Annotated in this window: 35 protein-coding genes, 1 pseudogene and 2 riboswitches (1 of these 38 only partly in view); of the genes and pseudogenes, 5 read left to right on the top strand and 31 right to left on the bottom strand. The window is 68.9% G+C overall.

Features of this window, described 5'->3' with window-relative positions; all coding sequences use genetic code 11:
- From AWC24_RS08820 to AWC24_RS08835, 4 genes are all read left to right on the top strand, one after another.
- Positions 1-121: the final stretch of a hemolysin family protein gene (locus AWC24_RS08820; protein WP_085083985.1), read on the top strand. 956 nt of this gene lie to the left of the window's left edge; 121 of the gene's 1,077 nt are visible here — the last part of the coding sequence; the start codon falls outside the window, past its left edge; it ends in the stop codon at positions 119-121.
- Positions 114-1,004: a 3-methyladenine DNA glycosylase gene (locus tag AWC24_RS08825; protein WP_085083987.1), complete on the top strand. Its 891-nt coding sequence runs from the start codon at positions 114-116 to the stop codon at positions 1,002-1,004. The genes AWC24_RS08820 and AWC24_RS08825 overlap by 8 nt, the downstream gene beginning before the upstream one ends.
- Before the next feature lie 49 nt (positions 1,005-1,053).
- Positions 1,054-3,309: a malate synthase G gene (locus AWC24_RS08830; RefSeq protein ID WP_085083989.1), complete on the top strand. Its 2,256-nt coding sequence runs from the start codon at positions 1,054-1,056 to the stop codon at positions 3,307-3,309.
- Positions 3,310-3,378: 69 nt separating this feature from the next.
- Entirely contained in the window at positions 3,379-5,451 is a 2,073-nt protein-coding gene (locus AWC24_RS08835) for a substrate-binding domain-containing protein (protein WP_085083991.1), read from the top strand.
- A gap of 11 nt (positions 5,452-5,462) precedes the next feature.
- On the opposite strand, the gene AWC24_RS08840 is transcribed toward AWC24_RS08835, so the two are convergent.
- The 12 genes from AWC24_RS08840 to secA2 form a co-directional block, all read right to left on the bottom strand.
- A complete protein-coding gene (locus AWC24_RS08840; protein WP_085083993.1) occupies positions 5,463-7,034 on the bottom strand; it encodes a hypothetical protein in 1,572 nt (523 codons plus the stop codon).
- A 217-nt stretch (positions 7,035-7,251) separates the two neighbouring features.
- Positions 7,252-10,107, bottom strand: a complete 2,856-nt coding sequence (gcvP, locus tag AWC24_RS08845) for an aminomethyl-transferring glycine dehydrogenase (protein WP_085083995.1) — start codon at positions 10,105-10,107, stop codon at positions 7,252-7,254.
- A 152-nt stretch (positions 10,108-10,259) separates the two neighbouring features.
- A riboswitch (glycine riboswitch) is annotated at positions 10,260-10,357 on the bottom strand.
- Positions 10,358-10,425: 68 nt separating this feature from the next.
- Entirely contained in the window at positions 10,426-11,064 is a 639-nt protein-coding gene (locus AWC24_RS08850; protein WP_085083997.1) for a MerR family transcriptional regulator, read from the bottom strand.
- A 230-nt stretch (positions 11,065-11,294) separates the two neighbouring features.
- Entirely contained in the window at positions 11,295-11,789 is a 495-nt protein-coding gene (locus AWC24_RS08855) for a bifunctional nuclease family protein (RefSeq protein WP_019735665.1), read from the bottom strand.
- Between the two features lie 123 nt (positions 11,790-11,912).
- Positions 11,913-12,647, bottom strand: coding sequence for a transcriptional regulator FtsR (gene ftsR / locus AWC24_RS08860; protein WP_085083999.1), 735 nt, complete (start codon positions 12,645-12,647; stop codon positions 11,913-11,915).
- Positions 12,648-13,133 (bottom strand): glycogen accumulation regulator GarA, encoded by a 486-nt coding sequence (gene garA / locus AWC24_RS08865; RefSeq protein WP_109560381.1) that lies wholly within the window; start codon positions 13,131-13,133, stop codon positions 12,648-12,650.
- Between the two features lie 187 nt (positions 13,134-13,320).
- Positions 13,321-13,722: a glycine cleavage system protein GcvH gene (gene gcvH, locus AWC24_RS08870; protein ID WP_085084002.1), complete on the bottom strand. Its 402-nt coding sequence runs from the start codon at positions 13,720-13,722 to the stop codon at positions 13,321-13,323.
- A 28-nt stretch (positions 13,723-13,750) separates the two neighbouring features.
- Positions 13,751-14,536: a DUF881 domain-containing protein gene (locus AWC24_RS08875; RefSeq protein WP_165757725.1), complete on the bottom strand. Its 786-nt coding sequence runs from the start codon at positions 14,534-14,536 to the stop codon at positions 13,751-13,753.
- Between the two features lie 4 nt (positions 14,537-14,540).
- Positions 14,541-14,873, bottom strand: coding sequence for a small basic family protein (locus tag AWC24_RS08880; protein WP_085084003.1), 333 nt, complete (start codon positions 14,871-14,873; stop codon positions 14,541-14,543).
- A gap of 82 nt (positions 14,874-14,955) precedes the next feature.
- Positions 14,956-15,885 carry a DUF881 domain-containing protein gene (locus AWC24_RS08885; RefSeq protein ID WP_085084004.1) on the bottom strand — a complete coding sequence of 310 codons (930 nt, stop codon included), beginning with the start codon at positions 15,883-15,885 and terminating at the stop codon, positions 14,956-14,958.
- Positions 15,878-16,492 carry a CDP-alcohol phosphatidyltransferase family protein gene (locus tag AWC24_RS08890; RefSeq protein WP_085084005.1) on the bottom strand — a complete coding sequence of 205 codons (615 nt, stop codon included), beginning with the start codon at positions 16,490-16,492 and terminating at the stop codon, positions 15,878-15,880. Before AWC24_RS08890 ends, AWC24_RS08885 begins: the two co-directional genes overlap by 8 nt.
- Before the next feature lie 12 nt (positions 16,493-16,504).
- A complete protein-coding gene (secA2, locus tag AWC24_RS08895) occupies positions 16,505-18,886 on the bottom strand; it encodes an accessory Sec system translocase SecA2 (RefSeq protein WP_085084084.1) in 2,382 nt (793 codons plus the stop codon).
- 186 nt (positions 18,887-19,072) lie between these two features.
- Here secA2 and AWC24_RS08900 point away from each other — a divergent pair, with 186 nt between their 5' ends.
- Complete coding sequence (locus tag AWC24_RS08900; RefSeq protein ID WP_085084006.1) at positions 19,073-21,007, top strand: ABC transporter ATP-binding protein/permease; 1,935 nt, start codon at positions 19,073-19,075, stop codon at positions 21,005-21,007.
- A gap of 36 nt (positions 21,008-21,043) precedes the next feature.
- Here the strand turns inward: AWC24_RS08900 and AWC24_RS08905 are convergent, their stop codons facing one another.
- From AWC24_RS08905 to AWC24_RS08995, 19 genes and pseudogenes are all read right to left on the bottom strand, one after another.
- Complete coding sequence (locus AWC24_RS08905) at positions 21,044-22,501, bottom strand: FAD-binding protein (RefSeq protein WP_085084007.1); 1,458 nt, start codon at positions 22,499-22,501, stop codon at positions 21,044-21,046.
- A 49-nt stretch (positions 22,502-22,550) separates the two neighbouring features.
- The gene (locus tag AWC24_RS08910; RefSeq protein WP_085084008.1) at positions 22,551-23,051 is read right to left on the bottom strand and encodes a VOC family protein; all 501 of its coding nucleotides are present in this window, start codon (positions 23,049-23,051) and stop codon (positions 22,551-22,553) included.
- Positions 23,048-23,722 carry an Rv1815 family serine proteinase gene (locus tag AWC24_RS08915; protein WP_407663424.1) on the bottom strand — a complete coding sequence of 225 codons (675 nt, stop codon included), beginning with the start codon at positions 23,720-23,722 and terminating at the stop codon, positions 23,048-23,050. The genes AWC24_RS08910 and AWC24_RS08915 overlap by 4 nt, the downstream gene beginning before the upstream one ends.
- Positions 23,723-23,845: 123 nt before the next feature.
- Positions 23,846-24,406: a LysM peptidoglycan-binding domain-containing protein gene (locus AWC24_RS08920; RefSeq protein WP_109560382.1), complete on the bottom strand. Its 561-nt coding sequence runs from the start codon at positions 24,404-24,406 to the stop codon at positions 23,846-23,848.
- Positions 24,407-24,519: 113 nt separating this feature from the next.
- A complete protein-coding gene (locus tag AWC24_RS08925; protein WP_163705418.1) occupies positions 24,520-25,419 on the bottom strand; it encodes a sterol desaturase family protein in 900 nt (299 codons plus the stop codon).
- A 45-nt stretch (positions 25,420-25,464) separates the two neighbouring features.
- Positions 25,465-26,178 carry an MgtC/SapB family protein gene (locus AWC24_RS08930; RefSeq protein WP_085084012.1) on the bottom strand — a complete coding sequence of 238 codons (714 nt, stop codon included), beginning with the start codon at positions 26,176-26,178 and terminating at the stop codon, positions 25,465-25,467.
- Between the two features lie 19 nt (positions 26,179-26,197).
- The gene (locus tag AWC24_RS08935; RefSeq protein ID WP_085084014.1) at positions 26,198-27,397 is read right to left on the bottom strand and encodes a PPE family protein; all 1,200 of its coding nucleotides are present in this window, start codon (positions 27,395-27,397) and stop codon (positions 26,198-26,200) included.
- Positions 27,398-27,831: 434 nt separating this feature from the next.
- Positions 27,832-28,017: riboswitch (M-box (ykoK) riboswitch) on the bottom strand.
- Positions 28,018-28,142: 125 nt separating this feature from the next.
- Positions 28,143-29,441, bottom strand: coding sequence for a PPE family protein (locus AWC24_RS08940; protein WP_085084088.1), 1,299 nt, complete (start codon positions 29,439-29,441; stop codon positions 28,143-28,145).
- A 5-nt stretch (positions 29,442-29,446) separates the two neighbouring features.
- Positions 29,447-30,724, bottom strand: coding sequence for a PPE family protein (locus AWC24_RS08945; RefSeq protein WP_085084016.1), 1,278 nt, complete (start codon positions 30,722-30,724; stop codon positions 29,447-29,449).
- Between the two features lie 4 nt (positions 30,725-30,728).
- Positions 30,729-31,946, bottom strand: coding sequence for a PPE family protein (locus AWC24_RS08950; RefSeq protein WP_085084018.1), 1,218 nt, complete (start codon positions 31,944-31,946; stop codon positions 30,729-30,731).
- Positions 31,947-32,028: 82 nt separating this feature from the next.
- Positions 32,029-32,313, bottom strand: a complete 285-nt coding sequence (locus AWC24_RS08955; protein WP_085084020.1) for a WXG100 family type VII secretion target — start codon at positions 32,311-32,313, stop codon at positions 32,029-32,031.
- A gap of 14 nt (positions 32,314-32,327) precedes the next feature.
- Entirely contained in the window at positions 32,328-32,624 is a 297-nt protein-coding gene (locus tag AWC24_RS08960) for a WXG100 family type VII secretion target (protein ID WP_085084022.1), read from the bottom strand.
- 51 nt (positions 32,625-32,675) lie between these two features.
- Positions 32,676-32,975 (bottom strand): PE family protein, encoded by a 300-nt coding sequence (locus tag AWC24_RS08965; RefSeq protein ID WP_085084024.1) that lies wholly within the window; start codon positions 32,973-32,975, stop codon positions 32,676-32,678.
- A 313-nt stretch (positions 32,976-33,288) separates the two neighbouring features.
- Positions 33,289-35,121, bottom strand: a complete 1,833-nt coding sequence (gene eccA / locus AWC24_RS08970) for a type VII secretion AAA-ATPase EccA (RefSeq protein WP_085084026.1) — start codon at positions 35,119-35,121, stop codon at positions 33,289-33,291.
- On the bottom strand, positions 35,118-36,287 hold the full coding sequence (gene eccE, locus AWC24_RS08975) for a type VII secretion protein EccE (protein WP_085084028.1): 1,170 nt from the start codon (positions 36,285-36,287) through the stop codon (positions 35,118-35,120). Before eccE ends, eccA begins: the two co-directional genes overlap by 4 nt.
- Complete coding sequence (locus tag AWC24_RS08980) at positions 36,284-38,098, bottom strand: S8 family serine peptidase (protein WP_085084029.1); 1,815 nt, start codon at positions 38,096-38,098, stop codon at positions 36,284-36,286. Before AWC24_RS08980 ends, eccE begins: the two co-directional genes overlap by 4 nt.
- A complete protein-coding gene (gene eccD, locus AWC24_RS08985) occupies positions 38,076-39,590 on the bottom strand; it encodes a type VII secretion integral membrane protein EccD (protein WP_085084031.1) in 1,515 nt (504 codons plus the stop codon). The genes AWC24_RS08980 and eccD overlap by 23 nt, the downstream gene beginning before the upstream one ends.
- 173 nt (positions 39,591-39,763) lie before the next feature.
- The gene (locus AWC24_RS08990; protein ID WP_085084033.1) at positions 39,764-40,663 is read right to left on the bottom strand and encodes an ESX secretion-associated protein EspG; all 900 of its coding nucleotides are present in this window, start codon (positions 40,661-40,663) and stop codon (positions 39,764-39,766) included.
- Positions 40,664-40,809: 146 nt separating this feature from the next.
- A pseudogene (locus AWC24_RS08995) lies at positions 40,810-40,908 on the bottom strand (type VII secretion protein EsxI); the annotation flags it as partial.

Raw genomic sequence — 40,908 nt, forward strand, 5'->3', positions numbered from 1 at the left:
GACCAACAGCCATCTGGCCCTCGCGGTGGCCCCGGACGGCGCCGTGGTGGCCATGGTGGCCCTCGAGGACCTCGTCCAGGACGTCGTGGGAACCGTCCGTGACGGCACACATCATGTTTGACCTGGTCGAATCGGCTCTGGACACCGAGCACTGGCAGGCCCGCGCGCAGACCTACCGCCGGCGCCTGGACAGCTTCCTGGCGCCACGGTTGCGCCGGATCGCCGCCGGTGACCCGGTCCCGAAGTTCCTGTTCAGCTACTACAGCCTGCGTCCGCGACAGCTGCGCGGCTGGCATCCCGGCTTCGGTGTCGCGCTGACCGGGGCGGCGGCGCTGCGCGACTACCGCGGCCGCCGGGGGTACACCGTCACGGCCGGCCGCGTCGGTGTGGCCGACGACTTCGTGCGTGAGCGCGCCGGCACCGTGACGTTCATCGCCCGGCTGCTGCGGGCCACCGCCGCCCGCCCGGCCCGGCTCAACTGTTTCGGGCTACACGAGTGGGCGATGGTGTATCGCAGCCCGGCAGGCCAACCCGTCCGGCACGGGCACGTTCCGCTGCGCCTCAGGGCACCCGAGGTGGAACGAGTTGTCGAGTCAATGCCGTTGCGCTGCACGCACTTCGACGCCTTCCGGTTCTTCACCCCGGCGGCGGCACCGCGCAACGACGGGATGCCCCGGCGGGCCACCCAAACCGATTGGGAGCAGCCGGGTTGCCTGCACGCCAACATGGACCTCTACAAGTGGTGCTACAAGCTGGGGCCGCTGATCGAGTCCGAGTTGCTGCTGGAGTGCCTGCAATTGGCGGCCGCCGCCCGCGAGATCGACATGCGAGCGAGCCCGTATGACTTGAGCGGCTACGGGTATGAGCCGATTTGCATCGAAAACCCCGTCGGCCGTGCAGAATACGTCCGTTGCCAGACCGAGGTCTCGCAGCACGCCGCGCCGCTGCGTGACGCCGTGCTCGAGCGGTGCGAGCGGTTGTCGGCAGTCGCCGGATGCGGATAGCAGCGCTGTCGGCCGGTAAGGTGGTGGATTGGCTACGAGGGAGGAAACCATGACGGACCGGGTGCCGGTTGGCGATCTGCGGGTGGCGCGTCAGCTCTACGACTTCATCACCGACGAAGCGCTGCCGGGGACCGGTCTGGACCCGGACAGCTTCTGGGCGGGCGTGGACAAGGTCGTCACCGATCTGACGCCGAAAAACCAGGAACTGCTGGCGCGCCGTGACGAGCTGCAGGCACAGATCGACAAGTGGCACCGGCACCGGGTCATCGAGCCGTTGGACACCGAGGCCTACCGGGCCTTCCTCATCGAGATCGGCTACCTGCTGCCCGAACCGGACGACTTCACCGTCACCACCGCGGGCGTCGACGACGAGATCGCCGTGCAGGCCGGCCCGCAGTTGGTGGTGCCGGTGCTCAACGCCCGGTTCGCACTCAACGCCGCCAACGCCCGCTGGGGCTCGTTGTACGACGCGCTGTACGGCACCGACGTGATCAGCGAGGACGACGGCGCGACCAAGACGCCCGCCGGAGCAAGCAGCGGATACAACCAGGTGCGCGGTGACAAGGTCATCGCTTATGCCCGCAAGTTCCTCGATGAGTCCGTGCCGCTGGCCAACGGCGCGTGGACCGAGGTCAAGAGCTTTGCGGTGAACGACGGCGGGCTGGTGATCACCCTGGCCGACGGCCTAGAGACCACCGTCGCGACACCCGCGGAGTTCGTCGGCTACCTCGGGGACGCCGAGGCTCCGTCGTCGGTGCTGCTGGCTCACCACGGGCTGCACATCGAGATCCTGATCGACCCGACGTCGCCGATCGGGGCGACCGATGCCGCCGGCATCAAAGACGTGGTGCTCGAGTCTGCGGTCACCACGATCATGGACTTCGAGGACTCGGTTGCCGCGGTCGACGCCGAGGACAAGGTGCTCGGTTACCGCAACTGGTTGGGGCTGAACCGCGGGGATCTGGCCGAAGAGGTCAGCAAGGACGGCAAGACGTTCACCCGCACGCTGCACGCCGACCGCGAGTTCACCGCTGCCGCATCCGAGGCCGCGGACTCCGAAGGCGGCGCCACTGTCACCCTGCCGGGCCGCAGCCTGATGTTCGTCCGCAACGTGGGTCACCTGATGACCAACGACGCCATCGTCTTCGACGCAGAGGGCACGGACGGCGCCGAGGGCACCGAAGGCCGAGAGGTGTTCGAGGGCATCCAAGATGCGCTGTTCACCGGCCTGATCGCCATGCACGGGCTGACGGCCTCCGACGACAACGGCCCGCTGCGCAACAGCCGGACCGGATCGATCTACATCGTCAAACCGAAGATGCACGGACCCGACGAGGTGGCGTTCACCGCCGAATTGTTCAGCCGGGTCGAAGACGTTCTGGGCCTGCCGCACGCCACCCTCAAGATCGGCATCATGGACGAGGAGCGCCGCACCACCGTCAACCTGCGGGCGTGCATCAAGGCGGCCGCCGACCGGGTGGTGTTCATCAACACCGGCTTCCTGGACCGCACCGGAGACGAGATCCACACCTCGATGGAGGCCGGGCCGATGGTGCGCAAGGCCACCATGAAGTCGCAGCCGTGGATCCTGGCCTACGAGGACAACAACGTCGACGCGGGCCTGGCCACCGGTCTGACCGGCCACGCCCAGATCGGCAAGGGCATGTGGGCGATGACCGAACTGATGGCCGACATGGTCGAACAGAAGATCGCGCACCCACGCGCGGGCGCCAGCACCGCCTGGGTGCCGTCGCCGACCGCCGCCACCCTGCACGCGATGCACTACCACCAGGTGGACGTGTTCGAGGTGCAGCAGGAGTTGGCCGGAAACCGCCGCGCGACAATCGATCAGCTGCTGACCATCCCGCTCTCGCAGGGCCTCGCCTGGGCCCCCGACGAGATCCGCGAGGAGGTCGACAACAACTGCCAGTCGATTCTCGGCTACGTCGTTCGCTGGATCTCGCAGGGCGTGGGCTGTTCGAAGGTGCCTGACATCCACGATGTGGCGCTGATGGAAGACCGTGCGACACTGCGGATCTCATCACAGCTGCTGGCGAACTGGCTCCGGCACGGGGTGATCACCGCTGACGACGTGCAATCCAGCCTGGAACGGATGGCCCCGGCCGTGGACCGGCAGAACGCGGGCGACGCGAGTTACCTGCCGATGGCCCCGGATTTCGACGACAGCATCGCGTTCGCGGCGGCGCGTGAACTGATCCTGTCCGGGACCACCCAGCCAAACGGCTACACCGAGCCGATCCTGCACCGGCGCCGACGCGAGTTCAAAGCCCGCGCCGGGCTCTGAGCCCCACGCGGATTCGAGTGGAATTGACCGTGGCCGGAGAGCCGACCAGGCGGAGAGGACGCATCCACCGTGGGTAGGCACAGTTTCCCCGGCCCCGACGATTTCGACGACGAGCCGCTCGAATCCGACGACGGCCCGGAGACCGCAGCACCCGATCCGTTCGGGTTCGGCGATCCGGACGACGACGAGTACGTCGACGACTATCAGGACGCCTTCTACGAGGAGCCGGTCGACAGCGATGCGGGATACGACGCGGACCCGGCCCAGTACATGCGGCGCGGCGGCGGCGGTGAGGGTGAAACGCGTTATCGTACCGGGCCTTTCGGCGCGTCCGGAATGTTGCCGAGTGAGTCCTTTCCGGACCGGGGGGCCGATCGGGAGGAGCCGCGCCGCGGTCGGCGCGACCTGGACCGGTGGCGACGGCATCGCAACGATGCCGGCCGGCGCGGTGTCAGCGTCGGGGTGATCGCCGCACTGGTTGCCGTGATCGTCGTGGTGGGCACCGTGATCCTGTGGCGGTTCTTCGGCAACTCGTTGTCGCATCGATCGGCCGTCGCCGCCGGCAACTGCGCCCACGGCGATCTGACGGTCGCCGTGGTGGCGGACCCGTCGATCGCCGATCATGTGCAAGGTTTCGCCGACCGGTTCAACAAGACCGCCAAGCCGGTGGGTGACCGCTGCGTGTCGGTACAGGTCAAGCCGGCGGAGTCCGATGCCGTGGTCGGTGGTTTCATCGGCGATTGGCCGGCACAGCTGGGCCAGCGCCCGGCGCTGTGGATTCCGGGCAGTTCGATCTCGGCGGCCCGGCTGCAGGCCTCCGCGGGCCAGGAAACGGTCAGCGACAGTCGGTCGCTGGTCACCTCGCCGGTGCTGCTGGCGGTCCGGCCCCAGCTCAAGTCCGCCCTGCAGCACCAGAGTTGGGCGAGCCTGCCGGAACTGCAGACCGACCCTGACGGTCTGGGCCGACTCGGCCTCGCCGGTTGGGGGCAACTCCGGCTGGCGCTGCCGATCGGCGGTAACGGCGATGCCGCGTTCCTGGCCGGTGAGGCGGTGGCATCGGCCGCCGCCCCGAAAGACGCCCCTGCCACCGACGGAACCGGGGCGGTCCACCGGCTGGCCGGCGCACAGCCTCACCTCGCCGACAACTCACTTGCCGAGGCGATGAACGTACTGCTGCGCCAAGGCGATCCGGCGGCTGCACCGGTGCACGCGGTGGTGACCACCGAGCAGCAACTGTTCACCCGTGGACAATCGCTGTCGGACCCGGCGAGCACCCTCGGATCCTGGTTGCCGCCGGGGCCGGTGCCGGTCGCCGACTACCCGACCGTGTTGTTGGCCGGCTCCTGGCTTTCCCAGGAACAGGTCAGCGCCGCCAGCGAATTCGCGCGATTCGCCCGCAAGCCGGATCAGCTCGCGGATCTGGCCAAGGCCGGGTTCCGCGTCGAAGGCGTCGCACCACCGAGCAGCGATGTGACCGGCTTCCCTGCGCTGCCGGACACCTTGTCGGTCGGCGACGACGCGATGCGGGCCACCCTCGCCAATGCGCTCACCACGCTGCCGGGCACGTCGGCGGTGACGATCATGCTCGACGAGTCCATGACGACCGAGGAAGGCGGCAAAACCCGGCTGGCCCATGTGATCGCGGCCCTGGATCAACGGATCAGGGCGTTGCCGCCGAGCGCCGTCGTGGGCCTGTGGACCTTCGACGGTGTGGAGGGCCGCAGCGTGGTCCCGTCCGGCCCGCTGGACGAGCCGGTGAACGCCGGAACCCGCTCGGAGACGCTGACCAGGGAACTCGATGCGCTCAGTTCGACATCGGGCGGTGCGGTGTCCTTCACCACGCTGCGCCTGGTCTACAACCAGGTGTTGGCCAATTACCACCCCGGACAGAGCAACTCGGTACTGGTCATCACCGCGGGACCGCACACCGACCGGACCCTGGACGGTCCCGGATTGCAGGACTTCATCCGGGCCAACACCGACCCCGAGCGCCCGGTCGCCGTCAACGTCATCGACTTCGGCGGCGACGCCGACCGGGCGGTCTGGCAGGCGGTGGCTCAGCTGTCGGGCGGCACGTATCAGAACCTGAGCGGGGCGAACACCCCGGAACTGGCCGGCACGCTGAACACCCTGCTGGGCTGACGCGCCAGCCGCTAGCCGCCCAGCATGTCGAGGATCTGCTGCGGGATGACCTCCACCAGCTGGGTGATCATGCCACCGAACGAGCCGACGCTGATGTCGGCCAGGTCGCCCAGGCCCAGGCCGTTGAGCAGGTCGGCCAGGTTCAGATCCGTCAGGTCGCCGACCAGGTTGCCGAGGTTCAGCGGCAGGTCATCGAGGCCGAGACCACTGACCAGGCCACCCAAGTCCAAGCCGTTGAGCAGGCCGGTGATGTCGAGGCCGCCGAGGCCCAGCCCGCCCAGCAGTTCACTCAGCGACAGCTCCCCGGTGGAGTCGGCGAAGCCCAGGGCGCTCAGGATGCCGCCGATGGTCAGGTCACCGGTCGGTAGCGAGACGCCCAGCGCGGTCAGCAGTGAGCTGACCGTCTCGTCGATGCTCTGGCCACCCAGCAGGTCGCCGAAGGTTACGGCGTTCAGCGCCTCCTCGAGGCCACCACCGGTCAAGACGTCCAACACGTCGGGTAGCAGGATGCCCAGTAGCGGCCCGAGAACCGACGAGATGATGTCGCTGAGCACATCCGTGACAGGCCCGAGCAGGCCGAGGTCCGACAGCAGGCTGCCCAGCGACGAGTCGACCAGGTCGCCGAAGCCGAGAGTGGTCAGCAGCTCGCCCAGCCCGAGATTGATCGTGGTGTCGAGCCCGAACGCACCCAGCACGTCCTCGAGGCTCAGACTGTTGAGATCGACGTCGGTGTCCAGGCCCAGGCCGCTGAGGATGTCGGTCAGGCCGAGGCTGCCGAGGCCGAGGCCGCCCAGCCCCAGGAAGCTCAGCAAAGCACCCAGATCGGTGATCCCGCTGCCGGCTTGCAGCAGGTCACCCAGCCCGTCGTCGCTGATGCCCAGCGCACTGAGCAGGCCGCCCAGCGTCAGGTCGCCCAGCCCGAGCTGATCGATCAGGTTCTGCAGATCCAGGTTGGACAGGTCCAGGTTTCCCAGCCCCAGCGCATCCAGAAGCTGCGTCAGGTTGAGGTTCACCTCCAGGTTCTGCACCGGGGCGAGTACGCCGTTGAGCACCGGGATGTTGATGATTCCGCCGAGCAGGCTGACGTTCTCCGCGCCGTTGAGGTAGGCGTCGGCGATGGTGGCCGGGGCGTTGAACAGACCGGAGAAGTCCCCGCCGGCCATCTGGGCCGCGGCGTCGCTGATCGCCTGGGAGGTCAGTGCCTGCGCGCCCATGCTGGCGATCGCCAGTTCCAGCCCGGGCGGCAGCTGCACCGAGACCGACGCCGGCAGCTCGGAGATATCGGTGGTGACGGTCGGCGTGATGCTGGTGAACGCGGAGATCACGCCGAACGGGTCGGTGAACAGCTTGCCGACGACGGCGGTGATCGCCGACCAGTCGGCGTTGGCGTTGATGTCGGCCAGGTTCGCGGTGGTGTTGGTGAACAGGTCCGACCACGCGTTGTTCAACTGCACCGCGTGAGACTGCGCACCGGCCGCGGGCAGCGGCGGCGTCACCGGGCTGACCGGCGCAACCGCGATGAGGCCGGCGCCCGCAACGGCGATGCCGGCGGTGAGGTAGGGACGAAGCGCGAGCTGCTGCATGATCTCTCCTTCTGTGATTCACATCACCATTCAGGGTGAGATCAGCGTAATCCTCTTTTCGGTCATAGATGAGATTTTCCTGATTATTTATCATCCACGCTTGTAGCGCGGTGACGATATCGATAAACTTTGCGCCCTTCTTACGGCGCAAAAGTTCACTAATACGGCGAAGAGTCCGCGATTACGGCGGCGAGTATGCGAGTCACTGGGCTTGGGCTCAGGCGTAGGCGTCCACCGGCGGGCACGAGCAGACCAGGTTGCGGTCGCCGTACGCGCCGTCGATCCGGCGCACCGGTGGCCACACCTTCGGCCGGAAGTCGCGACCCAGCGGATAGGCGGCCTGCTCCCGGGTATAGGGGTGCTCCCACTTGTCCACCACCAGGCATTCGGCGGTGTGCGGGGCGCCGCGCAACGGGTTGTCCTCGGCCGTCCACTCGCCGGTGCCGACTCGGTCGATCTCGCCGCGGATGGCGATCATCGCCTCGCAGAACGCATCCACCTCGGCCAGGCTCTCACTCTCGGTGGGCTCCACCATCAGCGTGCCTGCCACCGGGAAGCTCATGGTCGGGGCATGGAAGCCGTAGTCGGCCAACCGTTTTGCGACATCGTCGACCGTCACGCCGGTGGCCTTGGTGATCGCGCGCAGATCCAGGATGCATTCGTGAGCGACCATGCCGTTCTCCCCGGTGTAGAGCACCGGGAAGTACTCGTCGAGGCGGCGGGCGATGTAATTCGCCGACGCGATCGCGGTCAGCGACGCCGATCGCAGGCCCCGCGCGCCCATCATCCGGATGTAGGCCCAGGTGATCGGCAGGATCGAGGCCGAACCGTAGGGAGCCGCCGACACCGGCGCGCCGGCGGGCAGTTCTTCGGCCAGCGGGTGTCCGGGCAAGAACGGGGCCAGGTGCGAACGCACCGCCACCGGTCCGACGCCGGGACCGCCACCGCCGTGCGGAATGCAGAACGTCTTGTGCAGGTTCAGGTGGCTGACGTCCCCGCCGAATCGCCCGGGCCGGGCCAGCCCGACCAGCGCATTGAGGTTGGCGCCGTCGACGTAGACCTGGCCGCCCGCGTCGTGCACAGCGGCGCAGATCTCGGCGATGTCGTGCTCGTACACCCCGTGGGTGGACGGGTAGGTGATCATCAGCGCCGAGAGCGTCGTGGCGTGCTCGGCGACCTTGGCACGCAGATCGTCGAGGTCGACGTCGCCGTTCTCCCGGCAGGCGACCACCACCACCCGCATGCCGGCCAGCGCTGCCGACGCGGCGTTGGTGCCGTGCGCGCTGGACGGGATCAGGCAGACGTCACGCTGGGACTCACCACGGCTGGCGTGGTAGGCGTGGATCGCCAGCAGACCCGCATACTCGCCCTGCGAGCCGGCGTTGGGCTGTAGCGAGACCGCGTCGTACCCGGTGATCCCGGCCAGCCAGTCTTCCAACTGGGTGATGAGCCGGCGCAGCCCGGCGGCATCGGCGGGCGGCGCGAACGGGTGCTGACGGGCGAATTCCGGCCAGGTGATCGACTCCATCTCCGCGGCGGCGTTGAGCTTCATGGTGCACGAACCCAGTGGAATCATGCTGCGGTCCAATGCGATGTCCTTGTCCGACAGCGCGCGCAGGTATCGCATCATGGCGGTTTCGGTCCGATAGCTCCGAAATGCCGGGTGCGTCAGGAATTCCGAAGTACGGGTGATGACGTGCGCGCACACCGGCTCGCGCCCCGAGAAGTCCGGATCAGCCACACCGAACGCGTTGAGCACGGCGGCCACGTGGTCGTCGGTGGTGGTCTCGTCGCAGGCCACCGCGACGTGGTCGGCGTCGACGCGCCACAGGTTGATGCCGGCGTCCTTCGCCGCCGCGATGATCTCGTCGGCACGGCCGGGAACCCGGGCCAGCACGGTGTCGAAGTAGCGGTCGTGCACCAGTGCCTCACCGAGCGCCGCGGCGATCTTTACGGCGTGCCCGTGTACCCGCCGCGCGATCGCGGTCAGGCCCTCGGCGCCGTGGTAACTGGCATACATTGCGGCCATCACCGCCAACAGCACCTGGGCGGTGCAGATGTTCGAGGTCGCCTTGTCGCGGCGGATGTGCTGCTCGCGGGTTTGCAGCGCCAGACGGTAGGCCGGCGAGCCGTCCGCGTCCACCGAAACCCCCACCAGCCGTCCCGGCAGCTGCCGGGCGTGCTTGCTGTGGACCGCCAGGTAGCCGGCGTGGGGTCCGCCGAAGCCCATCGGCACCCCGAAGCGCTGGGCGCTGCCGAACGCCACATCGGCGCCGATCTCGCCCGGCGGCGTGACCAGGGTCAGCGCCAGCAGGTCTGCGCCGACCGCCACCATCGCACCGCGTTCGTGGGCGGCCTCGATCAGCTCCGACCAGTCGGTGACCCGGCCGGATGCTCCCGGCAGCTGGGTGATCACACCGAAGAAGTCGCCCTCGGGCAGCTCGTTGCGCAGGTCGGCGGTGACGACCTCGATGCCAAGCGGTTCGGCACGGGTGGCCAGCACCGCCGCGGTCTGGGTGAACAGGTCGGCGTCGACCACCAGCCGGTTGGTGGCGCCCTTGGGCCCGCGCGTCGCACGAAGCATCAGCGTCATCGCCTCGGCAGCGGCGGTGCCTTCATCCAGCATCGACGAGTTGGCGATCTCGCAGCCGGTCAGGTCGGCGATCATGGTCTGGAAGTTCAGCAGCGCCTCCAGCCGGCCCTGGCTGATCTCGGGCTGATACGGCGTGTAGGCGGTGTACCAGGCGGGGTTCTGCATGATGTTGCGCAGCAGCACCGGCGGGGTCACGGTGTCGTAGTAGCCCTGCCCGATCATCGAGACCGCGACCGTGCTGGCATCGGCCAATTCGCGCAGTTCGGCCAGTGCCTGCATCTCGCCGGCGGCCGGCGGCAACACTTCCAGCCCGGGCGCGACACCGTCGGGGCCCAGCGGGTCGAGGATGCCGGCGGGCACCGCCTTGGCGGCCAGCTCGTCCAGCGAGCCGACACCGATGGTGTCCAGCATCGCGGCGATCGCGGCGTTGTCCGGGCCGATGTGCCGGTCGACAAAACGGAATTCGGTGTGCTCGGCCACGTGGACCCCCTCGACGATAGACGACTGGTGGTCCTCCCCCTCTGTCGTCTGCCCGTCCCGGGCGCCTGAGAGATTCGGCACCGGGAGATCCGGGTGCCTTTCCCCATGGGCGGGTGAACCCGACACGGGCAGCACCGCTTTCCAGAGGCATCGCTGCGTGCGCGGTCCTGGTGCCTGAGAGGTTGACGGGGAGGTATTGCTCCTTCGGCGCCCGGGACTGGCTGTCCCGAGACTCTCCCGCGCGACGCTGATGCGCGACCAGTCTACCGAGCGTTCCTCGTTCGATGCGAATGCGCCGGGCCGGGCCGGGCCGGAGCGTTAACCGGTCTTGCGGTCGCGGAACTTGCGGCGGCTGGCCAGTTCGTCTTCCGGCGCGGCGATCGACTCGCCGCCGTCGGCGCGTTCGCCGGGGAAATCGGCGATGACGCCGGTCAACTCCCGCATCGCACCCGACACCGCGATCCCGAACACGCCCTGGCCGCCTTGCAGCAGGTCGACGACCTCCTCGGCCGACGTGCACTCGTAGACGGTGGTGCCGTCGGAGAACAGGGTGATGTTGGCCAGGTCCCGTACCCCGCGCTCACGCAGGTGGTCGACGGCGACCCGGATGTTGTGCAGCGAGATGCCGGTGTCGAGCAACCGCTTGACGATCTTGAGCACCAGGATGTCTTTGAACGAGTACAGCCGCTGGCTCCCGGAGCCGGCCGCGCCCCGAATCGACGGCACCACCAGTGAGGTGCGCGCCCAGTAGTCCAGCTGGCGGTAGGTGATGCCGGCGATCTGGCAGGCGCTGGGCCCGCGGTAGCCGACCAGTTCGTCGGGGACGGAGTCATCCGGGAACAGCCCGGCCTGCACCGGTTCGCCGACTCCGGAAGCGGTCGCTGCGACGTCGCCGTCCGAGCCCGATTCGGGCTGACCCGCGAAGTCCAGCTCTTCCTGCCCCGGTTGCTCGCCCACGATGCTTCCTCTCGCCGATCGCGCTCGTTGCCACTGGCTGCCCGGTGGCCGCGTTTGCTCTTGCCCGAGTTGGTCGTGAGCATACGCTGTCCGACGAGCCACCGTGCGGTTCCCGCCGTGGCTCAAGTATGGGGGCCGTGATTTCCGCGTCCTGCTTTGCCGATGGGCGTGTCGTCGGACCGCTCGCAGATGAGACGGATCTGTGACGGGGCTGAGGCCGCCGCGCCGGGTCAGGTTGCTTTGAAATCGTCGGGCGACACGCTATCGAGGAACTCCTTGAACTTCTCCACCTCGTCTTCGCGCACCGCGCCGGAGGACTCGTCGTCGCTCTCGTCGGGGATGAGCAGGCCCGCCTCGGCCAGCACCGCCTCCTCGACGTAGATCGGCACCCCCACCCGCAGCGCGATCGCCACCGAGTCCGACGGGCGCGCCGAGACCGTGATGTCCCGGTCGAAGATCAGGTCGGCGTAGAACGTGCCCTCCTGCAGATCGACGATCCGGACCTCCTTGAGCGAATGCCCCAGCGCGGCGATCAGGTCGCGGATCAAGTCGTGAGTCAACGGCCGGGCCGGTTCCACGCCCTGCTGCTCCAGGGCGATGGCGGCGGCTTCGGCCTGCCCGATCCAGATCGGGAGGTATCGGTCGCCGTCGGCCTCGCGCAGCAGCAACACCGGCTGGTTCTGCGGTTGCTCGACGCGAATGCCGACCACGCGTACTTCGCCCATCTCCAGTCAGCCCTCCGCAATTGCTTGTTTCCCAAGTCGCTGTGTCCCAGTCCGACTCGCTGCGAAACCCCCGGTCCGGCAACCGCATGTCGCACAACAAGCCGCCGACGCGAAGTCTAGTCCTCAGCCGTGCAGAACGTCGTGTACCGCCGACTTGAGCAGCGCGGTGTGCAGCGCGATCGCCAGCGCCGCGACCTCGCGCGCCAAGTCGTCGGCACGGTCACGCGCGCCGGCCTTGCCGCCCTTGACCAGCGGCCCGGCGATCTGGGCGATCAGATCGGACTGCCGGTCGGCGGCGGAGCGGAACGCTCGCAGGTGGCGCGGCTCGACGCCGTAATCGGCCAGCCCGCGGGCACACTGCGCGATGACGACCGCGTGCTCGTCGAAGAATCCCCCCGGCCCGGCCGTGATGACCCCCGTTCTGACCAGTGCCGTCAGCAGGATGTCGTCGGCGCCCGAGCGCTCCAGCAGATCCTCCCGGCTCAGCCTGACGCGCCGGGGCGGCACCGGCAGCGCCGTGCGGTGGTGGGCGGCGTCGTCGGCCGACACCAACCGCGGCACCGAATACGGCGACTCGCTCAGCGGCAGCGCCCCGTCCGGTTCGGCGTCCAGCCTCGCCTTGATCACCTTCAGCGGCAGGTACTGGTCGCGTTGCGCGGTCAGCACGAACCGCAGCCGCGCGCAGTCATAGGCGCTGAACCGGCGGTAGCCCGACGCCGCACGCTGCGGCGTCACCAGCCCCTCGGCCTCCAGGAACCGAATCTTGGAGATCGTGACATCCGGAAACTCCGGCCGAAGCAGATCCAGTACCGCTCCGATCGACATCCCGGCCGGTTCGGGGCTGTCAGGCGCGCTCACTTAGCTCCCCGGCCCGCCCTCGGTCTCACCCGTCTTCGGGCCGGTCAGGAACACCAGCCGGAACTTGCCCACCTGTACCTCGTCGCCGTTGACCAGGACGGCCGAATCGACCGGCTCCCGGTTGACGTAGGTGCCGTTGAGGCTGCCCACGTCGACGACCTGAAACTCGTTGCCCTCCAGCCGGAACTCGGCATGGCGGCGGCTGACCGTGACGTCGTCGAGGAAGATGTCGCTGTCGGGATGCCGACCGGCGGCGGTGACCGGTTGGTCGAGCAGGAAACGCGATCCGGCGTTGGGGCCGCGCTTGACGACCAGCAGCGCCGAACCCGCGGGCAGCCCTTCCACACCCGAGGTCAGGCTCTCACCACCCGCCTGTGCGGGGGCGTCGAGTTCGCTCAGGAAGTCGGCCCGGAAGACCGATGTGGTTTCCACCGTGACCTCGTCGCCTGCCTGGTCCTGCCCATTGCCTGGGTCCTTCTCCGTCACCCGCTGCTCCTCACTGGCCACTGTCGTGTTACCTGGTCGCACCCGCCGGATATCCATGGCACCGGACCCACGATTGATGAGTCGACCGTACCGCGCAGCGGTCGATAATGTCCCCCGCACCGCGGGATCGTGTCGTGGAATACCCGCCGCGATATCCGGCGCGTCCCGGCAGGCAGGCTAGCAATACTCATTCGGCCAGCGTCGCGCGGTACGCGTCGGCCGTCAGCAGCCCCGCAAGCGTCTCGTCCAAGCCGCCGACGACCTGAAGATCGACCAGCCAGCCGGCGCCGTACGGGTCGGAATTCACCAGCTGCGGGCTGGCATCCAGATCCGCGTTGACGGCAACCACTTTCGCCGAGAGCGGCCCGAACAGATCCGAGACGGACTTGGTCGACTCCACCTCGCCGAAGCTCTCCCCCGCGGTCACCTCGGCGCCGGTCTCGGGCAGCTGCACGAAGACCACGTCGCCCAGTGCCGCCTGCGCGAAGTCGGTGATGCCCACCCGGACGGTGTCGGTTCCGGTGCGCTGCACCCACTCGTGCTCAGCGGTGTAATACAGATCGGACGGAACATTGCTTTCTGAGCTCACGGTGATCGTGCTCCTTGCGCTGTCGGGTTCACTTGACTGGCTGAGCGTATTGGCGTGGTTTCGGTTGCCGCAACACGGTCACCTCGACATGGTCGGCCTGCTGCACCGCCACGGCGCCAGCGAGCCGTTTGACGCTGTCGACCGCCCCACCGGGAATGTTCATCGCGGCCGCCAGGGTGGGGGGATCGCCGATCGCCAGTACGGAATACGGTGGCGCCAAGGAGATCCCGTCGAACTCCAGCGCTCCCGGCGTTCCGGCGACCCACGAGTCCACTCCGATGCGCACCGCTTTGGCGTCGTCTCTGACCTCCATCGCCTCGGCGCCGGCCGCCCGCAGTTCATTGATCACATCCAGCATCGTCTCCGGCGCCACGCCGCGCGCCGGATCGTCGACGGTGACCACCACCCCGGGCCCGACGGCGCCGACCGTGCCGATCATGATCGCCAGGGCGGAGAGCCGGGCCTGGGCGGTCTCGATGGCGGCCTGGTCGCTGCTGCCGGACTCCTGCAACGCGTTGAGCGTCTGCTGCAGCTCGGCGATCTCGGTGTTGAGCGCGGCTTCGCGCTGCCGCAGCGAGTCCAGCAGCACCAGCAGGTCCGCGGGCCGGGCCGTCTCCAGGGCATCGGTGGAGTCGTTCTGGCGGACCTGGGTGACGATCGCAACCCCCAGCAGCAGGCACAGCAGCATCGCCAGCACGCCGAACAACGGGCTGGAGCGCCCTTCGCGAAGCCCGCGGAAGCCGCGCCGCGACGGCGCAGCGTCAGCGCTGTCGGGTAGTTCGTGCCGCCCGTGCGGCAGCGGATCACCGGTCACCGCGTCAGGCCCCGAACAGCCGTCGGCGCAGTGCCGCGGCGTTGCCGAAGATGCGGATGCCCAGGACCACGATGATCGCGGTGGACAACTGGGTGCCGACCCCCAACTGGTCGCCGAGGTAGACGATCAGCGCCGCGACCAGGACGTTGAACACGAACGACACGACGAACACCTTCGCGTCGAAGATCCGCTCCAGGTAGGCGCGCAGCCCACCGAACACGGCGTCCAACGCCGCCACCACGGCGATCGGCAGATAGGGCTGAACCACCTCCGGAACGCTGGGTTGAAACACCAGGCCCAGCACGATGCCGGCGATCAGCGCGGCGATACCGATCATCTAGAACTCACTCCAGCCTCCCGAACCGGATCTGCGCCGGGCACGACACCGGCAGTGTCGTACCCGGCACGGCAAGCTTGCGTCACGACTGCCCGATCTGTTTGGCGAACCGGACATCTCGCACCGAACCCGCCGGCAGGGTCAGGTCGGCGCCGGTCCGGCTGTCGACGCGCACCACCACCCCGTAGGACACCTCCAGCAGCCGCAGCCGGTAAAGCCCGGGCGTCCGCTCGAAGGCGTCGCGCAACTCGCGCGGCGGCCCGATGGCGCGCACCGAGTACGGGCTGCTGATCGGCTTGTTGTCGACCAGGATTGCGCCTCCGGCCTGCCGGATCGTCACGTTGGGCCCGATCCGGACGTCGCCGATCGCGATCGCCTCGGCGCCGCTGGCCCACAGCGAATTGACGACCAGCTGCAGGTCACGATCCAAGATGATCTGCTGGCTGCCCGACACCCGCTGCTTGGAGGCATCTGAGAGGTTGCGGCCGGCAGCACCCGGGTCGGTCACCGTGACGGTCAGACCGGGCCCGGTCACCCGGGTGCTGGCGGCCGCCAGGCTCAGCCCGTCGAGGCCGGCCAGCACCCGCTGCCCCTCGGCGTCATCGGCCAGCCGGTGGCGGCGCAACTCGTCGACGCGATTCGTCCAGGTTTCGCGTTTGTCGGCCAGCCGCACGGTCACCGCTTCGGCCGAACGCACGTTGCTGGCCAGCACCTGCTGGGCGTCGCGCACACCGGGCGCCAACGAGCGGGCCTGCGAGAACGCGACGGCGAACACCGTCGCCACCAGCAGCGCCGCCACCGCCTCCCACGCCCATCGCGCAATCCGGGCCCGCCGACCGGTGCCGCGCCGGTCGCGCTCGGCCGCCGCCGCGGCATAACCGGGGTCCAGGTGCTCGGACAGCAGCGACCGCAGCAGCGAGGGCACCGCGAATCGCTGCGGCCGACCCGCCTCGTGGGCGCCCCGGTCGCTCTGGCCGTCATAGCCGCTGAGCGCGAAGAACGGTTCAGACATCTGCCCCTCGAGCGGTGATCTTCGGCAGCGTGCGGGCCACCAACCTCACCTGGATCAGGTACAGCACGAACGCCCACAGGTACATGCCCAGGCCCCAGATCAAAAAGGCCCACCCGACCGACAGCACCACTCGGCTCCACACCGCATCCCACTGGCCCAGCAGGATCAGCGGGAACGCCGACATCAGCGCGAAGGTGCCGGCTTTGCCGATGTAGGTCACCGGCAGCGCGGTCAGTCCGCGGCTGCGCAACACCGGCAGCATCGCGGCCAGCAGCAGATCCCGGGCCAGCAGCGTGCCGATGATCCACCACGGCACCAGGCCGCGCAGGCCGAACGCGATCGGGATCGCCATCACGTAGAGCCGGTCGATCGCCGGGTCGAGCAGCGCGCCGAGGGCCGAGGACTGGTCCAGCAGCCGGGCCAGCTTGCCATCGGCCCAGTCGGAGATGCCGCTGAGGATCAGCGTCGCCGCCGCCAACCCGTCGGCCTGCGCGATCAGCAGCAGGTATCCGAAGACGACGATCAGGCCGAGCCGCGCCAGGCTGATGACGTTGGGCACCGTGAGCACCCGGTCGTGGGCTCGAGCGGAGCCGGACCCGGCAGACATACCGGCCGCGCCCTAGCGGAAGATTCCGGGCAGGCTCAGCGCGTCCATGGTGTCGTCGCTGAGCGGGTTGTCCCGGACCATGTAGGTCCACGTCGAGGTGGGCCGCGCCAGCTTGGACAGGTCGATACCCGGCTCCGATTCGATCTGCTCGGATGTCTCGAGAGTCTGCTGGGCCGCCTCGATGGCGTCGGCCGCCAGCGAGGCGAACGCGTCCAGGGCCATCCGGTGGAATTCGTCGAGCGGGTTCTGCCGGCCCAGTGCGCGCAGGTGGATGCTCTCCCGGATGTCGGCCAGGAACGCCAGGTGATCGGCCCAGCCGCGGTCCAGGTGGTAGAGCATGATCAGCCGGCAGATCTTCTCCAGCCTGGCATCGGCATCCTGATCGTTCTCGCCGAATTTCTTGCGCAGCTCCGCGAACCGCTGCGGGGCCAGTTCGGCGAGCTCCTCGCGCGCCGCCGGGGTGGACAGCAAGGTGTTGCGCCGTTCGACGATGATGGCGCGCTGCTGGGCGATCAGCTGGTTGTAACGCCAGGTGTTGGCGTGGATGTCGAGCAGCTTGCCCTCGGCGATGCGCTGCGCGTGGTCGAGCATCCCGGCGGCCTTGGGGCTCAGGATCCGGCCGTCTCCTGCTTCCAAGTCGGTTTCCATCGGCAGCTTGTTGGCTTCCAGGTTGGTGGCCGCGACCTCGTCCTCCCAGCTGGAGAAGAACACCGACGAGCCGGGGTCGCCCTGCCGGCCGGCACGGCCCCGCAGCTGGTTGTCCAGGCGCTCGGTGTGCTGGCGGCCGGTGCCGATCACGTGCAGCCCGCCGAGTTCGACCACCTGGTCATGGTCTGCCGCGTGGTTCTCCGAGGAGCCGCCGAGCCGGATGTCGGTGCCGCGCCCGGCCATCTGGGTGGAGACCGTGACCACGCCGAGCTGACCGGCCTCGGCGATCACCGTGGCCTCCTCGGCGTCGTTCTTGGCGTTGAGCACCACCGCCGGCACCCCGCGCTTGCGCAGCCGCTCGTAGAGCTCCTCGGACTCGGCGACATCGTGGGTGCCGACCAGCACCGGCTGCCCGGTGGCGTGCACCTCGACGATGTGGGCGACGATGGCGTCGTTCTTGGCCGCGGCGGTGATGTAGACCCGGTCGGTCTCGTCCTCCCGGATGTTGGGCATGTTGGGCGGGATCGGCGAGACTCCCAGCTGGTAGAACTGCCGCAGCTGTTCACCGGCGGCCAACGCCGTACCGGTCATGCCGCACACCGTGGGATAGCGGTTGACCAGGGCCTGCACCGTGATGGTGTCGAGCACCTCGCCGGTCTCGGTCGTCTCGATGCCCTCCTTGGCCTCGACCGCGGCCTGCAGGCCGTCCGGCCAGCGCTGCAGGGCGGCGATCCTGCCGCGGGAGGCGTTGATCAACTGCACCTTGCCGTCGCGGACGATGTAGTGCACGTCGCGCTGCAGCAGGACGTGGGCGTGCAGCGCGACGTTGACCTCGGTCAGCGTGGACACCACGTGTTCCTCGGAGTACAGGTCGATGCCGCCGAGCGCCGCTTCGACGCGGCGCGCCCCATCTTCGGTGAGGTGGATGTTGCGCCGGTCCTCGTCGGAGTCGTAGTCCACCCCCGGGGTGAGCCGGCCGATGAGTTCGACGATCTCCATCCGGGGCGTCTCCCGGTGGGTGGTTCCGGCCAGCACCAGCGGCACCAGGGCCTCGTCGACCAGCACCGAGTCCGCCTCGTCGATCAGCGCCACGTCGGGGTTGGGTGAGACCAGGTCGTCGACGTCGGTGACCAGCTGATCGCGCAGCACGTCGAAGCCGATCTCGTTGATCGACGCGTAGGTGACATCGCATTTGTAGGCCTCGCGACGCTCGGCCGCCGTGGAGTCGGCGGTGATCCAGCCGACGGTCACGCCCATCGCGGTCAGCAGTGGCCCCATCCATTCGGCGTCGCGGCGGGCCAGGTAGTCGTTGATGGTGACGACGTGCACGTGGCGCCCGCCGATGGCGTAACCGGCGGCGGCGATCGCACCGGAGAGCGTCTTGCCCTCGCCGGTGGCCATCTCGACCACATCGCCGGCCAGCATCCGCAGCGCGCCCTGCAGCTGTACGTCGAACGGGCGCATCCCGATGCTGCGTTCGGCGGCTTCGCGGGCGATCGCCAGGAACTGCGGGATGTCGGAGGCGTCCGCCAGATCCTTGAGCTTGAGCAGTCGCGCGGCCTTGCGCAGCTGGTCGTCGTCGAGGCCGGCGGCCTTCTTGGCGAAGCCGGCCGCCGCGTTGACCTCGGCCATCGAGCGGCTCTGGTTCTTCTCGGTGCTGGCGCCCAGCAGTTTCCAGAATTTTCCGCTCAGCCGACCCGACTTGGCGCGCGTGGTCCCGGAGACCGTTTTCGAGGTGTTAGCCACAGCACAACCGTACGCGGTGGCCGGTGTCAGCACCCCGGGGGCACCGCCGGGCCCGTCGGCCGTTCGCGGTCTGCTCATCCGACGCGATGACGTGGGGCTGCGGTAGGTTTCGCACGGGATTTTCTCGATTTCCGATACCGCCCGCGACGTGGTTCCGGCGGTAGCGATCCGCAAGGAGACGTGGCAGTGGACTCGAAGCTGTTCAACCCGTCCATCGACTGGGCGCGCGCACTGCCCGATTCGCTGTTGTGGATCGCGATGGCCTGGGCCATCAGCGCGGTCGGTGTGGTGGTCGTGGTGATGCTGCTGCGGACCAGCACCCGGTGGGGCCGGCAGTTCTGGGAGATCACCGGCGGCTACTTCACCGGGCGCGACAGTGCCCGGGTCTGGCTGATGCTCGGGGTGTTGCTGCTGTCGGTGATCACCGCGGTGCGGCTCAACGTGCTGTTCAGTTTCCAGGGCAACGACATGTACTCCTCGCTGCAGACCGCGTTTCAGGGCGCCGCCGGCGGCGACGAGGCGGTCAAACAGTCCGGCGTGCACGGGTTCTGGGTGTCGATCGGCATCTTCAGCCTGATGGCGGTGCTGCATGTTGCGCGGGTGATGCTCGATATCTACCTGACCCAGCACTTCATGGTGAACTGGCGCATCTGGCTCACCGAGCGGCTCACCGGCGACTGGCTCGAGGGGCGGGCCTACTACCGCGCCCGCTTCGTCAAGACGCCCCTCGACCCGGCCGTGGGCGAGGCCGTCGAGGGAGCGATCGACAACCCCGACCAGCGCATCCAGCAGGACATCGACATCTTCACCGCGGGCAACGGCGCCAACCCCAACGCACCGGCCAACGGCACCGGCAGCACACTGCTGTTCGGCGCCGTGCAGTCCATGGTGACGGTGGTGTCGTTCACCGCGATCTTGTGGAACCTGTCCGGAACCCTGACCGTCATGGGGGTCGACATTCCCCGGGCGATGTTCCTGATCGTGCTGCTCTACGTGGCCATCGCGACCATCGTCGCGTTCTGGATCGGCCGGCCGCTGATCCGGCTGAGCTTCCGCAACGAGCTGACCAACGCCGCCTTCCGGTATGCGCTGGTCCGGGTGCGCGACGCCGCCGAATCGATTGCGTTCTACCGCGGTGAGCTCGCCGAACGCCTGCAACTGCGGGAGCGGTTCGGCGCGATCATCGACAACTACCTGAAGTTCGTGAACCGGACTATCGGGTTCGCGGGCTGGAACCTGTCGGTGAGCCAGGCGATCGTGCCGTTGCCCTGGGTGATCCAGGCGCCGCGGCTGTTCTCCGGGCAGATCATGTTCGGCGGGGTGGCGCAGACCGCGACGGCGTTCGGCAATATCTCCGATTCGCTGTCGTTCTTCCGCAACGCCTACGACAACTTCGCCGGCTACCGTGCCTCCATCATTCGTCTGCATGGGCTGGTGGAGGCCAACCAGGAGGCCCGGGAACTGCCCGAGCTACTGGTCAAGCCCAGCACCGACGGCACCGTGGCCCTCGAGGGCATCGAGGTTCGCAGCCCGGCCGGTGACCCGCTGATCGAGGCGCTGGATGTGCACCTGGGCGTCGGCGACGCGATGATGATCGCCGGACCGTCCGGCAGCGGGAAGACGACCCTGCTGCGCAGCCTGGCCCAGCTGTGGCCGTACGCCTCGGGCACCCTGCAACGTCCCGACGCCGACAACGAGACGGTGTTCATCTCCCAGCTGCCCTACATCCCGTTGGGCGATTTGCGCACCGTGGTGTCCTATCCGCTTGCGCCGCAGGAGATCTCCGACATCGCGTTGGTCGATGCGCTGGGCAAGGTGCTGCTGCCGCACCTGATCGACCAGCTCGACAACGTCGAGGACTGGGCCAAGGTGCTCTCACCGGGCGAGCAGCAGCGGGTGGCGTTCGCCCGGCTGCTGTTGACCCGGCCCAAGGCGGCGTTCCTCGACGAGTCGACGTCGGCGCTCGACGAAGGGCTGGAGCTGGCGCTGTATCAGCTGCTGCGCACCGAACTTCCCGACACCATCGTGGTCAGTGTGAGCCACCGGCACACGGTCCGCCAGCATCACAAGCAGGTGCTGGAACTGCTCGGGCGAGGCCGTTGGGAGCTCACCCCGGTCTAGGGCCTCCCCGCCTCCCGAGCGCGCCAGGGTGACCGGTCAGCGGGAGCGGGCCGCCGCGTGCGCACCGGCGCGGCGACCGAAGAACGAGCCCTCGCCCAACTGGGTGCCGCTGGCGTAGCCCTTGCCGTCCTGGGCGATGTTGGCCGCACACGCGCCGGCGGCGTAGAGGCCCGGCACCGCGCTGCCGTCGTCGCGCAGCACCTCGCCGTCCACCGAGGTCGCCAGCCCGCCGATGGTGAAGCCGGCATACATCGCCTTGCCCAGCGACAGGTCGAAGGCACCCCAGGGCCCGGTGTCCTGCGGGGCCAGGAACGGCGGCTGCTTGTGGAAGTCGGGGTCCTCCCCGCGCGCGGCGTAGGTGTTGTAGCGATCCAGCGTCGCCACCAGGTTCCCCTCCGGAATACCCAGCGCCGCTTCCATTTCCGGCACGGTCTCCCAGCCGTCGATCAGCGTGATCAGCGGCACCTGCGGTGTGCGCAGGTGGGCTTCGTCGACGATCAGGAACGCCGCGCTGCCCGGCTGATCCATCACGTAGCCCGACGTGCGCGAGTGATAGGAGTCCTCGGCGACGAAGCGCTTGCCTTGCGCGTTGACGATGATCCCGGTGAGCAGGATCGACGGCGGATAGACCGGCGCGGTGATGAATATCTGGTCCATGTGCTTGGTGGCACCGCCCACCGACATTCCCATCCGGATGCCCAGTCCGTCGTCGTAGGTGTTACCCAGCACGAACGGCTTCTCCGCCAGTTTCGGCGTGTACTGGGCGACCATCTCCGGGTTCATCACGAAACCGCCGGCGGCGATCACCACCGACTTCGCTTTGATCGCACCGCCTTCGGTGAAGTGCTTCCAGGTGACACCGGCGACCGCGCCGGAGGCGTCGGTGACCAGGCCGGTGGCGCCGGTTTCGTAGCGGATCTCCACCCCGAGACTGTCGGCCCGCTTGAGCAGCAGGTCGATTGCCATCTTCGCGCCCTGGGTGTCGCCCTTCACCGGGACCTTGTGTCCGCGCGGCGCCGGAACGGCCTGGTTCAGGTACGGCCACACCTTCTCGTTGCCGGTGAACATCAGCCCCTCGGTATTGGGCTGGATCACCGCCTTCTCCGGGTAGTAGCTGCGCTCGAACGCAATTCCGAGATCTTCGAGCCAGTTGAAGTGTTCGACGCTGCTGTCGCAATACGCCCGGATCTTGTCGTGCTCGGGCTCCCGGGAGACCGCGACGAGGTACTTGTACATCTCGTCGGGCGAATCCGGATGCCCGGTCGCCTGTTGGACGGCGGTTCCGCCGCCCAGGTAGAAGTGCCCGCCCGCCATCGCGGTGGTGCCGCCCGCCTCGGCGGCCCGCTCCAGCACCAGCACCCGCGCACCGGCGGCCGCCGCGCTGACCGCCGCACAACCACCGCCGATGCCGAATCCGATCACGACCACGTCGACGTCATCAGACCATGACGAAACATCCTCTACACCAATGGTTTCCGGTATCTCAGTGGTCATCGAACTCGTTCCTTCCCGTGCTGGCGCTGCGCGTCGTCGCCGGCGCGGCTCACCGCTGTTGCTCTTTGATGTAGTCGAAGACGGCCCGGATCTCCGCCGGGATGTAGGCGATCTCCACGAACGGGACTCCCGCATCGACCGCCGAGACGTAACCGAACCGGATACCGCCGGGCATCACCCCTTGGGCCACCACCTCGGCGCCTTGGGCGGCGACGTCGTCGAGCATCGCGGTGAAGTCGTCGGGGTCGGCGGCCTCGATGCAGATGTGATGCAGGCCCGGGCCGCTGCCGCGGAGGAACTCCGAGTAGATACTGCGCCCGCTGACCGGCGCGATCAGCTCCAGTTGCATGTCGCCGGCGTAACTCAGCGCGATGTCGGCGACGAAGTCGGCCGGTTCGCCTCGGTAGGTGCAGGTATCGGGGGCGAAATGCACGCCCGGCATGCGAATCCACTTGCGGGCGCCCAGCAATGCGCTCAGTGTCGATTCGGTGGCGTCGAGATCACTGGTGACCCAAGCGATCTGGACGGGTGGTCGAGGCGGTGGGGTCATGGCTGGAGGGCGGGTACCCCGACGTCTTCGCGGACCTGCTGCGAGATCGCCGGCCACGACACCGCGGCCGGATACTGCCCCCACACGCTGTTGAACAAACCGACGATCCGGGCGGAGCCGGGGCCGCGGATCACATACACCGGACCACCGGAGTCGCCCTGTTCGCTTCGAACGCCGTGGGTCATCGTGAACCATCCGTTGTTGACCCGCTCGACGGTTCCGCAGGTCTCTCCGGTGACGATACCGAAGTGGCAGACCGGCTCTCCCGGCGACACGGTGTCGTCCGGTCCGGCTTCGAGTCGCAGGCCGCCGGGCAGGATGTCGTTGGCGTCGACGTCGCCGGCCAGCACGATCGCCTCGTAGTCGGCGATCACCTGATCGGTGTTGACGGTCGCACCGTTGGGGGTGTTGTCGCGGAAGGTCGCCAGGGTGCCGATGAGGTTTCCGGCCCGGTCGGTGACCGGACCGCTCCCCCGGCAGTGGCCGGCGGTGAATGCGACACGCATGATCGGGTCGACGTAGCCGAGTGTGCAGACGTGAGTGTCCTGGCGGATCTCCATCCCGGGAAACACCAACACCGGTGCGGCGCGGGCGGTACCGACCGCCGGGATCGCGGCTGCCGCCCCGACTGCAACGCCCACCGCCAGCACCCGCACAATGCGCCCGCGCACCGTCGACTCCGATCGTTGAGGGCCGGTCAGTCCGGCCGGGATGCGACCGCCGTGATCACCGGCGCAACGCGGCGGCCCGGCCCCGTGTGGGCTCCGGGCCGCCGCATCGGCCGTCAGCGGCGATCAGGGGATGGTCAACTCCTGACCGGGGTGGATCAAGTCCGGGTTGGCGATACCGCTGGCCTCGGCGATCTGCGGGTACTTGTTGCCGTCACCGTAGAACCGCTCGGCGATGGCGAACAGCGTGTCGCCGGAGACCACGGTGTACTTGCGTGCCGCGGGTGCGGCCGGCTCGGCGGGAGCCTCCTCGGCGGGAGCCGCTTCAGCCTTGGGCTCCTCGGGCGGCGGGGCGTCGGTCTCGGTCTTGGTGGACCAGGCCGCGCCGTCGGCGGCGTACAGCACCAGGTTGCGGTCGTCCTGCAGCACCAGCTTGACGTCCTTCTTGCCCTTGGTGTCGGTGTGCCAGATGGGCTTGTCGGCGGTGTAGAGCACGAAGTTGCCGTCGGTCTGCACCTCGGCGCGTACCACGTCGTTGCCGTTGGTCCCGGAGGCCCAGATCGCCTTGCCCCGCGCCGCCAGCACCAGGTTGCCGTCGTCCTGCAGTGTCAGGGTGTACGCCCCGTTCTTAGAGGTCAGCGACTCGCCTTTGACGAGCTTCTTCCCTGCGGTGAGCGTGTCTCCCAAGCTCTGTGCCACGTTGTTCCCTTCTCATCGGCACGCCGCGGCCCAAGACGCCGGGGCGCTGTCGCTCGGATGCGACGTCGCAAGCCTATGCGAACAGCGGTCGGTGCGCCCCCTCATTGCCGCAGCGCCGCCGAAGCCCGCGACGGTGCGGGTTGCCAGCCGGGCGGCCCGAAAACGTAGCCGAGCCGATCCCGCCACCGGGTCGCGGCACGCACATCGGCGATGATCGAGGCGTATTCGTGGAACTGCAGCTTGACGATGTTGAAGGTGTCGACCTGCTTGGTCAGCCCGTAGTGCGGCCGGAACCGTTCGGGGGCGAAGCTGCCGAACAGCCGGTCCCAGATGATCAGGATGCCGCCGTAGTTGCGGTCCAGATACTCCTGGTCCATGCCGTGGTGCACCCGGTGATGCGAGGGGGTGTTGAAGATGAACTCGACGGCACGCGGCAGCTTGTCGATCCGCTCGGTGTGCACCCAGAACTGGTAGACCAGATTCACCGAGAACGCCGCGAACACCATCCAGGGTGGAATACCCAACAGCGGTAACGGAATCCACAGCAGGATCTCGCCACTGTTGTTCCACTTCTGACGTAGTGCGGTGGCCAGGTTGTAGTACCGGCTGGAGTGGTGCGCCTGGTGGGTCGCCCAGATCAGCCGGACCCGGTGCGCGATGCGATGGTAGGTGTAATACAGCAGGTCCACGCCCAGGATGGCGATCACCCAGGTGTACCACTGCCGCGGCGACAGGTGCCACGGCGCCAGGTAGGTGTAGATCGCCGCGTAACCGAGCAGCGCGAGGAACTTCCAGCCGGCGGTGGTGGCCACCGACACCAATCCCATCGAGATGCTCGTCCAGGCATCCCTGGCGCGGTAGGAGCCGCGTTCCAGGTCGGCGAGCTTGCGGGCAGCCGTCCATTCCAGCGTCAGCAGCAGCAGGAAGAACGGGATGGCGAACAGCACCGGATCACGCATCGGGCCCGGCAACATCGACCACATACCGGCGATCACATCCACCGCGCTCACCTCCAGTGCCAACAGCCTAGATCGGTCCGGGAGGCATCACTCCGCCGACATGGCGGCCTGCCCCTCGGCGTGCCACTGGACCGCGTAGACACCCGGTTGCAGGGAGAGCTCGCCGACCAGCCGCTCAAGCCGGTCCGGCGCCCGGTTATCCGACAACATCGTGGCGGTCAGGGTCATGTTGTCATCGGCGGCCAGGCTGGTGTGGATCCCCCGCAACACCAGGTCGTTACCGGCGGTGTGCTGCACGATCTGGGCCCGCAGGTACTTCTCGGCCTTCGGCCGGCAGACCACCTGGACCTGGTAGGGCGACCGCGGCTCGTCCTCCTCGATGTGTTGATCGCGGTCGATGAACCGGCCCAGCGGGCGCAGCAACAGGTGGGTGCCGACGATCGCGCCGGTGCCGATCACCGCGAACAGCACATCGCCGGCGGCCGCCAGCACCCCGACGGCCGCCGAGCACCACAGGGTCGCCGCGGTGTTCAGACCGCGAACGTTGAACCCCTCCCGCAGGATCACGCCACCGCCGAGGAATCCGACCCCGGACACCACATAGGAGGCGACCCGGGTGGAACTGGTGTCGCCGGCGGACACCGAGTAGAGCACGAACAGCGTTGCCCCCGCCGCCACCAGCGCATTGGTGCGCAACCCGGCCATCCGGGCCCGCCACTGCCGTTCCAGCCCGATCAGCGCACCGCAGCCCAACCCGACGGCCAGCCGCAGCGTGAACTCGGCGACGCTCAGCGTCTGCATGGCCCCAACGATGTCACAACTATCCGGCGACCACGGGCCGGGCCATCACCGTCGGCTTGAAGCCGTACCGCGGCGCGGCGAACCCGAAGTTGCGGCCCTGCCCGGCGCCGGCCAGTGGCACGCCCGGCATCCCGGCGGCGCCGGCTTCCGGTGCGTGCGCGGCGACCGTCCACCCGGTGGCCGCGACCGACGTGCCCGGGGCTGCCGTCGCGGGAATGGCGGCCGCCCACGTCTTGGGCACCGCCAGTCCGCCGACCGCGGCCGACTGGCCCATCGACGCCGAGGCCGTACCCAGGCCTCCCAAACCGGCGCCCAGGCCGTGCGCTCCGCCACCGAACCCACCGAGCCCGCCGAGCATCGGCGTGAACGGGTCGATGGCGCCCAGGCCCAGCGGGTCACCCGCGGCGATGGCAGCACCACGCACCACCGCCATGTCGGCGGCGAAGTTGGAGATCCCGGCCGCGCCCATCGGGCTGAACGAGCTGCTCATCAGGTTGGTGGCCGCGTTGGTCAGGTCGCCGGTGCTGATCCCCTCGGCGCCCGTCACCGGCGGCGGCTGCACCGGGGCCGACAGCGTCTGCAGCGTGTGCGGCGTGTTCGTGATGGCCTCGGACAGCGCGTTCTGCGCGTTCGACGCGGCGGCCGTGCCGTTGGCCTGGGCGGCGGCCGCCTGCTGTGCGCCCTGCGCCGTCGGGTCGGCGACCTCGTGCGGTGAGTTGAACGGCGTCACCTTGGTGGCCGCCGCCGACGACGCCGCGTACCCGTACATCGCCGAAGCGTCCTGGGCCCACATCTGGCCGTAGTGCGCCTCTGTCGCGGCGATCGCCCCGCCGTTCTGGCCCAGCACGTTGGTGGCAACCAGGGTCGCGAGTTGCGAACGGTTGGCCACCACCAGCGGCGGCGCCACCGTCATCGCGTACGCCGCGTCGAACGCCGCGGCCGCCGCCTTCGCCTGGGCGGCCGCTTGTTCCGCCCGAATCGCGGTGGTGCCCATCCACGCCGCGTAGGGCGCGGCCGCGGCGGCCATCGCGTTGGAGGCCGGTCCCATCCAGCCCTCGCTGATGAGACCGTTGATGACCGACTGGTAGGCGGCCTCGGCCGAAGCGAGTTCGGCGGCCAGCTTGTCCCACGCCGCCGCGGCGGCCATCAGCGGTCCCGAGCCGGGGCCGGTGTAGATACGAGCCGAGTTGAATTCCGGCGGGAATGCTCCGAAGTCCATGGCATTGCTCCTTTTTGAGGGTTGGTTGAGAGGTGTCTGGTGTTGCGGCGGGTGTGCAGGCACGTCGATATCCCGATACACGTTGCGTCCGTAGTTGACCGGAGGCACGAATCGGGTTAGCCGGTCATGGCGACATACCGGAGCCGGGCATGTCGAAGAAATCGCTGCACGACGAAAAGCTAGAGCTGACAAGCGTTTTCAAGACACGCCGAAACCTGACGCGTTCCGCTGAGGGAAGCGCGCCAGATGACGAATTCAGCGCCGGTGCGAATCAGATGGTGAAAGCAGTACCGAGATCGAGGGAGACGAACATCGATCTCGGATAGGAACTATCACTCGGACTCAATGTCGCTCTCACCTCCTCTCGGCCTGGGCACGCGAGGGTGCCTGCACGTATGCACACAGAGGTGGGGACGCCCGGCGACGGCCGGGCTCTCGCACCCCTCTCGTCAGAGCTTCGGCACTGCACGGCGTGTCCTTACTGCGTAATCAACGCAGATCTGGAAGCCACTTGGGCTCAACCCTTAATCCGGGAGGAGCTGTCCTGACCCGGGGCGTCTTTCGACGTTCGGGGTCAGTGGCCTATATCCGTGCAGACGCCTCACCTAACGAGGTGCTTGCCTCACCATAGTGCACCAGGTGACCGGCAGGGTCAATCGGGCACGGCGGGGCGGGTGCGGCCCGCGGGCCAACAGTCCGCTTCGGTGGCCAAACCGCCTGTCGTCGGGCAGAAGTCGCACCGGTTTCAGCCGGGCTGCCGATCCGGTCCGGCGTTGTTCTGGCCGTCGGGGTTGACGTGCACCGCATGCACCCCGGGTTGCTCGGCGAGTTCCTCCAGCAGGCTGTCGAGGCGACCGGGGTCGACATGCCAGTGCTGCACATCGGTGGTGCCGGCCAACTCGGTGACCAGGCGTTCCAGTCGACTCTGCGCGTGGCCGTTCATCGCCGCGGCGGGACGGCTGCGCGGTTCGGCGCCGGTGAGTGCCCGCGCGGCCAGGCTCGCCAGCGCCAGGTCGGCGAAGACCCCGGTGGGGATCTGCGGTCCGGCGACCGCGGCGGCCGGCGCCGCCGGTGGGGCGCCGGGCAACACCTCGCCGACCATCGTGGCCGCCGGGGCGGCCGTCACCCAGCTCGCCGGGACGCTGAGTCGGCCGATCGTGCCCGCGCCGCCCACACCGGCCGATACCGACCCGGCGCCCAGCGATGCGTCGGTTGCGGCCAACGCCGTTGCCCCGGAGCCGAACCCGGCCTGGCCGCCGGTGGCCGCGGCGATGTCCAGGTCGATGTTGAGATTGCGGGAGTACTGGATCATGCCGTAGAGCACGGTTTTGATCGCGTCGTTGAACGGCACGATAGTCTTCGGCAACAACTCGATGTAGGAAACGATCTGGGTCAGCGACAGCGCGGTGGCGGTCTGGGCCGGTTGCGTCGAGGCCGTCGTAACCGCCGCCGCCGGGGCAAGCCCGTTCAGCGCCTGCGGTATTGCGGTGATCAACCGCCCCAACTCGGTGTTCCGGCTGCCGCTGGTGGCCGGTGGTTCGGTGAACGGGGTCAGCATGGCCGCCGCGGCCGACCGAGCTGCGTAGCCGTACATCGCCAGTGCGTCCCGAACCCACAGCTGCGCGTACTCCGCGTCGAGCGTCGCGATCGCCGCACTGTTCTGACCGAGCACATTGCCGGCGACCAGTGTCGCCTGCGCGCTGCGGTTCGCAGCGATCACCGGCGGTGGCGCGACGGCGGCGAAGGCCTCGTCGAAGGCGGCCGCGGCCGCGGCGGCCCGGGCGGCAGCCTGCTCGGCCAGCGCAGCGGTGGACTCGAGCCAGTCCACGTAGGGGACCACCGCGGCGGCCATCGACTCCGACGCCGGTCCCAGCCACCCCCGGTCGGTCAGGACCGACAGCACCGACCGGTAATCCCCGGCAGCCGAATCGGTTTCGGCGGCCAGCCGCGCCCACGCGGTCGCGGCTGCCAGCATCGGCCCGGAGCCCGGACCGGCATACAGCCGTCCGGAGTTGACCTCCGGCGGCAGCGCGGCGAAATCCATCCCGCTCACCCCCGCCCGGGGGGTGGCGCGGTGTCGGGCGGAATCGGTGCGCCGGTGTCGAAGTAGATCTCGTGGACCCCGGGCTGCCCGGCCACCTCGCCCAGCAGGCTCTTGAGTCCGCCCGGCTCGGCGTGCCAGTGCCGCACCTCCCCCACCTCGGTGAGCCGGCCGGCGGTGCGCTCACCCCGGGTGTTCGCCCGCTCGCCACGCTCTCGCCGGGCGGCGGACATCGCGGCTGCGGCCATGCCCGCACTTCGTCCTTCCGGTGCCGCCGCGGCGATCACCGGTGTCGCGGCGGGCATCGTCGCGGCCTCCGGGACCGACTCGGCCCAGGCCGGCGGGACCGCGAGACCACCGACTGCGCCTGCGTTCCCGGCGCGTGCCGCCACCACCGGGCGCCCTCCGGCGCCGATCGGTTCAACGGCACCCAATGCCGTTGCGCCCGAGCCGAACCCGGCTCGGCCTCCGGTGGCCTGGGAGATGTCCAGATCGGTGTTGAGGTTGCGCGCATACTGCCCCATGCCGTAGAGCACCGAGATGTTGGTGTCGTTGGCAGGCAGCACCGTCCGGGCCAGGGTCTCGAGATAGGAGGCGCCCTGCGATACCGGGTCGGTGCTCTGCGCCGAACCCAGCACGTCGACCGGTGCGGCCTGCGCGCCGCCGGAGCCGGAGAGTCCGCGCAACGCCTGCGGTATCGCGTTGAGCAGTGCGGACGGCTGGTCGTGCGCACCGCCCGTGAGCGCAGTGTCCGGTCGGCCGGCCACCGTGGGCGGCGAGGTGAACGGCTGCACCGCGGTCGCGGCTGCCGAGCGCGCGGCGTAGCCGTACATCACCGTCGCGTCCTGCAGCCACATCTGCCCGTATTCGGCCTCGGTGGCCGCGATCGCCGTCGCGTTCTGCCCGAGTACATCGGAGCCGACCAGCTCCGCCAACAGGCTGCGGTTCGCGGCGATCACCGCGGGCGGCACGGTCGCGGCGAACGCCTGCTGGTAATCGCTCACCGCCAGCATCAGCAGGTTCGCGGTGTGCTGCGCGACCGCTGCGGTGCCCGCAAGCCAGGTCGCATAGGGCGTCGCCGCCGCCGCCATCGCCTGTGACGCCGGACCGAACCATGCCTGCCCGACGAGTTCGGCGATCACCGCCTGATAGGTCGCCGCGGCCGAGCCGAGCTCCCCGGCCAGTTCCCGCCATGCGCCGGCCGCTGCCGTCATCGGCCCCGCGCCCGGACCGGCATACATCCGCGCAGAGTTGGTCTCCGGCGGCAGCGCCCCGAATTCCGGCATCGCTCTAGTCCTCCGCCGACGCCGGAATCACGATGATGGTCGCCTTGCTCGGCTTACCGGGCTTACCGGCCGCCCGGCCGGTGACACCGCCGGCACCGCGCGCGCCGGCACCGGCGTTGAGACTCATGGCGCGGCCGGCCAGACCGCCCAACGCCAGGTCGCCGGCCAGCCCGCTCTGGTTGTCCGCGGCAACGGCGGCAACGGCGTCGGGCCCGGCCTCGGGGAAGACCGCGGCGACGGCCTTCGCGGTCTGGGTCTGGGCGAGCCATCCCGGTGGCACCGACAGCCGACCGATCGAGCCGCAGGTGTCCAAACCGGCCGACACCACCGGCAACGGAGCGCCGGCCAGCCGCGCCCCGGCCAGCACTTGCGCCGGCAACGGCGGATCGAGCCACGGTTTGGGCCCCATCGCCCGGTTGACCGACGAGACCACGTTCGCGCCGTTCATCGGCAGCAATACACACTGGATCGCCAGCAGGTACGGGATCCCACCGATGCCGAACAACGAGATCGGCGACAGCGGCCCGGCCAGGAAATCGAGGATCGCCGTCGGTTCGGCCTGCGCCGAGCCCGATACCGCCATGCCCTGTAAGACCTGCGGCACCAGCGAGATCAGCTGGGTCAACGACGACTGCGCCTGGGCGCCGGCTCCGGTCGCCGCCTGGCCGGCTGCGGCCGACTGTGCGTGCAGGCCGACCGGGTTGGTGGTCTGGGGCGGCGGCGCGAACGAGGGCAGCGTCGTGGCGCTGGCCGATACGCCGGCGTAGCCGTACATCGCCGCGGCATCCTGGGCCCACATCGCGGCGTATTCCAACTCGGTCGCCGCGATCGCCGCGGTGTTCTGGCCCAGGATGTTGGTGGCGATCAACGACAGCAGCAGGCTACGGTTCGCCTCGATCAGTGGCGGCGGCACCGTCGCGGCGAACGCCGCGTCGTAGGCGGCGGCCGCCGCTCGGGCCTGGGCTGAGGACTGTGCCGCCTGCGCAGCGGTGCTGCCCATCCAGCCCCAGTAGGGTTGCGCGGCCGACGACATCGCTGCCGCCGTCGGGCCGGACCAGGCTTGGGCGAGGCTGGTGACCACCGAGTTGTACGACGACGCGGTCGAACTCAACTCGGCGGCCAGCGCCTCCCATGCTGCTGCCGCCGCCAGCATCGGCCCGGAACCGGGACCCGAATACATTCGCCCCGAGTTGATCTCCGGTGGCAGCGCTCCGAAATCCATGCCCTCCACCTCTGATCGATCGGCCGCGGCGCGGATTTCCGATTAGCCGGTGACGGCGCAGCGCCCCGGGGGTTCGGGTCGGTCAGGCCCAGCTGGAGCCCACCGAGGCGTCGGTGTTGGCCATGTTGTTACCGGCGGTCTGCACCTTCTGACCGTGGGCGTTGGCCTGCTCGTAGATCACCGCGAAGTTGCGACCCAACTGCGCCACGAACTCCTGGCAAGCCACCGAACCCGAGCCACCCCAGAAATCCCCGGCGGCCATCACGTCGTGCACGATCGCCTGGTGCTCGGCCTCCAACGAGGCGGCCTGGGCACGGATCAACGCGCCGTGGGCGTTCACATCGCCGAACTGGTAGTTGATGCTCATCTGTGGTTCTCCTTCTAGCTCGACAGGATCTGCTGGGAAGCAGCTTCCTGCTGCTCGTAGTGGTTGGCGTCGCGGATCAACCCGTCACGCACCCCGTGCAGCATGTTCACGATGTTGCGAAACGCGGTCTGCATCTGACCCATGGTGTCCATCGAGGTCTTCTCGGCCAGACCACCCCAGCCCGCACCGGAGATGTTGGTCGACGACGCCCACATCCGGCGGGCCTCGTCCTCAACGGTCTGCGCGTGGACGTCGAAACGCCCCGCCATCGCCCGCATCGCATCCGGGTCAGTCATAAAACGTGTTGCCATGAGAATCCCTCCTAGGTTTGTGAAAAGTGTTGTGGTGCAGCGGTAGTGGAATTATCCGGCTGATGCGGCGTTGGCCGCCTCGGTCGCCGCGTAGGAATTGGCGCTGGTGTTCAACGTGGCCACGAAGGCCTGATGGATGGCTTCCGCCTGAGCGCTGATGGACTGGTACATGCTGGCGTGCGCGGCGAACTGGGCCGCGGTCAGCGCCGAGACCTCATCCGCGGCAGCCGGAACCACACCCGTCGTCGGCATCGCCGCGGCGGCGTTCTGGGCGCTGAGCGCCGAGCCGATGGCGGCGAGGTTGCCCGCCGCGGCGGTCAACGCCTCGGGTTGGGTGTTCACGAATGACATAGGGCCCTCCTCAAAGGGTGCCGGCCGCTAAGGCCGACGCTAATCGAGTGCGTCGAGCATGCACCGGCTCAACACAACATGGTCTTAAAACGCAGAATCGGCGCCGAAGCCGGATCGGAACGAATCGCTGACCGATCTCGGGCGATGGGCACAATCACCGGGACACAAGTCTCGTCCTCACCTCCTCGCGCCGCCACGGACCGCTGGGGCCGGAACCGCCCCCTACCTGCGCAATGGTGGCACCGGTATCAGCAAGCGTCAACCCGCCGGCCCGGTCGCGGCACTGTGAATCGGCTGGCGGGACGCTGTCGGCTCAGGAAGGCTTCTTCTCGGCGACCGCTGCGCTGAGCCCTTCGGCGAGGTCCTCGCGGGTCAATTCCTTGAACTTGTGCAGCCATTCCGCGCTGAACTCGGTGACGTCGCCTGACAGCACCGCGTCGAGTTCGGAGTCGTCGAGGCGGAAGCTGCGGTGGTCGCGCGCCTTCTCCACCACGTTGCGCACGAATCCGGCGTTGCCCAGCACGTCGATCCCGCGGATCAGGTCGCCGTCCTCGGAGTAGTTCTCGTCGTTGTAGAACCTGGTGTAGGACGGCAGCAGCCCCTCGACCGCTTCGTCGCTGACCACGTCCTCGTTCTCCGCGCCCATCATCTTGGTCAGTTCCACCAGTTCCGGCGGGGTGTAGCTGTAGAACTCGATCACGGTCGAGAACCGTCGCCGCAGCCCCTGGTTCACCTCGAGCATCTTGTCCATGGCGTTGGCATAACCGGCACCGAACACCACCAGTTCGTCGCGGTGGTTCTCCATGTAGAGCAGCAGCGTGTTGATGATGGCGTTGCCGTAGGCGTCGCCTTGGCTGTAGCCGCGTTCGTGCAGGGTGTGCATCTCATCGAAGAACACCGCGCCGCCGAGCGCATCCTCGAGCAGTTCTTCGGTGTTCTTCTCCGCGTCGGCCATGTAGCGGCCCAGCAGCTTGGAGCGGTTGGTCTCGACCACCAGCGGTTTGCGCAGCACGGTCAGGCCGCACAACTGCTTGGTGAAGGCGCGCGCCACCGACGTCTTACCGGTGCCAGGCGGCCCCAGCAGCAGGGTGTGCCGTGATGTCACCGGAACCGGCAGCCCCATCTTGGCGCGCGCCAGATTCACCTTGGTGGTCGCCTTGATCAGCTTGATCTCTCGCTTGGCCTGCTCCATGCCGAGCATGGCTGCCAGCTCCGCGTCCCCTTCGGCCAGGTATCTGGCGGCCTCTTCGGCATGCCGGTGTGCTTCGGCCTGCTCCCGGGTGGGGGCGCTGTCCGGGTCCCACGGATCCGTGCGGGCCTCGATGGTCTCCGGGTCGGTCAGTATGAGCCGGTAGTCCGAGTTGTCCAACGCCTCACGGGCCGGTGCGAACTTCGCGTCACGCGAATACACCCGGCGCAGCAACTCGGCGGCTTCGTCCTCTTTGCCCAGATGACGCATGCACATGCCCTGGGTGTAGAGCGCGACGTTGGTGGCACCGGGGACCCGATCGCCCTCGATGGCCTCCTGGGCCCGCCGGGTCGCCTCCTCGAACACCCCCAGCGAGGCCAGCGCCGTGGTGGCCATCGCGGCGGCGGCCGCCTTGAGCTCGGGCTGGCGCCACGGCGCCGCCGCCGGGAACTGCTTGAGCACGTCGGGCCAGCGGCCGGTCCGGAAGTACAGCATGCCGCGCACGTAGCCGACCAGCTCCGTTTCGAACGGGTTGCGCGGCTCGATGCCGTCGAGCAGCTTCGCCGCCTCCTCGTAGCGCTTGGCTTCGGCCAGCGCAGCGGCATAGGCGGCGGCCAGCGACTCCACGCTGGTGACCCGCAGCCGCAGGAACATGCCATCGGAGACCTCGGGATGGAATTCCAAGTCGGACAAGCCCAGTCGGCGAGTCTCCCAGCCGAACGTGCGGACCGTCGCCCAGGCGTTCTCCAGCACCTCGATGTCGGAGTCGCCGGCCAGCACCCGGGCCAGCCAGGCGTCGCACATGCTCGGGTCGATCGTGGTGGCGGTGGTGAACATCTGCAACGCCACCTGCGGGTTGTGGCTCGGCTGCAACCCGTTGACCGAGATCCCGGAGGCCAGCATCCCGGCCACCATGGCGTTGCGGGCGTCGGACGCCGCCGATTGCGGGTTGGTCACGGCCGCGTCCCGGATGCCGGGACGGCGTACTCCTGCACCGCATCCACCGTCACGACCAGGTGTTCGCCGTCCTGCAGGTCCCGGCCGGGCACCGGCATGCGCGGATGCGCGGTGGGCGCCGGAAGGCTGGCGCAGACCGCCTCAAGCTGACGCCGCCCCACGAACCGGTTCAGCGCGGAGCGCACGTTGCCGCCCAGCTTGCCGGCGCTGTGGTACCGCACCAACACCGACACGCCGGTGGTCCGGCCGCCCCCCGGGGTGAGCCGCACCGTCACCACCGTCGCCGCGGTCTCCGGGTACCACAGGTGTTCGAGGTTCTCGTCGGTGATATCGGCCGGTGACAGCCAGAAATTGGTGACCCGACCCTCCGGCCGGGTGCGGAACAGCCGGTGCGAAAGTTGTGCCGCCTCCAGGCCCGCCAGGGTGGCCTCGTCGACGGCGTCGAATTCATCGGCGCGCAACGGTCGCGCACTGATCAGGCGTCCGTCGATCTCCTCGGCCAGTCGCTCGGTGGCCGCTGTCAGGGTCGCGGCCAGCGAGTCGCGTGCCGCCACCGCGTTGACGTTGTGCTGCGGGTCCATCCGCAGTACCAGCCAGGTGCGCCGGTGGTCGGGCATCGACGGGGTGTCCTCGAAGTCGACGTCCTCGGTGTCGCGGGGCGCACTGCGGGTGCCCACCGAGACGATGTCGATGCTGTCCAACCGCACGTCGAACTGGCGCAACCCGCCGGCGAGGCGCTCCAGTGGGAGGGCCGCCGGCTCCAATCCGCGCCGATGCCGGCCGGTCGCCTGCACCGGTCGGCCGCCCACCGCGATCACCGTCACCAATCGGCCCTCGTGCTCACGCATACCGATCGGCTCCCGCCCGAAGCGGCGGTGATGATCGACCGCGCGAGTGCGGCCGCGGCTCAGTGCCGCCTCTGGGTCGGCGACCTGATTGGCGAGCCATGCCGCCCACATCGTGCTGATCGGCACCTGCCGGTAGGTGACCAGCGCGATGAGCGCGACCAGCACCGCGACACCGACACCCGACCACCAGGCGTAGATGGCGACCTGCTCGTCGCCGGGCCATCGGCCGGCCAGGACCAGGATCCCGATGTCGATCAGAAAGACGATGGTCACCCGCGTCCATGACAGGTTCAGACCTAGTGCGTGCTGTGCCTTCATCGGTTCCTACGTGATCGTCGCAATGCTGCCACTCCCAGTGCCACTCCGGCCGCCGCGACCGCCGCCAACAACCCCGCGCCGGCCACCCACGCCGGCGTCATGTCACGTTCCGGCGGCATCGGCGGCACCTGCAGCGGTGCCGACAGCCGTTCCGGCGGTTGGGCCGGAACGTCGGGTACGTCCCAGGTCAGCGCGGCCACGGGGTCAATGATGCCGTAGCCCACCACGTTGTCGACGCCGCGTGCCGGCGGCCGCGCGGTGCGAGTCAGCCGGTTGATCACCTGATGCGATGACAATTCCGGGTACTTGGCCCGGACCAGGGCCGCCACGCCGGACACCAGCGCCGTCGAGAAACCGGTGCCCGAGGGCACCAGCAGCGAGTTCTCCGGGCCGTCGACCGCGTTCATCAGTCCATCATCACGCGGCGAGAGGCCCTCGATGTCGGTGCCGGGTGCGGCGATCGACACCCAGGGACCGGCGACACTCGTCTTGCCCAGCGGCGCCCCAGCCGAGTCCACCGCACCGACCGTCAGCACGTACTCGTCGTACCAGGCCGGCGTCACCACGGTGTTCACCCCGTTCCAGTCGCGCGGGTCGTCGGGCCGCATCGCGTTGTAGATCGGGTTCTGCTTGCAGTCCCGCCAACTCGTGTCGCCGGCGGCGGCGACGATCACCGCGTTCTTCTCGACCGCGGCGTAGCGCACCGCCGCGCCCAGATCGGCCTGATCGAGGAGGGTGCGCACGTTCATGCAGATGGCGTGGGAGATGTTGATGACCCCGGCGCCCATGTTGGCAGCGTGGACGATCGCTCGCGCCATCGTGTGGATGCCGTCGGTCTTCTCCCGCAGTTGAGGATCCTGCCCCTCGCCGAACGGCTCCTTGGGGCTGAACGCCTGGCTGTTCTGCCGGATCGAGATCAGTTGCACATCCGGCGCCACCCCGCTGAAGGCGTCGGGCCCCGGCCCGGGCGGCGGTGCCTTCGGCGCGCGGAAGTCGACCGGGGCGATGCGTGCCCGCCCGGAGGAACCGGCCGACCGCACCTCGCCGGAGTCGGTGATGTGCGTGGACGACGACGCGCCGTTGGCCGGCCCGGGAGCCGGGCCTGGAGCGGGCCCCGGCGCCGGAGCGGCAGGCGGAGGCGGCGCAGCCGGCGGTGCCGGAGCGGGAGGCGGGGCGGGCGGGCCGTTGCCCGGTTCCCCGCCCTCTGCCGGTGGTGGCGGCGGCGGCTCCGGTGGCGGCATCACCATGATCGTCGTCTGCGGCACCGGTGGCGGTGGCGACGGTTCGTTGGTGGGAACCGACGGCGGCCGCCGGGTCTGGCGTGGTGGCGGCAGCGGAGTCACCCCGTTGTCCGGCATCGCGGCGATCAGCGACGCCACCAGGGTGCCGTGCGCGTCACAGTCCGACAGCCCATCCCCGCCGGCCATCACGTAGTCGCCGCCACCGATGAGGTTCGGCATCCGCGGATGGGGAGTCACCCCGGTGTCGATGACGGCGACGCTCACCCCCGCCCCACGGCTGAACTTCCAGGCCTCCGGCAGGTTGAGCATGTCCATGTAGGCCGGCTGCACCCGGAAGTCGGTGTCGGGCAACACGCCCACCTCGGTGCAGTACGAGGTCTGCCGCATCGTCTGCGGCGGCCCGGGCGGACCGTCCGGCGGCAACGCCCCGGGGTCGATCCCGGGCCGTTCGATCGCGCCCGCGACCGGCATCCCGGCCAGCGAGCCGCTGGCCATCATGATCATCGCGGCGCCGGCCGCCGCGGTGCGCTGCAGCCGACGCACGCCCCTACCGGTACCGGATCGCTTCATAGGTATTCATCAACCACAGCGCCAACGGGAACAACGGCATCAGACACAGGTATTCGATCCACTCGACGAACTTGCGGAACAGCGGGCTGTAGATGGTGTTGGGCACGATCACCGCGGACAGCAGCCCGAACATCGGCACCAGCACCAGCACCGCCGCCCCGACCACCAGCGTGGTGGGTGTCCACAGTTGCACGACGAAGCGCACCACCACTGCGGCGACGATCACCAGGCCGGTCAGCGTCACCGTGACCGCCTGCCAGCGGTCCCGGAAGGAACGGCCCCGCAGCACCAGGAACCCGGCTGTCAGACCGGCCAGCAGCAACGGCAGCCACGTCCGGTCCGAGCGCGGGTCGCACAGGCCGGTGACACACACCGCGATCAACACGCCCAGCCCGGTCAGCAGGCCGGTCAGGAACGATCGTGCCCGTTCGGCGCGCAGCACCACCTCGCGGACCGACTCCGGACCCTCCAGGGACGGTGCGGCGCCGGGCGTGCTCACCACCGTGGTGGGCAGGTCGGGGCGGGCCTCGAACACCCAGCGGCTCGTCGCCGACGGGAAGACCGGCAGGCGCAGGCCCGCCAGCCACCGCGACAGCGACGGAGCCCACTGGTAGGCGAGCACGCAGGCCAGGTACACGCACGCCATGAGGGTCACGGCCCCGGTCAGGAACAGCATCCGCAGCACCCCGGCGAACATCACCGCCACACTGATGACGGTCACGGCCGAGTAGGCGGCCAACTGCCGTCCGGTGAGCCGGATGACCGACAGTGCGGCGATGCCGGCGACGCCGAATCCCAGTGCTGCCTGGGCGGCGCCGACCTCGCCGGGTACGGCTGCTGCGGCGGCCACCACCAGCGGAACCAGCCCGGCGGACAACAGCGTGTCGCCGGCCCACCGGTCGGAGGCATTGCGCGCCTGGATCAGGATCAGCGCGGCGGCGATCAGCACCAGGAGTGCCAGCCCGGCGCTGAATCCGGCCGTCAGCCAGCTGTCGTGTTGGAAGCGCCAGCCGGCGAGCAGCCCGGTGGCCAGCAGCACGCCCAGTGCCAGGGTCGACACCCCGACGCGCACCGCCGTTATCGCGTTGACCGGGGCGAACCGCTTGGCCAGGTTCACCGACACCGCGGTGGAGATGTGTTCGATGACCGGTGAACGCCGCTCCCGGTCCTCGATGAACCGCAGCCACAACCGGTCGCCGTCGTAGACTTCCTGCTCGGTCAGCGACTGGTTCGGCCGCAGCGCCGTGCCGTCGACCAGGCACAGCACCCAGCGACCGCGCCCGTCGGCTTCCAGGGTGGGCTCGTCGAGTTCGGCCAGCCGGCCGTTGATCACCTTGAGCAGCGGATCGAGCATCACCGACACGGGCGCGTCGGCGTCCAGCAGCGTCCCGATCTGGACTCCGTCGCCGGCCATGACGCCGACCACCACCGCCCGTGGCGCCGACGTTGCGACTTCACCGCCCGGCTGCGGCGCCTCGATCGCCGTGGTCACTGTTGCACCACCTGGTCGACGAATACTGAACCCATAGCTGCCGCCTCGCAATTTGTCATTTCAAAGTCTGTCCAATTCTAAAGGCATTGCATGTTATTCGCACGATTGGCGTTTACCGGCAATTTCCCGGTGCGTCACACGACATTTCGGTGCCGGTAGCCTCGGTGCACCGGCTAGACCCTCCGGTGCGTTTTCCAGGCGCCGTAAGGCAGGGTGTCGAGGACGGTTTTCACGCCCACCTGAACCAGCTGCGGGGTGGCCGGGCAGATCGCCAGCCATGCTTCGCCCGATCCGGCGGTGCGCGCCTGCTGATACAGCGCGATCCGGCCGCCGGACCCGTCTTTGAGCGACAGCACCGAGGCACTGGGGCCCTTGGCGTCGTCGCGGTATTGCCGCGCGTACACCGCGGCCTCGGCGGCCGGCTCCGACAGCGCCTGGCCCAGCGCGGCGACGGTGGCCGCGCTGATCCCCATCCGGCGCAGGTCTCCCCCGGTGAAGATGTTGAAGCCGGAGTCCTGCCAGCTCTGGGTCGCCTCGAGCATCTCCTCCATCGGCACGTTGACCGCGGTGATCTGCGCCGGATCGGCGTGGTGGATGGATTCCATGCCCTCGATCACCAGCGCGGCGATCGAGGCGGCATCGGTCACCGAGACGTCGTCGACGGTGATGTCGGTACCGACCCGCACCGCCGAGACCCAGTGTTCGCCGCGCCGAGCCAGCAGCACCCGGAACTCGTTGTCCGGGATGTCGCGGGTTCCCGGCGGCTGATCCTCGTCGTCGATGACGCCGTAGCGCAGTTTGCCCAGGGACAGCAGGGCGACCACCTCGAGGTCGGGCGCGGCCAGCACCTTCATCCGGGCGGCGACCGTCTCGTTGACCTGGTCCTCGACGACGATGCCCTGCTCCCGCATCACGGCCATGCCGGGGTGTTCCGACAGCCAGTCGTTTGAATCGGTGGAGACATAGGGGCGGCAACGTAATTCGGGCGCAACGTGACGGATATCCAGCAGCGCCTGCAGCAGCCAGAAACCCTCGACGTTGACGGTGATGTCTGTGCGGGTGCTCGGATCCATCACTACCCTCCTCTACCTTGCCGATGTACTGGCTATTGGATCACGCTGCGGCGTGGGCACGCCTGCTGCCACCATCCCACCAATTGCAGCACGCGGCAGCACACCGGTGGGTCGGTGTGCTGCCGCGCTGTGCGATTGCGGGTCGGTCAGGCCCAGCTGGAACCGACGGAGGCGTCGGTGTTGGCCATGTTGTTGCCGGCGGTCTGCACCTTCTGACCGTGGGCGTTGGCCTGCTCGTAGATCAC

It is taken from the genome of Mycolicibacter senuensis (assembly GCF_002101885.1).
Lineage (GTDB): Bacteria > Actinomycetota > Actinomycetes > Mycobacteriales > Mycobacteriaceae > Mycobacterium > Mycobacterium senuense.

Coding starts and splice junctions, on each gene's coding strand:
- AWC24_RS08825 (WP_085083987.1), top strand. CDS start 114: ATGTTTGACCTGGTCGAATCGGCTCTGGACACCGAGCACTGGCAGGCC.
- AWC24_RS08830 (WP_085083989.1), top strand. CDS start 1,054: ATGACGGACCGGGTGCCGGTTGGCGATCTGCGGGTGGCGCGTCAGCTC.
- AWC24_RS08840 (WP_085083993.1), bottom strand. CDS start 7,034: ATGCAGCAGCTCGCGCTTCGTCCCTACCTCACCGCCGGCATCGCCGTT.
- AWC24_RS08855 (WP_019735665.1), bottom strand. CDS start 11,789: ATGGGCGAAGTACGCGTGGTCGGCATTCGCGTCGAGCAACCGCAGAAC.
- AWC24_RS08880 (WP_085084003.1), bottom strand. CDS start 14,873: ATGATCGGTATCGCCGCGCTGATCGCCGGCATCGTGCTGGGCCTGGTG.
- AWC24_RS08885 (WP_085084004.1), bottom strand. CDS start 15,885: ATGTCTGAACCGTTCTTCGCGCTCAGCGGCTATGACGGCCAGAGCGAC.
- AWC24_RS08890 (WP_085084005.1), bottom strand. CDS start 16,492: ATGTCTGCCGGGTCCGGCTCCGCTCGAGCCCACGACCGGGTGCTCACG.
- AWC24_RS08905 (WP_085084007.1), bottom strand. CDS start 22,501: ATGACCACTGAGATACCGGAAACCATTGGTGTAGAGGATGTTTCGTCA.
- AWC24_RS08910 (WP_085084008.1), bottom strand. CDS start 23,051: ATGACCCCACCGCCTCGACCACCCGTCCAGATCGCTTGGGTCACCAGT.
- AWC24_RS08930 (WP_085084012.1), bottom strand. CDS start 26,178: ATGCAGACGCTGAGCGTCGCCGAGTTCACGCTGCGGCTGGCCGTCGGG.
- AWC24_RS08935 (WP_085084014.1), bottom strand. CDS start 27,397: ATGGACTTCGGAGCATTCCCGCCGGAATTCAACTCGGCTCGTATCTAC.
- AWC24_RS08940 (WP_085084088.1), bottom strand. CDS start 29,441: ATGGATTTCGCCGCGCTGCCGCCGGAGGTCAACTCCGGACGGCTGTAT.
- AWC24_RS08945 (WP_085084016.1), bottom strand. CDS start 30,724: ATGCCGGAATTCGGGGCGCTGCCGCCGGAGACCAACTCTGCGCGGATG.
- AWC24_RS08950 (WP_085084018.1), bottom strand. CDS start 31,946: ATGGATTTCGGAGCGCTGCCACCGGAGATCAACTCGGGGCGAATGTAT.
- AWC24_RS08955 (WP_085084020.1), bottom strand. CDS start 32,313: ATGAGCATCAACTACCAGTTCGGCGATGTGAACGCCCACGGCGCGTTG.
- AWC24_RS08960 (WP_085084022.1), bottom strand. CDS start 32,624: ATGGCAACACGTTTTATGACTGACCCGGATGCGATGCGGGCGATGGCG.
- AWC24_RS08965 (WP_085084024.1), bottom strand. CDS start 32,975: ATGTCATTCGTGAACACCCAACCCGAGGCGTTGACCGCCGCGGCGGGC.
- eccE (WP_085084028.1), bottom strand. CDS start 36,287: ATGAAGGCACAGCACGCACTAGGTCTGAACCTGTCATGGACGCGGGTG.
- AWC24_RS08980 (WP_085084029.1), bottom strand. CDS start 38,098: ATGAAGCGATCCGGTACCGGTAGGGGCGTGCGTCGGCTGCAGCGCACC.
- AWC24_RS08990 (WP_085084033.1), bottom strand. CDS start 40,663: ATGGATCCGAGCACCCGCACAGACATCACCGTCAACGTCGAGGGTTTC.